The organism is Streptomyces sp. NPDC002853 (genome assembly GCF_053591915.1).
This window is the reverse complement of the sequence record NZ_JBSFUS010000007.1, coordinates 344,965-401,562: the sequence shown is the minus strand read 5'-3', so window position 1 is coordinate 401,562 and position 56,598 is coordinate 344,965. Positions and strand designations below refer to the sequence as shown.

52 protein-coding genes (2 of these 52 cut by a window edge) are annotated in these 56,598 nt (G+C 71.0%); 16 read left to right on the top strand and 36 right to left on the bottom strand.

The window, feature by feature from the left end:
• On the top strand, positions 1–429 hold the end of the coding sequence (locus ACWD02_RS21345) for a LacI family DNA-binding transcriptional regulator (protein ID WP_451212951.1). 570 nt of this gene lie to the left of the window's left edge; the window shows 429 of its 999 coding nt (coding positions 571–999); its start codon lies beyond the left edge, outside the window; its stop codon occupies positions 427–429.
• Between the two features lie 365 nt (positions 430–794).
• Here the strand turns inward: ACWD02_RS21345 and ACWD02_RS21340 are convergent, their stop codons facing one another.
• Positions 795–1,727, bottom strand: a complete 933-nt coding sequence (locus ACWD02_RS21340) for a LysR family transcriptional regulator (RefSeq protein ID WP_451213371.1) — start codon at positions 1,725–1,727, stop codon at positions 795–797.
• A gap of 84 nt (positions 1,728–1,811) precedes the next feature.
• Here ACWD02_RS21340 and ACWD02_RS21335 point away from each other — a divergent pair, with 84 nt between their 5' ends.
• From ACWD02_RS21335 to ACWD02_RS21325, 3 genes are all read left to right on the top strand, one after another.
• The gene (locus tag ACWD02_RS21335) at positions 1,812–2,573 is read left to right on the top strand and encodes a sulfite exporter TauE/SafE family protein (RefSeq protein ID WP_451212948.1); all 762 of its coding nucleotides are present in this window, start codon (positions 1,812–1,814) and stop codon (positions 2,571–2,573) included.
• 11 nt (positions 2,574–2,584) lie between these two features.
• Positions 2,585–3,133 carry a hypothetical protein gene (locus tag ACWD02_RS21330; protein ID WP_451212945.1) on the top strand — a complete coding sequence of 183 codons (549 nt, stop codon included), beginning with the start codon at positions 2,585–2,587 and terminating at the stop codon, positions 3,131–3,133.
• Positions 3,134–3,431: 298 nt separating this feature from the next.
• The gene (locus tag ACWD02_RS21325) at positions 3,432–4,673 is read left to right on the top strand and encodes an RICIN domain-containing protein (RefSeq protein ID WP_451212942.1); all 1,242 of its coding nucleotides are present in this window, start codon (positions 3,432–3,434) and stop codon (positions 4,671–4,673) included.
• 102 nt (positions 4,674–4,775) lie between these two features.
• On the opposite strand, the gene ACWD02_RS21320 is transcribed toward ACWD02_RS21325, so the two are convergent.
• The 6 genes from ACWD02_RS21320 to ACWD02_RS21295 all read right to left on the bottom strand — a co-directional run bounded on the left by ACWD02_RS21320 (position 4,776) and on the right by ACWD02_RS21295 (position 13,108).
• Complete coding sequence (locus ACWD02_RS21320) at positions 4,776–5,675, bottom strand: LysR family transcriptional regulator (protein WP_451212939.1); 900 nt, start codon at positions 5,673–5,675, stop codon at positions 4,776–4,778.
• 85 nt (positions 5,676–5,760) lie between these two features.
• Positions 5,761–6,960: a glycine C-acetyltransferase gene (locus ACWD02_RS21315; RefSeq protein ID WP_451212936.1), complete on the bottom strand. Its 1,200-nt coding sequence runs from the start codon at positions 6,958–6,960 to the stop codon at positions 5,761–5,763.
• Between the two features lie 41 nt (positions 6,961–7,001).
• A complete protein-coding gene (gene tdh, locus ACWD02_RS21310) occupies positions 7,002–8,030 on the bottom strand; it encodes an L-threonine 3-dehydrogenase (RefSeq protein ID WP_451212933.1) in 1,029 nt (342 codons plus the stop codon).
• Between the two features lie 141 nt (positions 8,031–8,171).
• A complete protein-coding gene (locus ACWD02_RS21305) occupies positions 8,172–9,356 on the bottom strand; it encodes a Gfo/Idh/MocA family protein (RefSeq protein ID WP_451212930.1) in 1,185 nt (394 codons plus the stop codon).
• A gap of 57 nt (positions 9,357–9,413) precedes the next feature.
• A complete protein-coding gene (locus ACWD02_RS21300; protein ID WP_451212927.1) occupies positions 9,414–11,648 on the bottom strand; it encodes a right-handed parallel beta-helix repeat-containing protein in 2,235 nt (744 codons plus the stop codon).
• Positions 11,645–13,108, bottom strand: a complete 1,464-nt coding sequence (locus ACWD02_RS21295) for a M1 family metallopeptidase (protein WP_451212925.1) — start codon at positions 13,106–13,108, stop codon at positions 11,645–11,647. The genes ACWD02_RS21300 and ACWD02_RS21295 overlap by 4 nt, the downstream gene beginning before the upstream one ends.
• A 206-nt stretch (positions 13,109–13,314) precedes the next feature.
• Here ACWD02_RS21295 and ACWD02_RS21290 point away from each other — a divergent pair, with 206 nt between their 5' ends.
• From ACWD02_RS21290 to ACWD02_RS21280, 3 genes are all read left to right on the top strand, one after another.
• Entirely contained in the window at positions 13,315–14,415 is a 1,101-nt protein-coding gene (locus ACWD02_RS21290) for a LacI family DNA-binding transcriptional regulator (RefSeq protein WP_451212922.1), read from the top strand.
• A gap of 215 nt (positions 14,416–14,630) precedes the next feature.
• Positions 14,631–17,072 carry a polysaccharide lyase 8 family protein gene (locus ACWD02_RS21285; protein ID WP_451212919.1) on the top strand — a complete coding sequence of 814 codons (2,442 nt, stop codon included), beginning with the start codon at positions 14,631–14,633 and terminating at the stop codon, positions 17,070–17,072.
• Positions 17,073–17,123: 51 nt separating this feature from the next.
• Complete coding sequence (locus ACWD02_RS21280) at positions 17,124–19,010, top strand: DUF2264 domain-containing protein (RefSeq protein WP_451212916.1); 1,887 nt, start codon at positions 17,124–17,126, stop codon at positions 19,008–19,010.
• 18 nt (positions 19,011–19,028) lie between these two features.
• On the opposite strand, the gene ACWD02_RS21275 is transcribed toward ACWD02_RS21280, so the two are convergent.
• The 5 genes from ACWD02_RS21275 to ACWD02_RS21255 all read right to left on the bottom strand — a co-directional run bounded on the left by ACWD02_RS21275 (position 19,029) and on the right by ACWD02_RS21255 (position 22,829).
• Entirely contained in the window at positions 19,029–19,601 is a 573-nt protein-coding gene (locus tag ACWD02_RS21275; RefSeq protein WP_451213369.1) for a GAF domain-containing protein, read from the bottom strand.
• Positions 19,598–20,194, bottom strand: coding sequence for a GTP-binding protein (locus tag ACWD02_RS21270; RefSeq protein WP_363207541.1), 597 nt, complete (start codon positions 20,192–20,194; stop codon positions 19,598–19,600). The genes ACWD02_RS21275 and ACWD02_RS21270 overlap by 4 nt, the downstream gene beginning before the upstream one ends.
• Positions 20,172–20,543, bottom strand: coding sequence for a DUF742 domain-containing protein (locus ACWD02_RS21265; protein WP_451212913.1), 372 nt, complete (start codon positions 20,541–20,543; stop codon positions 20,172–20,174). Before ACWD02_RS21265 ends, ACWD02_RS21270 begins: the two co-directional genes overlap by 23 nt.
• Before the next feature lie 2 nt (positions 20,544–20,545).
• Positions 20,546–20,980 (bottom strand): roadblock/LC7 domain-containing protein, encoded by a 435-nt coding sequence (locus tag ACWD02_RS21260; RefSeq protein WP_363207543.1) that lies wholly within the window; start codon positions 20,978–20,980, stop codon positions 20,546–20,548.
• 67 nt (positions 20,981–21,047) lie between these two features.
• Complete coding sequence (locus tag ACWD02_RS21255; RefSeq protein WP_451212909.1) at positions 21,048–22,829, bottom strand: ATP-binding protein; 1,782 nt, start codon at positions 22,827–22,829, stop codon at positions 21,048–21,050.
• Positions 22,830–23,333: 504 nt separating this feature from the next.
• Between ACWD02_RS21255 and ACWD02_RS21250 the strand changes: the two genes are divergently transcribed.
• Positions 23,334–24,887, top strand: a complete 1,554-nt coding sequence (locus tag ACWD02_RS21250) for an ATP-binding SpoIIE family protein phosphatase (RefSeq protein ID WP_451212907.1) — start codon at positions 23,334–23,336, stop codon at positions 24,885–24,887.
• A 197-nt stretch (positions 24,888–25,084) separates the two neighbouring features.
• Here ACWD02_RS21250 and ACWD02_RS21245 read toward each other — a convergent pair whose 3' ends face one another.
• Entirely contained in the window at positions 25,085–26,344 is a 1,260-nt protein-coding gene (locus ACWD02_RS21245) for an MBL fold metallo-hydrolase (protein WP_451212904.1), read from the bottom strand.
• Between the two features lie 143 nt (positions 26,345–26,487).
• Between ACWD02_RS21245 and ACWD02_RS21240 the strand changes: the two genes are divergently transcribed.
• Positions 26,488–27,729: a Glu/Leu/Phe/Val dehydrogenase dimerization domain-containing protein gene (locus tag ACWD02_RS21240; RefSeq protein WP_451212901.1), complete on the top strand. Its 1,242-nt coding sequence runs from the start codon at positions 26,488–26,490 to the stop codon at positions 27,727–27,729.
• A gap of 24 nt (positions 27,730–27,753) precedes the next feature.
• The gene (locus tag ACWD02_RS21235; protein ID WP_451212898.1) at positions 27,754–28,392 is read left to right on the top strand and encodes a TetR/AcrR family transcriptional regulator; all 639 of its coding nucleotides are present in this window, start codon (positions 27,754–27,756) and stop codon (positions 28,390–28,392) included.
• On the opposite strand, the gene ACWD02_RS21230 is transcribed toward ACWD02_RS21235, so the two are convergent.
• On the bottom strand, positions 28,376–29,194 hold the full coding sequence (locus ACWD02_RS21230) for an SGNH/GDSL hydrolase family protein (RefSeq protein ID WP_451212895.1): 819 nt from the start codon (positions 29,192–29,194) through the stop codon (positions 28,376–28,378). The two genes, ACWD02_RS21235 and ACWD02_RS21230, sit on opposite strands and share 17 nt — an antisense overlap.
• A 250-nt stretch (positions 29,195–29,444) precedes the next feature.
• Here ACWD02_RS21230 and ACWD02_RS21225 point away from each other — a divergent pair, with 250 nt between their 5' ends.
• Positions 29,445–30,266 (top strand): tyrosine-protein phosphatase, encoded by an 822-nt coding sequence (locus tag ACWD02_RS21225; protein ID WP_451212892.1) that lies wholly within the window; start codon positions 29,445–29,447, stop codon positions 30,264–30,266.
• A 21-nt stretch (positions 30,267–30,287) separates the two neighbouring features.
• On the opposite strand, the gene ACWD02_RS21220 is transcribed toward ACWD02_RS21225, so the two are convergent.
• The 19 genes from ACWD02_RS21220 to ACWD02_RS21130 all read right to left on the bottom strand — a co-directional run bounded on the left by ACWD02_RS21220 (position 30,288) and on the right by ACWD02_RS21130 (position 51,189).
• On the bottom strand, positions 30,288–30,404 hold the full coding sequence (locus tag ACWD02_RS21220) for a DUF6126 family protein (RefSeq protein WP_451213366.1): 117 nt from the start codon (positions 30,402–30,404) through the stop codon (positions 30,288–30,290).
• A gap of 56 nt (positions 30,405–30,460) precedes the next feature.
• Positions 30,461–31,102 carry a helix-turn-helix domain-containing protein gene (locus ACWD02_RS21215; protein ID WP_451212889.1) on the bottom strand — a complete coding sequence of 214 codons (642 nt, stop codon included), beginning with the start codon at positions 31,100–31,102 and terminating at the stop codon, positions 30,461–30,463.
• Between the two features lie 100 nt (positions 31,103–31,202).
• Positions 31,203–32,588 carry an aspartate aminotransferase family protein gene (locus ACWD02_RS21210; protein WP_451212886.1) on the bottom strand — a complete coding sequence of 462 codons (1,386 nt, stop codon included), beginning with the start codon at positions 32,586–32,588 and terminating at the stop codon, positions 31,203–31,205.
• Positions 32,585–34,492 carry a 1-deoxy-D-xylulose-5-phosphate synthase gene (dxs, locus tag ACWD02_RS21205; RefSeq protein ID WP_451212883.1) on the bottom strand — a complete coding sequence of 636 codons (1,908 nt, stop codon included), beginning with the start codon at positions 34,490–34,492 and terminating at the stop codon, positions 32,585–32,587. The genes ACWD02_RS21210 and dxs overlap by 4 nt, the downstream gene beginning before the upstream one ends.
• 24 nt (positions 34,493–34,516) lie before the next feature.
• Positions 34,517–35,683 carry a flavodoxin-dependent (E)-4-hydroxy-3-methylbut-2-enyl-diphosphate synthase gene (gene ispG, locus ACWD02_RS21200; RefSeq protein WP_451212880.1) on the bottom strand — a complete coding sequence of 389 codons (1,167 nt, stop codon included), beginning with the start codon at positions 35,681–35,683 and terminating at the stop codon, positions 34,517–34,519.
• Positions 35,684–35,687: 4 nt separating this feature from the next.
• Positions 35,688–36,710, bottom strand: a complete 1,023-nt coding sequence (gene hpnH, locus ACWD02_RS21195; RefSeq protein ID WP_451212877.1) for an adenosyl-hopene transferase HpnH — start codon at positions 36,708–36,710, stop codon at positions 35,688–35,690.
• A 5-nt stretch (positions 36,711–36,715) separates the two neighbouring features.
• Positions 36,716–37,366, bottom strand: coding sequence for a phosphorylase family protein (locus tag ACWD02_RS21190; RefSeq protein WP_451212874.1), 651 nt, complete (start codon positions 37,364–37,366; stop codon positions 36,716–36,718).
• Positions 37,366–39,360 carry a squalene--hopene cyclase gene (gene shc, locus ACWD02_RS21185; protein ID WP_451212872.1) on the bottom strand — a complete coding sequence of 665 codons (1,995 nt, stop codon included), beginning with the start codon at positions 39,358–39,360 and terminating at the stop codon, positions 37,366–37,368. Before shc ends, ACWD02_RS21190 begins: the two co-directional genes overlap by 1 nt.
• Positions 39,361–39,463: 103 nt before the next feature.
• Entirely contained in the window at positions 39,464–40,594 is a 1,131-nt protein-coding gene (locus ACWD02_RS21180) for a polyprenyl synthetase family protein (protein ID WP_451212869.1), read from the bottom strand.
• On the bottom strand, positions 40,591–42,003 hold the full coding sequence (gene hpnE / locus ACWD02_RS21175) for a hydroxysqualene dehydroxylase HpnE (RefSeq protein ID WP_451212866.1): 1,413 nt from the start codon (positions 42,001–42,003) through the stop codon (positions 40,591–40,593). The genes ACWD02_RS21180 and hpnE overlap by 4 nt, the downstream gene beginning before the upstream one ends.
• 109 nt (positions 42,004–42,112) lie before the next feature.
• Positions 42,113–43,063 carry a presqualene diphosphate synthase HpnD gene (gene hpnD, locus ACWD02_RS21170; protein WP_451212863.1) on the bottom strand — a complete coding sequence of 317 codons (951 nt, stop codon included), beginning with the start codon at positions 43,061–43,063 and terminating at the stop codon, positions 42,113–42,115.
• Positions 43,060–43,956: a squalene synthase HpnC gene (gene hpnC, locus ACWD02_RS21165; protein ID WP_451212860.1), complete on the bottom strand. Its 897-nt coding sequence runs from the start codon at positions 43,954–43,956 to the stop codon at positions 43,060–43,062. The genes hpnD and hpnC overlap by 4 nt, the downstream gene beginning before the upstream one ends.
• A gap of 335 nt (positions 43,957–44,291) precedes the next feature.
• Positions 44,292–45,086, bottom strand: coding sequence for an ABC transporter ATP-binding protein (locus ACWD02_RS21160; RefSeq protein ID WP_451212857.1), 795 nt, complete (start codon positions 45,084–45,086; stop codon positions 44,292–44,294).
• Complete coding sequence (locus ACWD02_RS21155) at positions 45,079–46,014, bottom strand: ABC transporter permease (RefSeq protein ID WP_451212854.1); 936 nt, start codon at positions 46,012–46,014, stop codon at positions 45,079–45,081. Before ACWD02_RS21155 ends, ACWD02_RS21160 begins: the two co-directional genes overlap by 8 nt.
• Positions 46,015–46,109: 95 nt before the next feature.
• Positions 46,110–46,982 carry a glycosyltransferase family 2 protein gene (locus ACWD02_RS21150; RefSeq protein ID WP_451213363.1) on the bottom strand — a complete coding sequence of 291 codons (873 nt, stop codon included), beginning with the start codon at positions 46,980–46,982 and terminating at the stop codon, positions 46,110–46,112.
• 20 nt (positions 46,983–47,002) lie between these two features.
• A complete protein-coding gene (locus ACWD02_RS21145; RefSeq protein ID WP_249586469.1) occupies positions 47,003–47,782 on the bottom strand; it encodes a CDP-alcohol phosphatidyltransferase family protein in 780 nt (259 codons plus the stop codon).
• Entirely contained in the window at positions 47,760–48,824 is a 1,065-nt protein-coding gene (locus tag ACWD02_RS21140; protein WP_249586470.1) for an iron-containing alcohol dehydrogenase family protein, read from the bottom strand. Before ACWD02_RS21140 ends, ACWD02_RS21145 begins: the two co-directional genes overlap by 23 nt.
• Positions 48,812–49,549 (bottom strand): phosphocholine cytidylyltransferase family protein, encoded by a 738-nt coding sequence (locus tag ACWD02_RS21135; RefSeq protein WP_363207563.1) that lies wholly within the window; start codon positions 49,547–49,549, stop codon positions 48,812–48,814. The genes ACWD02_RS21140 and ACWD02_RS21135 overlap by 13 nt, the downstream gene beginning before the upstream one ends.
• A complete protein-coding gene (locus ACWD02_RS21130; RefSeq protein WP_451212849.1) occupies positions 49,546–51,189 on the bottom strand; it encodes a DUF5941 domain-containing protein in 1,644 nt (547 codons plus the stop codon). The genes ACWD02_RS21135 and ACWD02_RS21130 overlap by 4 nt, the downstream gene beginning before the upstream one ends.
• Here ACWD02_RS21130 and ACWD02_RS21125 point away from each other — a divergent pair.
• From ACWD02_RS21125 to idi, 4 genes are all read left to right on the top strand, one after another.
• Entirely contained in the window at positions 51,181–51,408 is a 228-nt protein-coding gene (locus ACWD02_RS21125) for a hypothetical protein (RefSeq protein ID WP_451212847.1), read from the top strand. The genes ACWD02_RS21130 and ACWD02_RS21125 overlap by 9 nt on opposite strands.
• A gap of 206 nt (positions 51,409–51,614) precedes the next feature.
• Positions 51,615–52,598 carry a UDP-glucose 4-epimerase GalE gene (galE, locus tag ACWD02_RS21120; protein ID WP_451212844.1) on the top strand — a complete coding sequence of 328 codons (984 nt, stop codon included), beginning with the start codon at positions 51,615–51,617 and terminating at the stop codon, positions 52,596–52,598.
• A 165-nt stretch (positions 52,599–52,763) separates the two neighbouring features.
• Positions 52,764–53,690: a cation diffusion facilitator family transporter gene (locus ACWD02_RS21115; protein WP_451212841.1), complete on the top strand. Its 927-nt coding sequence runs from the start codon at positions 52,764–52,766 to the stop codon at positions 53,688–53,690.
• A gap of 104 nt (positions 53,691–53,794) precedes the next feature.
• Complete coding sequence (gene idi / locus ACWD02_RS21110) at positions 53,795–54,388, top strand: isopentenyl-diphosphate Delta-isomerase (protein WP_451212838.1); 594 nt, start codon at positions 53,795–53,797, stop codon at positions 54,386–54,388.
• Position 54,389: 1 nt separating this feature from the next.
• Here the strand turns inward: idi and ACWD02_RS21105 are convergent, their stop codons facing one another.
• Both ACWD02_RS21105 and ACWD02_RS21100 read right to left on the bottom strand, forming a co-directional pair.
• Positions 54,390–54,881: an ATP-binding protein gene (locus tag ACWD02_RS21105; RefSeq protein WP_451213360.1), complete on the bottom strand. Its 492-nt coding sequence runs from the start codon at positions 54,879–54,881 to the stop codon at positions 54,390–54,392.
• Positions 54,882–55,022: 141 nt separating this feature from the next.
• Positions 55,023–55,685 carry an HdeD family acid-resistance protein gene (locus ACWD02_RS21100; protein ID WP_451212835.1) on the bottom strand — a complete coding sequence of 221 codons (663 nt, stop codon included), beginning with the start codon at positions 55,683–55,685 and terminating at the stop codon, positions 55,023–55,025.
• A gap of 93 nt (positions 55,686–55,778) precedes the next feature.
• Here ACWD02_RS21100 and ACWD02_RS21095 point away from each other — a divergent pair, with 93 nt between their 5' ends.
• Positions 55,779–56,552, top strand: a complete 774-nt coding sequence (locus ACWD02_RS21095) for an enoyl-CoA hydratase/isomerase family protein (RefSeq protein WP_451212833.1) — start codon at positions 55,779–55,781, stop codon at positions 56,550–56,552.
• Between the two features lie 4 nt (positions 56,553–56,556).
• Here the strand turns inward: ACWD02_RS21095 and ACWD02_RS21090 are convergent, their stop codons facing one another.
• A protein-coding gene (locus ACWD02_RS21090; RefSeq protein ID WP_451212830.1) for a DJ-1/PfpI family protein crosses the window boundary here: on the bottom strand, positions 56,557–56,598 show its 3' end. The gene runs 591 nt beyond the window's last position; 42 of the gene's 633 nt are visible here — the last part of the coding sequence; its start codon lies beyond the right edge, outside the window; its stop codon occupies positions 56,557–56,559.

Here is a 56,598-nt window from a genome sequence, read left to right as displayed (position 1 = left end):
ACGGTCGCTGACCGCCTGGCCGGGTTCCGCGGGGCACTGGCCGATGCGGGGGTCGCCCTCCCTCCGGAGCGGATCGTCGAGGGCGGGTTCACCCGTGACGGGGGCCATGCGGCGGCGGTCGAACTGCTGCGGCGGGGACAGCGTCCGACGTGCGTCTTCGCGGTGACGGACGTCATGGCCGTGGGGGCGTTGGGCGCGCTGCGGGAGCGGGGGCTCCGGGTGCCGGAAGACGTGTCGCTCGCGGGCTTCGACGACATCCCCTTGGTCGGCGAACTCACGCCCCCGCTGACCACGGTGGCACTGCCGCTGACACGAATGGGCCGGAACGTACTGGCCCTCGCCCTCCGCGAGCGGGGCGCGAGGTCACGGGTGGAGCGGGTGAGGGGCGAGGTGGTACTGCGGGCCAGCACGGGACGGCCCACGGGCTGAGGGCCTTCGCCGGCGGAGGGCATACCCATGGGGCCGGTTTCCGCTCCCCCCGGCTCCTGGCCCTTGGCCCACGGCTCCCGGCCCCCGGCCCTTGACCCACGGCTCCCGGCCCCCAGCTACTGAACAGCGGACGGCACGCCTGTGTCCCGACTTCCGGCTCCCGGCTCCCGGACCGGCGGCATCGGGCCGGGGCCACCGGAACGGGGCCACCGGGCAGGGCAAACATGCCTATGCGCCTGACCCTCCAGCCGCTGGCACGGCACGGCCCCAGCAGGTGCCGCCGAGTGCCCGCCCCCGTAGGCCCCGCTGGACCCCGTAGAAACGAAGAGCGCCACCCCTTGGACCTCGTGGAGGGGGTCAGTCCCTCACTCCCACCCCTCCCCCCGCCGCCCCGCCACCACCGCAGGTTCAGCGAGCGATGCCCTGCGCAGGTGCTCCGCCAGGGACTCGGCGGCCGGGGAAGCGGGGCCCGTTTTGGTGCCCCAGGCCAGGAGGTGGTGGCGGTGGGCCCAGGGGTCCTGCAAGTCGCATACGGCCAGGGGCTGGGAGGGGTCGATCACGCGGCGGGGGACGATGGCGAGGCCGACCCCTGCGGCGGCCAGGGCCACCAGGACGTTGAGGTCGGCGACCGTCGTGCGGTAGCGGACGACCGGTGCGTGGGGGCCCACATGTCTCTCGATCCAGCGGCGCAGCGAGGCGTCGGCGTCGAGGCCGACAAGGGGGTGCTCGGCTGCCTCGCTGTAGGTCAGGGACGTACGGCCCGCGAGGATCCCGCCCACCTGGCCGACCACCACCAGGGAATCGTCGCCGAGGGGTTCCATCGCCAGACCGCAGTCGCGCGCCTCGTCGTCCAGAACGATTCCCAGGTCCGCTTCCCCGTCCCTCAGCATCCGCACGATCTGTGGCGTGCGGTTCTCGAAGACGCGGACGTCGACGTCCGGGTGGGCCCGGAGGAACGAGACCAGGGCCTGCGGCACGAGCCGGTGCACCGCCGAGCCGCCACCCAGGAGGGTCAGGGGCGCGGTCGGGGATCTCGTATAGCTCGCGACCGCGCTCTCCAGACGGACGGTCTGGGCCAGGACTTCGCGCGCATGCCGGGCCAGCGTGGTCCCCGCCGGGGTCGGGCGTACACCCCTCCGGCCGCGGATCAGCAGTGCCACGCCGGCCTGCTGTTCGAGGGAGCGGACCCGCGCACTGGCCGACGGCAGGCTCAGGTGCATGCGGCGGGCGCCCGCCGTGATCGACCCCTCCGTCACGATGCCGAGGAACAGTCGCAGGTCGTCCAGGTCATAACGCACCCTCATGAGCCTATGGCACAGCCTTAGGCTGGGTACACCGATAACGCATTGTGGACCCACCGCTCACAGGGCGATCCTCGGCAGGTGGCAGAAATACTCCTCGTGCTGGTGGCAGGCGTCGCCGCCGGAGCGTTGAACTCCGTCGGCGGCGGAGGCACGTTCGTGGCGCTGCCCGCCCTCGTGGCGGTCGGCCTGTCCCCCGTGACGGCGAACGCGTCGTCGACCATCGCCCTCGTCCCCGGCGCCGTGGCCGGCGGGTGGGTCTACCGACGCGAACTCACCCCGCTCGGGACGACATCCACAAAGGCGCTGACAACGGTCAGCGTGGTCGGGGGCGGGCTCGGCGCCGTCCTGCTCCTCACCCTCCCCGCCGCCTCGTTCGAGGCCGCGGTGCCCTGGCTGCTCGCGTTCGCCACGCTGGTCCTCGCTTTCGGCCGCCGCGTCTCCCGCGCGCTGAGCGGCGCGCTCGGCCGTGAGCTCGGCATCGGCCCCCGGGCCGTTCTGCTCAGCCAGTTCCTCCTTGCCCTGTACGGCGGATACTTCGGCGGAGCCGTAGGCATCATGATGTTCGCCCTGTGGGGCATCGGCCTCGGCCTCGACACCGCGGTCAGCAATCCGATGCGGGTCACGCAGATCGCGGCCATCAATCTCAGCGCGGCCGCCCTGCTCCTCGTCGCCTCTGACGCGCTGAGCACTCCGCTCGTCCTCGCGGCGATGTTCGCCGGCGCCTTGGCCGGTGGCTTCACCGGAGCCCACTTCGCGCGCCACCTCTCCGACCGGCTGCTGCGCGCCATCATCCTGACCACCGCCGTGTCGATGACCGTCCTCTACTTCGTGCGCGGCTGAGGCCGACCGCCATGGACAGCCCGGACCTCCACGCCGCCGCGCCGCCGTACGAGGAATCGCCTCGCACCCGGCCGCCGTTCACCGACACAGCCCGAGCCCGGCTGGCGATGGCGTACGAAGCGTGCGAGCTGACCGAGATCGCGCGGGCGGCCGTACCCATCGGTGAACACGAGCTGCGCCCCGACGGCACCGCGCACTCCCCCGGTTCGGCGCTTTCCGACGCCGCCCATGTGCTTCGCGCCGCGCAACGCTTCTTCGAGGCCGCCGTCGTGTACGAGCGGTTCGGCGGGGCGAGCTGGCAGGTCGTCGGTGACTTCTTGGGCGTGGACGCACCGACGGCGCGGGCACGCTTCACCGCGGCCGAGTCCTGCTTCCGCGAGGAACTACGCGCCTCCCAGTCGGTCGCGGCCACCCACATCCCCACCCGTGCGGGGTGGTGGCGGGACTACGCGGCGGACAATCCGCTGGAAGCGGCCCGCGACCTCGACGACTGGGTCCTGCGCCACGCGGACGGGGACGGCGACATCGGCACCACACCGGTCTCCGGCGGCCTGACGTGAAGCGTCACCCCACCCACAAGTCCCGTCATCACATGCTTCCTGACAGTGCGTCAGGGGTGAGAACCGGACCGGCACTCTCCACGCACTGCCCGCCCCACCCCCTCACCCGTCAACAGGTCCACTCACGCCCACAGTTGACGCCACCTGGGCCGACATCCCCACGCCTGACGGACTCAACTCCCTTTGATTGAGGGGTAAATAGCAGCCGAAATCCTCCCGTATCGGCAATCGGGCGCAGCTCCTACTCTGTGAGGCGCACACGCGGGGGATCACTGTCCGTCTTCCACGGAGGTTGGCAATGTCTGCGTTGTCCGAGGGGATCTACCTGCTCAAGAACGAGGCGAGCGGGCTGTACGCGGGAGTGCAGGGGGCCAAGACCGCACAGAGCACCCCGGTCGTGCAGCAGGAACTGCACCCGCAAGGAACCGCCCGGCACAGCCAGTTGTGGCATCTGCGGCCCAGTGCCGCCAAGGAGGGCGCCTGGACGCTGCAGAGCGTGCACAGCACCATGCGCATGGACATCATGACCGGCCGTGGCCGCGCGGGCTCGCCGGTACAGCAGTGCCCGGCGGAGACCCGGCAGGACCTGCTGGAGTCCCAGTTGTGGCGGCCGGTCGCGGCCGGCGACGACCGGTACACGCTGGTCAACGTGCACAGCGGCCACCTGCTGTCCGTCCAGGACGACAGCAACATGCCGGACGTGGCCCTGGAACAGGCGGGCAAGCCCTCCGCGGGAGCCCGCACCGCCCAGCAGTGGCGCCTGGAGCGGGTGCCGAGCCGCGGCGAGACCACGGCCTTCGACGCGCTGACGGCCACCGTGGTCTCCGCGGGCGGCAGCCTCCTCGGTTCGGTTCTCGGCTCCCTGAGCGGCGCGGCCAAGCAGGCGCTCGACGCGGGCGGCGGGATCTTCGAGGCTGCCGCCAAGGCGATTCCGGACAGCGACGCGCCCTACGTACGCTTCGAGGGCTTCCGCCGTGACGAGTTCATCCGCTTCTCCAAGCGGCGGGGCATCGAGGCGGGGCCGCGGAGGATCGCCGATCAGTTCCCGCACCTGCCCAAGCCCTTCCGTGACGGCTTCGACGCCGTGGGTCCGGCCGCCAAGCGCAGCGGTCACACCTATCTGGGCTTCACGCGGGACCAGGCCATCGAGTTCTCCGAGCAGGGCCACGGCCCCGTCCACGACGCGGAGGCCATGCTGCACCCCGGCCTCGTACAGGCGGTCGGTGAGCTGTGCGACGTCACCGGCTTCGGCACCGAGCGCGGCCGGCTCGTGATCTTCGGCCGCGAGGACAGCGTCACCATGGACCCCACCAAGGTTGATCTGGCACGCGGCTCGTCCCACCAGCAGTTCCTGCTGACGGCAGCACCCGACGCCTTCGGGTTCGGACCGGACTCGGCGGCCACCGCCGTCTCGGACTCCACGGCGCACTACTTCCTCACCAAGGGCGACGAGTTCGTCGTCGTCTCCGAGGACAGGCTCATCCAGGGCCCGGCCAGGCTGACCGAGGCGTACCCGTTCCTCGACGGCCTCTGGATGTAGGGGGTAGCCACCGCTCACCCGCACGCGATCCGGTCCCGTCGGCCCCACCGCCGACGGGGCCGGAGGGTCCGCACCTCCGCACCCGAGCCGTCGAGCCGGCCCTTATCCCGCCGCCTCCCCCAGTGCGTCGAGCACCGGACGGATCAGCGGATGCCCCTCCGCCCCGCACCGCACCGCCGCGAAGACCCGGCGGGTGGGAGCGACGCCCTCCACCGGACGGATCACCACGCCCGAGACGTCCATGCCCCGCAGCGCGGAGCGGGGCACGAGCGCCACGCCCGCCCCCGCGGATGCCAGGGCGACCACCGCGCGGAAGTCGTCCGACCAGTGTTCGAGCAGGGGCTGGAAGCCCGCCGCCTCGCAGGCGAGTATCACCACGTCATGGCAGGGGTTGCCGACGAAGGGCCCGATCCACGCGTCCTTGGCGAGCTCCGCGAGCGGCACCCGCTCCGCCGCCGCCAGGCGATGTGTCTCAGGGAGCACCGCGTCGAACGGCTCCGCGTAGAGCGGGACGCGCGTCAGCCGCGGATCGTCCGCGCCCGGTGCGCCCCGGTACTCCACCGCCACGGCGACGTCCACCTGCCGGTCCAGCACCATCGGCAGGCTCGCGTCGCCCTCCGCGTCCTGGACCCGCACCCGGATGCCGGGCGCGAGGGTCGAGAGGCGCGCGAGGGCGGGACCGACGACCAGGCCGATCCCCGTGGCGAAGGACGCCACGGTCACCGTCCCCGCCGCGCCCGAGCTGTAGGCGGCGAGCTCCGCCTCGGCCCGCTCGAGCTGGGCGAGGACCGCGTTCGTGTGGGAGAGCAGGATCTCGCCCGCCGGGGTCAGCCTGACCCCGCGGGCGCCCCGCTCGACCAGGCGGTGGCCCGTTTCCTGCTCCAGGGCGGTCAGCTGCTGGGAGACCGCGGACGGCGTGAGATAGAGCGCGGCGGCAGCGGCCGTGACCGTGCGGTGGTCGGCCACCGCACGGAGGATGTGCAGCCGCCGCGCTTCGATCATGGGGTCGATTGTCCCAAACCGCGGGACTCACCGACACCAGTGGTCCGGCCAAGCCCTCCAGTCGCCCGAGGGTGGCCGGGCACCGTCAGGCGTCCAGCTCCGCACGCGCCGCCACGAAGGCGTCCACCGCACGGTTCACGTCCTCGGTGGAGTGCGCGGCCGACAGCTGGACGCGGATACGGGCCGCGCCCTGCGGCACCACCGGGTACGAGAAGCCGATCACGTACACGCCGCGCTCAAGGAGCAGCTCGGCCATGCGGCCCGCGACCGAGGCGTCGCCGATCATCACCGGGGCGATCGCGTGGTCGCCCGGCAGGATGTCGAAGCCCTCCTCGGTCATCCGCGAGCGGAAGAGCGCCGTGTTCGCGGCGAGCCGCTCGCGCAGGTCGCCTGCCGACTCCAGGAGGTCGAGGACCTTGAGCGAGGCCGCCGCGATGACCGGGGCGAGGGTGTTCGAGAAGAGGTACGGGCGCGAGCGCTGGCGAAGGAGCGCGACGATCTCCGCTCGGGCGGCGACGTAGCCGCCGGAGGCCCCGCCGAGCGCCTTGCCCAGCGTGCCCGTGATGATGTCGACGCGGTCCATGACGCCGTGCAGCTCGGGTGTGCCGCGTCCGCCGGGTCCGACGAAGCCGACGGCGTGCGAGTCGTCGACCATCACCATCGCGTCGTAGCGGTCGGCGAGGTCGCAGATGTCCGGCAGCGGGGCGAGGTAGCCGTCCATGGAGAAGACGCCGTCGGTGACGATCAGCTTCCGGCGGGCGCCGCCCTCGGAGGCCTCCTTCAGCTGCTGCTCCAGGTCCGCCATGTCGCGGTTGGCGTAGCGGAAGCGGCGGGCCTTGCTCAGACGGATGCCGTCGATGATCGACGCGTGGTTGAGGGCGTCGGAGATGACCGCGTCCTCGGCGCCGAGCAGCGTCTCGAAGACCCCGCCGTTGGCGTCGAAGCAGGACGAGTAGAGGATCGTGTCCTCCTGGCCGAGGAACGCGGACAGGCGCCCCTCCAGCTCCTTGTGCACCTCCTGCGTACCGCAGATGAAGCGCACGGACGCCATGCCGTAGCCCCAGCGGTCCAGGGCCTCGTGCGCGGCGGCGACCACCTCGGGGTGGTCGGCGAGGCCGAGGTAGTTGTTCGCGCAGAAGTTCAGCACCTCGCCGGGGCGGCCCCCCGCGGTGACGGCGACCGTGGCGGACTGCGGGGTGCCGATGACGCGCTCGGGCTTGTGCAGTCCGGCGGCGCGGATCTCGTCGAGGGTGGTGCGCAGGTCGTCGCGTACGGAGTCGAACATGCTTGAGTCCTTTGGGAGTTGAGCGGTACGGCCGAGGTGGTTCAGGAGGTCCAGTCGAGGATGACCTTGCCGCCGCGGCCGCTCGCCGCGTCGTCGAAGGCCGCCTCGAAGTCGCGGTGGCCGTAGCGCCCGGTGATCACGGGGGCGAGGTCGAGGCCGCCTTCGAGCAGCACGGACATGGAGTACCAGGTCTCGAACATCTCGCGGCCGTAGATGCCCTTGATCGTGATCATGGAGGTGACGATCCGGGACCAGTCGACGGCGAACTCCTCGGCCGGCAGACCGAGCATGGCGATCTTGCCGCCATGCGTCATGTTGGCGAGCATGTCGCGCATCGCGACGGGGTTGCCGGACATCTCCAGGCCGACGTCGAAGCCCTCGCGCAGGCCGAGCTCGCGCTGGCCGTCGGCGATCGAGGTCTCTGCGACGTTCAGTGCCAGGCTCGCGCCGACCTTGCGGGCGAGTTCGAGGCGCTCCTCGCTGACGTCGGTGATGACGACGTTGCGGGCGCCCGCGTGCCGGGCCACGGCCGCGGCCATCAGGCCGATGGGCCCCGCCCCGGTGATCAGGACGTCCTCGCCGACCAGTGGGAAGGACAGCGCGGTGTGCACGGCGTTGCCGAACGGGTCGAAGATCGCGGCCACGTCGAGGTCCACGGGGACGCGGTGCACCCACACGTTCGAGGCGGGCAGCGCGACGAACTCCGCGAACGCCCCGTCCCTGCCGACGCCGAGCCCCACCGTGGCGCGGCACAGGTGGCGGCGGCCCGCCTGGCAGTTGCGGCACTTGCCGCAGACCAGGTGGCCCTCGCCGCTGACCCGGTCGCCGATCTTGATGTCGGCGACGTCACGCCCGGTCTCCACGACCTCGCCGACGAACTCGTGCCCGACGACCAGCGGCGCCTCGATCGCCTGCTGCGCCCAGCCGTCCCAGGCCCGGATGTGCAGATCGGTCCCGCAGATCCCGGTGCGCAGCACCTTGATCAGGACGTCCCCGTGGCCGATGACCGGCTCCGGCACGTCCATCAGCCGGAGACCCGGCTCCGCCTTCTCCTTGACCAGCGCCTTCAACGCAACGGCTCCTGTCGAACGTCTCGTACGTCGCTTCTTCCACCGACGACACAGGAATCTTCCGTACGGCGGCGCCCTGGTCCATCGAGGATTTCTTAAGCGCCGCCGCAGCTTTCCTTCAGGCCCCTCCTCCGGCCCCCTTCAGGCCCGGGTCTGACCCCGCTCGAAGTAGGCGACGATCTCCGGGTCGAGCACCGGCACCTCCCGCGGTGTGCCCCCGTCGCGCAGCGACTGCGTGGCGCGTACGCCCGCCGCCACCGCCATCCGGGCCGCGACGGGCGAGGTGTCGGTGCGCCCTCCCTCGCGCACGAACCGTACGAACTCCTCGATGAGCAGTGGGTCGGAGCCGCCGTGCCCGCCCTCGTCCTGGGCGTCAGGCACCGCGTACTCGGCGTCGGCTTCGGGTCGGTAGGTCGAGCGGCGCGCGTTCCAGACCTTCACCACTCCGCCGGGGCCGTCGCCGAAGTTCTCCAGGCGGCCCGCGTCACCGATGACGGTGTAGTTGCGCCAGTAGTCGGGCGTGAAGTGGCACTGCTGATAGGAGGCCAACACCCCGTTGTCGAGGCGCATGTTGACCAGGGAGACGTCCTCGACGTCGATGACGGGGTTGAGGTCGCGCTGGGTGTGCGGCGGCCAGTGGCCGTCCTTGGTGTACCAGTCGTCCGTCTTGGGCTCGCCGGGCTCGCGGCGCGGGTTGTCCCCGTAGACCATGAGGTCGCCGAGGGCCTGCACCTGGCGGGTGTAGCCGTCGGCGAGCCAGTGCAGGACATCGATGTCGTGGGCGGCCTTCTGGAGCAACAGGCCGGTGGTGTGCTGCCGTTCGGCGTGCCAGTCCTTGAAGTACCAGTCGCCTCCGTAGGCGACGAAGTGGCGTACCCAAACCGTCTTGACCCGGCCGATCTCGCCACGCCCGATGATGTCGCGCATCAGCCTGACCACGGGCATGTGGCGCATGTTGTGGCCTACGTAGAGACGCGTTCCCGTTTCGTACGCGGTGCGCAGGATCTCGTCGCAGGCTTCGATGCCGATGTCGAGGGGCTTCTCCACGAAGACGGGCTTGTTCTCGCGCAGCGCCTCGCAGGCGAGCTGAGCGTGGGTGTGGTCGGGGGTGAGGATCACGACGGCGTCGACGTCCGGGTCTTCGACGACCTTGCGGTGGTCGGTGGATATCAGGGCGCCGGGGAAGGCCACGGCCGCCTCCGTCCGCGCGGTGACGTCATGGTCGGCGAGCGCGGTGACGCGGGAGCCCGCGCCCGGCCGATGTGCTGTGCGGGCGAGCGAACCGCGCAAGCCGTAGCCGAGGACGCCGAGACGGAGGTCGGTCATGGTGTGCCTTTCCGTACCAATACCTGTGCACAAATGCCTGTGCGAGTGCGGGTGTCGCTATGTACGTGCAGGGTGCACGAGTACGTGGGCGAGCGCCACGCGTCCCGTGCCGGTGAGCTTGATCCTTATGTATCTGGCTTCCGCGTCCGTGTCGAGGAGTGTGGGCCGGAGCGCTGGTCCGCGGACACGCAGGGTCGTCGCGTCGGAGAAGTCCGCGGTCCTGGCGAGCTGCACGTCGAAGTCGGCCGTGGTCATGGAGGTGTTGTTCCAGACCTCGACCTGTCCCACGTGGCGCGTCTCGCCGAGGTCGACCTGCCACCAGGCGCCCGGTTCGGACAGCGTGCGGGTGTCGGTGGTGGTGTCTCCGTCGGTCGCGTGCGCCGCCGGGGCCGCGCCGTCCGTGGAGGACTGGGAGGCGGTGCCCGTGCGGGCGAGGTCGGGGCGCAGCTGCTCGGCCGGCGCTCCGTGCGCCCCCGAACGGGCCGCCACGGCGAGCGCCCGCGCGGGCAGCCGGTCGAGCTTGGTGTGGTTTCCCTCCATCGTCGATCCGGTGCCGGTGAGGGCCGGTGCGTCGGTGTCGGTCCAGTTGCCGGTCGCGCGGTTCCGGATGCCGTAATCGGCCCAGTTGGAGACCCACTTGTAGCCGACGCGAGTGATCACATTGCCCTCGACGCGGATGTACGAGGACTGCTCGTCGAGGTAGATGCCGTTGCCGTCGCGCTCGGTGTTCTCGTAGGCGGAGCGGTTGATGTAGTTGCCGGAGACGACCGTGCCGGGCTGGGCTCCCTGGGTGTAGATGGCGCCGCCGTCGTGCTGGGTGTGCTCGACGCGCATCACGTTCGTGATCCGGTTGCCGGTGATCCTGTTGTCCCGCAGGACGGACTCCTGGGCCTCGGGCTGGTTCCATCCCCAGCCGACCGAGATCCCCGAGTAGGGCAGGTCGTCGAGGGTGTTGTGGTCGACGGTCAGCCCGGCCTCGTACCCGGCCCAGATGCCGACGGCGTCGGTGTACTCGGCTCCGGCGCGGCGGATCGTGTTGTACGCGACGGTGTTCCGCTCCCCCGCGCGTTCCGCCGCCGGCTTCGGCTCGGTGTCGCCGACGTACACGGCGCCGGACGACAGGTCCGTGAAGCGGGAGCGGGTGACCGAGGAGTCCTTGGTGCCCGCCTCGAAGACGACTCCGGCGCCGCCGAGGTGCGTGAACTCGGCCCCGCTGACCGCCACATGGCGGCTGCCCCGGACCGTCAGTGCGGCGCTCGGCTTGGTGTAGTGACGGCCCGCGTGGTCGACCGGCCCGCTCGCCCCGGTGAGGGTGAGGCCGGCCTGGGTGCCCGCATACCCCTCGTCGGTGGACGGTTGACGGTACGCGGCGTGGGCGAAGCCGATGCCCTGCACGCGTACGTCGTGGGCGCCGTCGATGACCATGAGGTTCTCGGTCACCGGGGTGAGCACGCGCGCGTGACGCATGTCCTCGCCCCTGCGCGGGAGGTAGGTGACGGTGCGGTCGTCGGCGTCCCAGACGAACTCGCCGGGCTTGTCCAGGAGTTCGCGGGCGTTCTCGAAGAAGGCCACTCCGGAGTAGCGCGCCGAGTCGACGGTGGTGGAGTCCCAGGCAGGACCCGTACGGTTCGTGCCGCTCGCGGAGTTGGTCCAGCAGGGCTGCGCGAAGGTCATCCGGTCGCCGTCCACGGAGGCGATCCGGCAGTGGTAGTCCCGCCAGCGGACCTTGATGACGGCCTCCGCCCCGGTGGGGCGCCGCCACTTGTCGATGCCGGTGGCGGTGGCACCCGTCATGCCGGTCTTCGTCGCGTCGCAGGTGCTCGCCGCACAGACCTCGCCCCGCGCGCGCACGGCCCGCTCCCCGTCCACGAAGAGCTGGCGGGGGGTGACCCCTTCGGGGACGTCGGCCGTCCAGGTGCCGTCGGCGCTCCTGTCCCAGCCGGTCAGCGCCTTGCCGCCGGTCAGGACGGGGCGGGCGCCGCGCGCGGCGGTCCAGGTGACGGTGTGCCCGTCGCGTCCGGAGTCGGCCGCGCCCAGCTTCAGCGGCTCGCTCAACTCATATGTGCCGTCGGCGAGTTCGATCCGCACGTCCCGTCCGCTCACGGAGCGGGCCGCGTCGCGGGCGACCTGCGGAGTGCAGGGACGGGTGGCGGTGCAGGACTTTCCCGAACCGTTCGGGGACGCGTGGACGACCTTGGGGCCCGGGGCGGCCTGGGCGGCGCCCTGCGGGGTGATGACGGCCCCGAGGGCGGCGAGGGCCACAGCCGCCGCGATGAAGGACGGGCGCCTCACTTCGCGACCCCCCAGTCCGGGTGGCCCGGCATGGGCGGGTTGTCGAGGTCGAACAGCCAGTGGTTCAGGAAGGTGCCGACCGAGTCGTCGCCGGTGACCTCGACGGCGTTGTCGACGAAGTCCTGGGTGGAGGCGTTGCCGTGCCGGTGCTCGGTCAGCCACTCCTTCATGACGGCGTGGAACTCCCTCTGCCCTATCTGCTGGTTGAGGGCATACAGGGTGACCGCCGCGCCGTCGTAGATGTTGAAGCCGCCGAGCCCGGTGGGCTTGCCGGGCGGCCCGTCGGTCTTGCGGACCGCGTCGAGCTCGGCGTACGCGGTCCTCATCTTCTCCTCGATGGGCTGGAAGCCCTTCTGGTCCGCCCACACGGCCGCGTAGTAGACGGCGGGGCCTTCGTTCAGCCAGGCGTCCTGCCAGGTCGTGGGGGTGACGGAGTCGCCGAACCACTGATGGGTCAGTTCGTGGACCATGGTGGTCGAGTACGTGGGCCGGTCGAACCACGAAGGGCCGAAGAGCGACAGGGTCTGGTTCTCCAACGCGTCGCTGTATCCGTCCCGCACGATCTGCACGCCGTACGTGTCGAACGGGTAGCGCACACCGAGGGTCTTCTCCAGCCACGCCAGTTGGCCGCCGGTCTCCTCGGCGATGGGCTTGTACTTCGCCTGCTGGTCCTCGGGGACGAGGTGGCGCAGCTTCACGCCGTGCGGGCCGCGGCCGTAGAGGTAGGTCTGCTTGTTGACGGAGATCCCCAACAGCTCGGGCGCCATGGGGGACTTGAGGGAGAAGTCCCAGGTCTTCGCGTCCCCGGCGTCACGCGTGCCGGTGAGGTTGCCGTTGGCGCCGGGCGTCCAGCCGTCGGGGGCGGTCAGATGGAAGGACCAGGTGGCCTTGTCGGAGGGGTGGTCGTTGACCGGGGCGAAGGTGTCGGCGCGGGAGGCCTGGGCGGCGGAGGCGAAGCCGCCGTCGGACATGTGACGCCAGCCGGGCTGGCCGATCGGCTTGGTCCTGCCGTTGCCGTGGTAGGTCAGTTCGACGTCGAAGGCCCGGTGGTCGCGCAGGGCGCCCGCCGGGGTGACGGTGAGTTCCTGGCCGCTCTGACCGGGCGCGATCGTCCAGGTGGCCTTCTTGCCGTTGACCTTGACCGCGTCGATGGCCAGGGAGTCGACGTCGAGGTTGAAGGACGACAGGTCCTGGGTGGCTCTCGCCTTGATCTTCATGGTGCCGGTGAAGTCGTACGTCACCGGCGTGAAGTCGAAGGACAGATCGTAATGGCGGACGTCGTAGCCGCCGTTGCCGAGCGTCGGGAACAGCGGGTCGCCGACGCCGTCCGCTCCCGGGGACGGGTCGAAGGGCGCCGCGTGGGCGGGGAGGGCGAGCGCGAGAGTGGCGGCGGCGGCCGCGGTCGCCGTCGCGGCACGGACGGTGCGAGCACGTACGGTTCGGGTCCTGTTCTCAGCCATGGGGCCGCAACGTAGTAATCGCTTACTGTCGCCGTCAACACCCAGGAGCCCCTGCGTTTCTGAACTCCCCGCCCTTCCTCTCTGGCGTCACGGGCCTGTTTCGGTACACGCTTACTGTCCACGCCGGGTGGGGCGGACCCCGTAAGGGGTGCGGGAAACCGCGCGACAAGCCACGCCGAACCCGCACGAGAAAGAGGGCCGAGAACATGGCGACGGCAGCGGCGGCAGGGCACGGCCCGCAGCGGCGACGGGCGACGGTCATCGACGTCGCGGCACACGCCGAGGTCTCATCGGCCACCGTCTCCCGCGTCCTGAACGGCAACTATCCGGTGGCGCGGGCCACCCGGGAGCGCGTCGAGGAGGCCGTCCGCGCACTCGGCTATGTCGTCAACGCGCACGCACGGGCGCTGGCCGGGACATCGAGCCGGACGGTCGGCATCATCGTGCAGGACGTCGTCGACCCGTTCTTCGCCCACATAGCGCGGGGCGTCGAACGCGCGGCCTCGGCGGCCGGACGCCTCTGCATGGTCTGCTGCACCCACGGCGACCCGCGACGCGAGCTGGCCTTCGTCGACCTGCTGCACGAACAGCGGGCGGACGCGGTGGTCCTGGTCGGCGGCGCGCACTCGGATCGCGCGTACGCCCGCGAAGTCGCCCGCAGGGCACGGGACCTGCACGCGGGCGGGTCGCGCCTCGTGCTGTGCGGACGGCCTTCGGTGGGCCGCGACGTGCCGACCCTCTCGGTGGAGTACGACAACGAAGGGGGCGCCTTCGCCCTCACCGACCACCTCATCACCCAAGGCCACGACCGCATCCTCTATCTGGGCGGGCCGCCCGACCTCTCCACCACCCGTGACCGCGTGGCGGGGCACCGCAGAGCCCTGGAGCTGCGCGGCGTCCCGTACGCGCCGGAACTGGTCCGCACCGGTGCGTTCAGCCCCGCGTTCGGACATCGGCGGCTGGCCGAACTCCTCGCGTCGGGGCTGACGTTCAGCGCGGTGTTCGCCGCCAACGACATGGTGGCGATCGGCGCGCTGCAGGCCCTTGAGGAGGCCGGACTGCGGGTCCCCGACGACGTCTCCCTGGTCGGCTACGACGACGTACCCATGGCCCAGGCCCTGCGGCCCCGCCTGACCACGGTGCACGTGCCGCTGGAGGAGATGGGCCGGCAGGCGGTGCGGCTCGCGGTCCCGGACACGGAGGCCGAGACCGAGACCGACGCTTGGCGGCAGCCGACCGGGGGCGGTCTGACGCTGGGCACGCACATCGTGGTGCGGGATTCGGTCGCGCGGCGGCGTTCGCAGTAGACCCGGCGGGCGGCGTTCACAGTAGGCACGGCGGCCTTCGCAGTAACCGGTTAACCCTGACCGCGGCCTGACGTACACCCGGGCCAGGAAAGAAAAACGTAGAAAGATGCCGGACCCTCTTGCCCTCTCACAGCAACCGCTTACATGCTGTCGCGGAATCGCTCACGCCCGCACTCCCCACACTCCGATGCCCCGACGCCACACGGGAGTTCCCCATGCGCACGCCCAGCTCCGGCTCCACCGGTCCCAGCCGTCGTACGCTCCTCGCCGCGAGTGCCGCATCCGCCCTCGTGGCACCGTCGATCGGCGGCACGGCGTGGGCCGCCCCGGACGCCGACCCGTACGAGCCCTTGCTCGCCCGCGCCGCGGCACAACTCACCGGCGGCACGTTCGACCCCGAGGACCCGGACTTCGCGGCGGCGCTGAAGGTCCTGGACACCCAGGCCTCCGGCTGGTGGCGTGACCTGGACCGGTCCGCGGGCCGTACCGCCCTGTGGGCCGACCTCTCCCCCGCGAAGGACGCGGGCAACTTCGGCCAGAGCTATACCCGCCTGCGCACGATCGCCACGGCCTGGGCCACGCCCGGCACCTCCCTCAGTGGCAGCGCCGAAGCGGCGGACGCCCTGCTCGCAGCCCTGCGTTTCCTGCACGACGACGCCTACAACCCCGGGCGCCCCGAAGCCGGCAACTGGTGGTTCTGGGAGATCGGCGCGCCCCGCGCCCTGATGGACACCTGTGTCCTGCTGCGCGAGAAGGTCGCGGCGGCCGACCTGACGGCGTACGTCGCCGCGGTGGCGAAGTTCTGCCCGAACCCGGACCGCCGCACCAACTCCCCGACCCTGTCCGAGACGGGAGCCAACCGCGCCGACAAGGCCGTCATCGTCGCGCTGCGCGGGCTGCTCGCGCGGGACGCGGCCACGCTGGCGCTGGCCCGCGACGGCCTGTCCGACGTCCGGGACAAGGGCAGGAACAGCCTGTTCACCTACGTCACCTCGGGCGACGGCTTCTACGAGGACGGGTCCTTCGTGCAGCACGGCTCCGTCGCGTACACCGGTACGTACGGCAGTGTCCTGCTCGGCAGCGCGGGGCAGCTCATCGCGCTGCTCGCGGACTCCGAGTGGGCGGTCACCGATCCGAAGACGTCCGTGCTGTACGAGGCGGTGGACCGGACGTTCTCGCCGGTCGTCTTCGACGGGCTGATGATGGACGCGGTGCGCGGCCGGGCGACGTCCCGCGAGAAGGCACCGGACCACAAGGACGGCGCGGCGGCCCTCTCCCACATCCTGCAACTGGCGGGCGGGGCTCCCGCCGCGTACGCCGATCGCTGGCGCGCGCTGGCCAAGGGGTGGATCCGCCGCAACAAGTCCCACCCCTACCTGAGTCTGGTGGGCGTCCCGGCACTCGCCCGCGCCAAGGCCGTCATCGACGACCCCGCGGTGCCCGCCGCCGGCCGGCTCACCGGGCACTTCGCGTTCGCCGACATGGACCGGGCGGTGCACCGGCGCCCCGGCTGGGCGCTCACGCTCTCGCTCTCCTCGAAGCGCATCGCCGCGTACGAGGCGGGCAACGGCGAGAACCTGCACGGCTGGTACACCGGCGACGGCATGACCTATCTGTACGACGGCGACGACCTGGGGCAGTTCGGGGACGGCTTCTGGGCGACGGTCGATCCGTACCGCCTGCCGGGCACCACCGTGGACACCCGCGAGCGCGCCGACATCGGCTCGGGCGCGGGCACGGGTACCTACCGGCCGAAGAACGCCGTCGCGGGCGGTGCGGTACTCGACGCGAGATTCGGCGCGGCCGCCATGGAACTCCTCGCCGACGGCAGCACGTTGCGTGCCAGGAAGGCGTGGTTCTTCCTGGACAACGCGGTCGTCGCCCTGGGCGCGGACATCACCGCGAGCGACGGCCGGACCATCGAGACGGTCGTCGAGAACCGGAACCTGTACGAGGACGGGGCACCCCGGCTGACCGTCGACGGCCGGCGTCAGCCCTCACGCACCGGCTGGTCGGCGCCCCTGCCCGGCGCCCGCTGGGCCCACCTGGACGGCACCGGCGGCTATGTCTTCCCCGACGACCCCGGACAGCCCTCGCACGGCCGGGGCGGCGCCCGCCTCAACGCCCTGCGCGAGGAGCGGACCGGCACCTGGCGCGCGATCAACACCGGCGCGGACACCGGAGGCAGCACCACCCCTCTCACCCGCCGCTATCTGACCCTGTGGCTCGACCACGGCGTCTCCCCCACCTCATCCTCGTACACCTACGTCCTCCTTCCCGGAGCGAGCGCGGCAGCGACCGCCGTCTGGGCCCACTCACGGCCCGTCCGCGTCGTCGCCAACAACGCCACCGCCCAGGCCGTCGAGGCCCGCCGCCACGGACTCATCGCCGCACACTTCTGGGGACCGGGCAGCGCGGCCGGGATCTCGGCGTCGGGCCCCTGCACCGTGATCGTCCGACGCGACGGCGCCGGCATATCGCTGGCCGTGGCCGACCCGGGCCGCACCGGCACGACCGTCTCCCTGGAACTGCCCCTCCCCGTACGGAAGGTGGTCCGCGCCGATGACACGGTCACCGTCACCCCGGGGCGCCGCCCCGTCGTCACCGTCCGCGTCGAGGGCTCGCGAGGCCACACGCACACCGCGGACCTGAGGTGACCGGCACACCCTCACCCGGAAGACCCCACCCCTAGGAAGCACGGACCCACCATGCCCGCACCGCACCTGGCCCTGCCGCCCACCGACCGGGTCCTGTCCCCGCTCACGGGCTGGACCCGCGCGCACTGGGAGGCGCTCGCCGACCGGCAGTTGGAGGCCCTCCTCCCGTACGCGACGCCCCACTTCGCGCAGTACCGGCTGCCGGGCCGGGGCAGCTGGTCGGGGGTCGTGTCGGACGGCCTCGAGGGGTACGCGCGGTCATTCCTCCTCGCCTCCTTCCGGATCGCGGGAGCGGGCGGCGAGGTGGACCCTCACCTCGTCGAACGCTACGCGCAGGGTCTGACAACGGGCACGGACCGTGCCGCAGCGGGCGGTGAGGCATGGCCCGAACTCAGCGACTGCTCACAGCAGATGGTGGAGGCGGCGTCCATCGCGATCGCTCTGCACGAGACCCGCCCCTGGATCTGGGACAAGCTCGACACCCGGGTCCAGGAGCGGGTCGTGGACTGGTTCTCCGGCTTCGTCGGCGGCAGGACGTGGGACAACAACTGGCGCCTCTTCCAGGTGGTGTCCGAGCAGTTCCTGGCGTCCGTCGGCGCCCCGCACAGCAAGGCGGACATCGACGGCGGGCTCGACCGCATCGAGGACTGGTACCGCGGCGACGGCTGGTACAGCGACGGGGACGGCCGCAACTTCGACTACTACATCGGCTGGGCGATGCATCTGTACCCGCTGCTCTGGGCCCGCATGGCCGGCCCGGACGACGGTGGGCGCGCCAAGGTCTACCGCGAGCGGCTGGCCCAGTTCCTCGCCGCCTACCCGCACTTCTTCGGAGCCGACGGCGCCCCCGTCCACCAGGGCCGCTCCCTGACGTACCGCTTTGCGGCGACCGCCCCCGTCTGGATGGGCGCCCTCGCGGACTGCACGCCCCTGGCGCCCGGCCTCACCCGGCGGCTCGCGTCCGGCACCGCACGGCACTTCGTGGAGCGCGGCGTACCCGACGAGCGCGGGCTGCTTCCACTCGGCTGGTACGGGACCTTCCTGCCCTCCACCCAGGCCTACTCGGGGCCGGCATCCCCGTACTGGGCGAGCAAAGGCTTCCTCGGTCTGCTCCTGCCGGCCGACCACCCGGTGTGGACGGAACGCGAACTCCCGCTCCCCGTCGAGGAGTCCGACCAGTACACGGCGCTCCCCCAGCCCGGCTGGCTCCTGCACGGCACGCGCCACGACGGCATCGTCCGCCTGATCAACCACGGAAGTGACCACAACCCCCTCGAAGGCCCCGCGGCCGACGACCCGCACTACGCCAAGTTCGGCTACTCCACGGCCACCGCCCCCGAGACCGCCCCGAGCGCGTGGGAACGCACCGTGGACAACCACCTCGCGCTCCTCGCGCCGGACGGCACACCCTCACGCCGCCGCCGGATCCACCCGGTGCGCTGCGAGGGCCGTGTGGCCGCCTCCCGCCACGACGCGCAACTGCCGGGCTTCGAGGGCGAGTTTCCCGTCGAGACGACCAGCGCACTGCACGGCCCCTGGGAGATCCGCGTCCACCGCGTACAGGCCCCGGCAGGCGTGACCGTACGCGAGGGCGGATACGCGGTGGCCGACGCGGCACAGCCGTACGCCGAGCAGGGGCCCGGCTGGGCCCTCACCCGTACGGAAGCCGGGCTGACCAGTGCCGTCGTCGCCCTGCACGGCTGGGACGAGCAGGCGGGCGTCGCCCGCGAGGTGGCCGCCAACGCCTACGGCCCGCACTCGGCGACGCCCTACCTGACCTTCGCCGGGCACCCGGGCGGCACCGGCCTCCACGTCACGCTGGTCGCCCTGTCCCAAGATGCCCTCCTGCCCCAGGCGTTGCGGGAGTCCATCGCCTGCACCGTGGAGGACGGGACGGTCCGTCTGCTGTTCCCCGACGGCACTCGCCTGGAGGTGTGAGCGCCAGATCCCGCGGCGTCAGATCCCGCCGTCCTCCCGGCGGTGGATCTGCTCGATCAGCTCGGCCGCCATGGCCTTGATCGTCTCCAAACCCGCCCTCCCCCAGGGGCGGGGCTCGACGTCCACGACGCAGATGGTGCCGAGCGCGATGCCCGTGCGGTCGATGAGCGGGGCGCCCAGATAGGAGCGGATGCCGATCTCGTCGACCACCGGGTTGCCCGCGAACCGCGGATAGTCGCAGACGTCCTCCAGGACGAGGGCCTTGCGCCGCACGATCACATGCGGGCAGTACCCGTGATCGCGCGCCATGTAGCGGAACGCCGTGTTCTCCGAGGCCGCCGTGGAGGTCAGCTCGCAGCCGTCCCCCGTGTCGTCGGGGGTGTGCAGGCCCGCGAAGAACTGCCGGTTCTCGTCGATGAAGTTGACCATGGAGTAGGGCGCGCCCGTGATCTCGGCGAGCCGGCCGGCGAACGCGTCGAAGGCGAGCTCCGGGCGCATGCCTATGCCGAGTCTGCGCAGCCGCCGCACCCGGCTCGGCGCCTCCTTGTCGACGGGAGTGAGCAGCAGGGGTGCGGTCGAGTCGTACATCAGGTGTGGGCTCCGTAGCTCGGGGCGGCCGGGGCGTGGGCGAGGAGGTGTTTGACGAGGGTGAGGAGGGTCGCGATGCCCGAGCTCGAGATCCGCGCGTCGCACCGCACGACGGGCACCTGCGGATCCAGGTCGATGGCGGAGCGGACCTCCTCGGGCTCATAGCGGTGGGCGCCGTCGAATTCGTTGATCGCGACGATGAACCCCATGCCGCGCTGCTCGAAGAAGTCCACCGCCGCGAAGCAGTCCTCCAGGCGGCGGGTGTCGGCGAGGACCACCGCGCCGAGCGCGCCTTCGGAGAGTTCGTCCCACATGAACCAGAAGCGTTCCTGGCCGGGCGTCCCGAAGAGGTAGAGCACATGCTCCGGGTCGAGGGTGATGCGCCCGAAGTCCATGGCCACGGTCGTCGTGGTCTTGTTCTCGACGCCCGACAGATCGTCGGTGCCTTCACTGACCGTGGTGAGGAGCTCCTCCGTGCTGAGCGGCGCGATCTCGCTCACCGCGCCCGTGAAGGTCGTCTTGCCGACCCCGAAACCTCCCGCGACCAGGATCTTCAGTGCGGTGGGGAAGGGGTCAGAGCTGTCGTCGTAGTCCATCGAGCACTGCCTCCAACAGGGACCGGTCAGTGGGGTTGTGGTAGAAGTCCGGGGCTCTCAGGGTGAGCGCCCCGCAGTCGACGAGATCGGAGAGCAGCACCTTGGTGACGACCGCGGGCAGCTTCAGCTGCGCCGCGATCTCCGCGACCGATGTGGGTGCCGTGCAGAGCCCGAGCGCCTGGGCGTGTTCGGGCCCCAGGTAGCCGGTGACCAGGCCTCCGGTGGCCAGCACCTGGGTCAGGAGGTCCAGTTGGGCGGTCGGCCGGGTCCGTCCGCCGCTGACCGTGTAGGGCCGGACGAGCCGTCCGGCGGATTCGTCGAGCCAGGGCCCGTCGTGCGGGGCCGCCACGCTCAATGCCTCATCGGGGCGGGTTCGCCGACGGGTTGCCGGGGCGCGGTGAGGAGGTAGGGGCGCACGCTCTTGACCAGCATCGCCATTTCGTAGCCGAGGACCGCCGCGTCCGCGTCGCGCCCCGCGAGCACCGCGAGGCAGGTGCCGGAGCCCGCCGTGGAGACGAACAGGAGGGTGGAGTCGAGTTCCACGACGACCTGGCGCACGTCGCCGCCGTCCCCGAAGCGGATGCCCGCGCTGCGCCCCAGTGAGTAGAGCCCGGAGGCGAGGGCCGCCATGTGGTCGGCACTGTCCGGGTCCAGGCCGTGGACCGACTTCACGAGTCCGTCGGAGGAGAGCAGGACCGCGCTGTGGGTGTGCGGCACGCGCTGCACGAGCCCGCTCATCAGCCAGTCGAGGTCGGATACCTGCCCGGTCGGCGCATCGCTCGCCATGGTGGATCGACTCCTTGGGGTACGAAGGTCTGCCGGGGCAGACATGGTGCTGGTGGGGTGGTGGGGTTCAGCCACCCTGGTCGCCCCCTTCGCGGGGGGCGTTGAGGTCGGGTCCGGGCGCCGGGTCGCGCATCTCCTGTGCGGCGGCGAGTCCGATGCCGCGCTGGAAGGCGGCCATCAGGCCCGGGTCGTGGCCGATGTGGTGTTCGCTCTCCGGGCGGGGCGTGGGCGCGTCCCGCAGTTGGGGCGCGATGTGTTCCTGGGCGCGCCGCTTGGGCAGTTGGGGCTTCCCCACCCGGCCGCGTACGGCGGCGCCGTTGAGCGGGGTCGGCAGTGTCCCGGTGTTCTCGGCGGCGGCCTGCCGGTCCTCGGGCCGGATCCCCGGCACGGCGTCGGCCGGCGTCGGCCTGCCCTCCCTGCCCCGCACGGGCAGCGGGGCGGGCCCGGAGCCGTGCGTGCCGGGAGCGGTGGGCGGCGGGCTCTGCGGCACGTCCCGCTGCGGCTGCTGAGGCACGGCCACCGGCTCCGGCCGGGGGACGGCTGCGGGCGCCTGCACGGGTTCCCGTACGGCGCCGGGGGTGGCCGGGGGTGCGGCTTCCGGGGCCTGTTGCGGGCGTCCGGCGGCGATGGGCTCGGCCTGGGGCTCGGTGCCGAGGAGGCCCTGCGGCAGGATCAGTACGGCCTGCACGCCTCCGTAGATGTTGGTCTGGAGGCGGACCGCGATGCCGTGGCGCCGGGCGAGCGCGGAGACGACGTAGAGGCCGATCCGCCCGTCCTGGAGGAGGCTCGCGACGTTGACCTGGTCCGGGTCGGCGAGCAGGTGGTTCATCTTGTTCTGCTCGGTCAGCGGCATGCCGAGGCCGCGGTCCTCGACCTCGACGGCGAGCCCGGCGGTCACCAGGTTGGCGCGCAGCAGGACCTGGGTGTGCGGGGCGGAGAACACGGTGGCGTTCTCGACGAGTTCGGCCAGGAGGTGGATGACGTCGGCGACGGCGTGGCCGCGCAGGGTGCCCGCGATCGGCGGCACCAGCTTGACCCGCGAGTACTGCTCGACCTCCGCGATGGCCGAGCGGAGCACCTCCGTCATGGAGACCGGGTTGCTCCACTGGCGGCGCGAGATGGCGCCGCCGAGCACGGCGAGGTTCTCGGCGTGCCGGCGGATGCGGGTGGCCAGGTGGTCGACGTGGAAGAGGCCCTTGAGCAGCTCCGGGTCCTCGACCTCGTTCTCCAGTTCGTCGAGGATCGAGATCTCGCGGTGCACGAGGGACTGCAGCCGCCGGGCCATGTTGACGAAGACCTCGACCTTCTGTTCGCTGCCCGCGTGGCTGGAGAGCTGGGAGGCCTGCACGACGGCGGTGACGGCGACGTCCTGGGCCCGGGACAGCTCGGCTGCGAGCAGCCCGAATTCGTCGCTGTCCGGGGCGGGCCCGACGGGTGCCTTGCGCGGGGGCGGGCCGTCGCCGCGGCGCAGTTTCTCGACGACCTCACGCAGCTCGGCCTGTCCGCGCGCGGTGGTGCGGCGCAGGGTGCCGACGCGGTCGCGTACGGCGGTGGCGGTGCGGTCGGCCGCGACGGCGGCGATCACGACGCTGGCCAGGCTGATGGCACCGGCGGCGGCGAGGATGACGAGCAGCGCGGGTTCGAGCGGGCCGGGGGCCGAGCGGACGATGAACAGCACGGCGGCAGCGGCGCAGAGCACCACCGCGACGGCGGGCAGCACGGCGATGCGCAGGAGCTGGGGCCGTATCCGGGCCTCGGGCAGCGCCGTGCCGGGTCGGCTCCCGGGCCTGCCGTGCCGACCGCCCTCTCGGCGGTCTGCGCGGGCGGCCGGTGCACGGAGGTGAGACATCAGCGTCCTCGGTCGGGGAGCGGGCTCCGGCGGGCGCGAGGTGTGGATTCGCGGCATCGCCGTACCGGTCGGGCGGGCACAGGCAGGAGCGCTGCCATGATCCCTGCGTTGACCGGCGAACACTCACGGTAGTCATCAACAGTTCATGTGCGGGGGGCAGTTGACAAAGTCCGGCACCCAGCGTCCCGCTCTGGTATGACACGTCGCACGGCCGTCCGAATTAACCGCCGGGAAGGGTGCCCGGCGACCGACGGCAGCGATCCGGCGGGAGTCCGACGCTTCACGAACGTCTTAATGTGACACCTGACCCGCCCGGACTTCGCAGAGAAAGGACAACTGCGCATCCGTATCGGTGAAATACCGGCAGAACCCTGAGAGCCGCCCATGGCGTACTGCAATATCCGTCAGCACGAGAGTGATGGGCGACGTGGACCTGCACAGGTGCGGGAGAGGTGACTCTCTCCGCCCGGGGGCGGACGCGTCAGGTGAAGCGAGGCATCAGCGATGTCGGTGGAAAGGCTGCGGGACACCGGGAGCCAGCCGGGGTTCTTCCGGGAACTGGTCGAATCCTCACAGGACGCGATCCTCATGAAGACCCTGGACGGGCAGATCATCTTCTGGAACGCGGCAGCGCAACGGCTGTACGGATACCCACCCGAAGAGGCCGTCGGCAGCCATGTCGGCATGATCGTGCCCCCCGACCTCAAGGACGAGGAAGCCGGTCTGCTCGCGCAGATCGCCCGGGGCGTGCGGATCGAGCACTACGAGACCCGCCGGACGGCCAGCGGCGGCCGTGACCTGGACATCGACGTGACCCTGTGGCCGATCCGCGCCCACGACGGGACCATCACGGCCGCCTGCTCCCTCATGCGTGACATCACCGCCCGCAAGAGAGCCGACGCGGAACTCACCAAGTTGCACGCGCAGCAGCGCCAGGTCGCGCTGGCCCTCAACCTCATGGGCAACGCCAAACAGATTCCCGGCGCGCTGGCGGCCAGCCGCTATCTGCCCTCGACGCAGGGGCAGGGGGTCGGCGGGGACTGGTTCGACCTGATCGACCTGGGCGCCGGCCGGGTCGGTGTCTTCGTCGGCGACGTGATGGGACGCGGCCTGGACGCGGCCGTCGTCATGGGGCAGTTGCGCTCCGCGGCCCGCGCCCTGGCTCTGGCGGGGCTCCCGCCGTGCGAACTGATGCAGACGCTGGACGCGTTCACGCGAGATCTGCCCGAGCCGTTCGTCACCTGCGTCTATCTGGAGGCCGACCCTGCCCAGGGTGAGATGACCGTCTGTTCGGCCGGCCATCTGCCGGTGCTCCTCATCGAGCCGGACGCCACCGTGCGCGAACTGCCGGTGCCGACCGGAATCCCCCTCGGGGTGGGCGGGGTGCCGCACCAGCAGATCCGTCTGCCGCTGCGGGCCGGCACGACGCTCACCCTGTTCACCGACGGACTGGTGGAGACTGCGAGCAGCGACATCGACCTCCGCCTGAAGATGGTGGCCAGCATGCTGGAGGACGTCTTCGCCACGGCCGGTGGCCTGGAGAGCGCCGCCGACCGTGTCCTGCACGCACTGCTGCCGGACACCGAGGCGTACGCCGACGACGTGACCCTGCTGCTCGTCAGCTTTCCCACGGCGCCCCTGGACACCGCGGAGACGGGTCTTGCGTGCGAGGCGGTCTCGATCCCGGCCGGGCGGCGGTTCCTGCGCGCGAAGCTGGCCGAATGGGGCCTGACGGCACAGACCGACACGGCTCTCCTGCTGGCCTCCGAACTCCTGACCAACGCGTTCCGCCACGCGCGCGGGCCCTTCAATCTGCGGGTGTGGCACAGCGTCCGCGAGCTGGGCGTGGAGATCACCGACCACACCACGCCCCGGCCCCGGGCCCGGCTCGCGGAGAGCACCGAGGAGGACGGCCGCGGGCTGCTCCTGGTCGAGGCCCTCGCCGATGCCTGGGGCACCCGGCCCACCACCACCGGTAAGACCGTCTGGTTCACCATGCTCGTCGCACCGGCCGACAAGGGGTCCCCACAAGCGACCCTCGCGTCCGCGTCCGGCTGAGGCGGCTTGCGGGGCCGACGCGCGGCCTGCGTAGCTGAGGCGGCCTGCGAGGCGGGCACGGCTGCGGGACAGGCACCACTGCGGGACAGGCACCACTGCGGGACAGGCACCACTGCGGGGCGGCGCGCCGTACGCGACCGCCCCGCCTCCCGGTAGGTGCCGCGAGGCCCGCGGCGCCCACCGACGTGCCGTATCCGTCAGCCGACGCGTGCCGCCTCGGGCTCCCCGGTGCCTTCCGTGCGCTCGGGACGATCGGTGGCCTCGGTGGCCTCGGTGGTCTGCACGCGCTCGGCGGACCCTGCCGCTGACCCGGTGCTCGCGGTGACGCCCTCCGGGCGGGTCCATCCGCCCTCCGGCTCGATCGCGACGCCGCGCCACCACGGCTGCGACGGCGTCGCGTCCGCCCCGGGCTCGAACGGCTCGCCCGGCACGGGCAGCGCGATCCTCGCCCCGACGCGGGCCGCCTCGGCGAGCGTGCCCTCGCCCGGCGCGGACCACGGGTGCGGCGCGAGGTTGAACGTGCCCCAGTGGATCGGCAGCATCACGCCGTCGGGGCGCCCGCCCTGGAGGTCCAGGTGGGCGCGCACCCCCTCCTCGGGCGTCATGTGGATGTCGGGCCAGAACTCGCTGTAAGCCCCGATCTGGATCATCGTGACGTCGAACGGTCCGTGCTCCGTGCCGATCTCACGGAACCCGCCGAAATAGCCGGTGTCGCCGCTGTGGTAAACGCTGTGCTCGGGTCCCGCGACGGCCCAGGACGCCCAGAGCGTGTGCTGCGGGTTGCGCACGCCGCGGCCGCAGAAGTGGCGCGCGGGCGTCGCCGTGAGGGTCAGGCCGCCCACCTTCGTGGCCTCGTTCCAGTCGAGCTCGCGCAGCCGGTCGGCGGGGACGCCCCAGTGCTCCAGGTGGGCGCCGACGCCCAGCGGCACCGCGAAGACGGTGTCCGTGCCGGCCAGGGCCCGGATGGTGGGCATGTCCAGGTGGTCGTAGTGGTCGTGCGAGATCACCACGACGTCCACCGGGCCGAGCGCCGCGAGCGGCACCGGCACGGGGTGCAGGCGCTTGGGTCCGACCCAGGAGAAGGGTGAGCACCGCTCTCCCCAGACCGGGTCGAAGAGCACCCGCTGCCCGTCGATCTCGGCGAGCACACTGGAGTGCCCCATCCAGGTGATGCGCAATCCGCCGGCCGGGGGGACGGCGAGATCGGCGAGGGTGGTGGGATGCACGGGGACGGTGCCCATGGGCCCGCGCCGGATCCGCTCCTCCTTGCGGAAGTAGATCTTCGCGAACTCGAGCGTCGAACCGGTGGGCCGGGTCCGCGCCCCCTCGGGGTTCTGGAAGGACCCATCGGCGAAGTTCGGCGATCTGTGGATCCTCGCGAGCCGCTCACCGGCCGGATCCGCGCCGAAGGCGGCGGTCCTGAGCGAGCGGAGCCCAGAGCTCAGCGAACGGGACACAGCACCTCCTGGAAGGGATAGGTCAGATCTCCATTATGTGCACCGCCTCCGACAGCGGCTGCCCGGAGGGGCCCGCACCGGCCACGCGCGCACAGGCGCGTGATGTACTCCTACTGATCCCTCGTTCAGCAGGAGGACGCTCCATGCCCCCAGTTCCGGCGCCGCCCGCCGTCCCCGCCGTCCCTGCCGACACCTCTGCGCCGCTCACGCCCCTCCTCTCCCTCACCTGGACCGACCACATCACCGGCCACCGGGGTTTCCTGGTCATCGACCGTCTCGTACGCGGTGTCTGCAGCGGAGGCCTGCGGATGCGCCCCGGCTGCACCCTCGACGAGGTCGCGGGCCTGGCCCGCGGGATGACGATGAAGGAAGCCCTGCACTACGACCCCAGCGCCCGCTACATCCCGCTCGGCGGCGCCAAGGGCGGCATCGACTGCGATCCGCGCGCCCCGGAGGCATACGACGTCCTGGTCCGCTATCTGCGGGCGATGCGTCCGTACGTCGAGAGCTCCTGGACGACGGGCGAGGACCTGGGGCTCACCCAGGAGCTGGTCGACAAGGCGGCGAAGGAAGCAGGGCTGCTCTCCACCGTCCAGGCCGTCCACCCGCTCCTGGACGACGAGGCGGCGGCCCGGAAGCGCCTGGCGGACGCGTTCGCCGTTCAGGTCGACGGGATCGGGCTCGCCGAGCTGGTCGGCGGCCACGGCGTCGCCGAAGCGGTCCTAGCGGCCCTCGACCGCGCGGGACACGCGCACGCGGGCGCGCGCGTGTCCGTACAGGGCCTGGGCACCATGGGTGGCGCGACCGCACGGTTCCTCACGCGCGCGGGTCTGACGATCGTGGCCGTCGCCGACATCAAGGGCACGATCGCCAACCCGGCGGGGCTCGACGTGGAGGCACTGCTCGCCGCCCGGGACGCGCACGGCACGGTGGACCGCTCCGCCCTGCGGCCCGAGGACCGCGAACTCCCGGGCGAGGCCTGGCTGTCCACGCAGGCGGAGATCCTGGTCCCCGCGGCGGTGTCGTACACCATCGACCCGACCAACCAGGCGCGGATCACGGCCCGTTGGATAGCCGAGGCGGCCAACATGCCGGTGCTGCCACAGGCGGAGCACCTCCTCGCGCAGCGGGGCATCACCGTCCTGCCGGATGTCGTCGTCAACTCCGGCACCAACGCCTGGTGGTGGTGGACGCTGTTCGGCGACATCGGCCCCGACGCGGACGAGGCCTTCGCGTACACGCGCCGTTCGATGCGGGCCCTGGTCGAACTGATGCTGCGGCGCGCCGAGGCGTACGGCACGACGCCGCGCGCGGCCGCCCACGCGCTGGTCGCCGACCGGTTGCCGGTGATCGGGGAGCGCTTCGGCTGGTACGCGAACGCGTAGCGGGAGGTGGGTAGGCTGCCCGGCGTGGCGAGAGTGCGGTTGAGCGTGGCGGAACGGCGGGCGGAGCTGCTTGCCGCCACCGTCGAACAGATCGAGGTGCGCGGTGTGGCGGCCGTACGCATCGCGGACGTGGCCGCGGCGCTCGGAGTGAGCAACGCGCTGGTCCTGTACCACTTCTCCACGAAGGAGAAGCTGGTGGCAGCGGCCTTCGCGCACGCCGCGGAGAGCGATCTGGCGCATCTGCGCGCCCTCCTGGGCCGCCGCACCACGGCCCTGCGCCGCCTGCGCGCCGCCGTCCGGTGGTACGCCCCCACCGGCCGGGCCAAGGGCTGGCGCCTCTGGATCGAGGGCTGGTCCGCCGCACTGCGCGAACCCGCCCTGCGCACGGTCACGCGCGACCTGGACCAGCAGTGGAAGGCCGCCCTCGCGGAGGTCATCGGGGAGGGCGTCACCGCGGGCGAGTTCACCTGCGCGGACCCACGGTCCACGGCCCTGCGCCTCACGGCCCTGCTCGACGGCCTCGCGGTGCAGCTGACGGCCTACGAGGGCGCGCTGCCCCGCGCCCGCATGCTGGCGTGGGTGGACGAGGCCCTGGACCGAGAACTGGGCCCGGCCCTGGTCGCGTCGCCCTCCGCTGACGCCCCCTTCAGGACGCCGACTTGATGTGCATCCTGACGGTGTAGGGGTCCACGCTCCCCTTCGCCTCCACGTGGTCCCCCGACGACTCCCCCCGGAGCCTCCGCCCGAACCACGGAACGAGGTACTCGCGCGCCCAGTTGATGTTGTCGCGCCGCACCTCCAGCGTGCCGCGCGGCGGCTCCGGGGGCCACGGCTGATCCGGGTCCGCGGGGACCTCGAGGCCCAGGACCTGGGCCGCGCGCAGCGCCACCCGGGTGTGGCCCTCGGCGGAGAGGTGCAGGCGGTCGCCGTCCCAGGCACGGCGGTCCTGGATGGTCTTGAGGGACCACAGGTCGAGGACCGGGCAGCCGTAGCGGTCGGCGATCGCGCGGACATGACCGTTGTACGTGGCGATCTTGCCGCGCAGGTGCTTGAGGACCGGAATTCCCCGGGTGTCGAAGCCCGTGGTCACCATGACCGTGCCGACCGCCGACGTGAGGTCGACGACGGCCCGCTCGAACCGCTCGGCGACCTCGTCCGGGTCGGTGCCGGGACGGATGATGTCGTTGCCGCCCGCGCAGAACGACAGGAAGTCGGGGCCCATCTTCTTGGCCAGGGGCACCTGGTCCGCGACGACCTGGTCGAGCAGCTTGCCGCGCACGGCGAGGTTCGCGTACCGGAAGGTGTGTTCCGGCTGCAGGTCGTCGAGGAGCACCGCAAGGCGGTCGGCCCAGCCGACGAACGCACCGTCGGGGCCGGGGTCCCCCACGCCTTCGGTGAAGCTGTCGCCGACCGCTGCGTAGGAGGTGAATGTGTCAGGGATGAAGGTTGTCGACTCTGCTCTCACGTCGTCACATCTTTCACCTCACCAAGTGACCTACGCCACCGTAGGGAGGGGTTGACGGGGGGTGAGATAAGCCACCGGTCAAGTTTCGTCCAAGCCAGGAATAGACGGCCAACGCGTCGCCGCCGCGAGGGGGTTCACCTGTGAGGCAACGCTCATGCACCAGCAGTGATTGCCTCAGGTACCCATGTCGTATGGTCGAAGTCCCACCCCGACCGGCGAGTACGCCGGCGCCCGGACCGGAGGAGCCCCCGTGACGCAGCAGGTCCCGCCGACAGAGCTGACGACGACCGAGCAGGCGGAGCCCGAGCTGGCCGGAGTCCGCAACTTCCGTGACGTGGGCGGACTTCCGACCGTGGACGGCCGCCGCGTGCGCCACGGCCGGCTCTTCCGCAGCGGTCACCTCGCGCACGCCACCGCGTCCGACGCCGCGTTCCTCTCCACCCTGGGCCTGCACACGATCTACGACTTCCGCAACGCGGCCGACCAGCGGCTGGAGGGTCCGGACGTCGAGCTGCCCGGCGTACGCAACGTGAACCTGCCGCTGACCGACCCGGCCCACGGCGCCGAGTTCTGGACGATGGTCCGCGACGGAGACCTGGACCAGTTGCGCGCGGCGCTCTCCGAGGGGCAGGCCGCGGGGCGCCTCTCCGACACGTACCGCGAGATCATCAGGGACCGCACCGCCGAGCACAGCCGGGTGCTGCACGAGATGGCCGCGGACAGCGTGCCCGCCCTGATGCACTGCGCGGCGGGCAAGGACCGCGCGGGCCTCTCCATAGCCGTCACGCTGCTCGCCGTCGGCGTCGAGCGCGACGCCATCGAGGCGGACTACCTGGAGTCGAACGCCACCCACCGCCGCTACAAGGTGCGCCGCAGCGACAGCTCCCCCAACGCGATGTCCCCCGAGGTCATGCAGCTGCTCAGCCCGCTCTTCGAGGCCCGCGCCGAATACCTGGCCGCGGCCTTCGAGACGATCGAGCAGACCTGGGGCGACACGGAGACCTACCTCGCCGAGGGCCTCAACCTGACCCCCGAGACCCGCGAGCGGCTGCGCGAGCACCTCCTGGACTGACGCCCTCCCCGGGCCGCACCGTCACTGGTTCTGCGCGCCCAGCGTGAACAGCAGGTAGATGAAGGCCGCGAACACGTGGCCCACCGCGACGTAGATGATCAGCCGGATCCAGAGCCCGCGGGGGAGCTTCTCCTCCATGGACATGGCCTTCTTTGCGGGGACGGCCGGCTCGGGCTGCCGCGCTTCGGGTTCCGTCATCGCGTGTCTCCCAGGGTGGAGCTGTGCGGGGTCCCGCCGAGGCACAGCGCGGTGGCGGGACTCTGCAGCAGGGTGTGGACGAAGAGAAGGTCGGTGCCGAGGTGGTCCGCGGCAGCGATCCGGTGCGGGGTCAGCGAGTCGAAGTGCGCGCTGTCCCCCGGTTCGAGCGTGTACGTGGTGTCGCCGAGCCGCAGCCGAAGGCGCCCCTGGAGGACGTAGAGCCACTCCTCGCCGGGGTGGACGCGCACGATGTCGCCCTGTGCCCCATGCGGGACGTGCACCCGCAGCGCCTGCATGCCCCGGGCCTGCGCGCCCGCCTGCCAGTAGGTCCAGCCGCCGGCCCGCGTCGGTTCCATGTCCGAGGCGCGGACGATCGCGTCCCGGTCGGCGGGCTTCTCGCCGAGGAGTTCCGAGACCGTCGTACCGTAGGTGCGGGCGAGTGCGAGCAGCATCGGCAGCGACGGCTGGCGCCGCCCCGTCTCCAGGCGGGAGAGGTGGGCGGGCGAGAGCCCGGCGCTGCGGGCCGCGGCCTCCAGCGTCAGCGCGGCACGGCGCCGCAGCTCACGCAGCTGCGGGGCGACGGCGGGCAGAGCCTCGGCGGCCTCCGGGTCGAGCGGTTCTGGCTCGGCATTGCTCATACCCCGATTGAGCCAGGCTCTTGCCCCCGAGGCAACTTTCTTGCCCCAGAGGCAAAAGCCGCCGGGCCTGCCACCGGCACCCGGCGGTGACTCCGACGCCTCAGCGGTTCGCGACCGCCTGCTTCACCAGCGTCCTGCCGAAGTCCCACATCAGCCCGCCCCCGCTGTGCGCCTCGTCCATCACGGCGGTGAAGGCCTCCACGAACCGGTCGACCTCCCGCTCCCCCACGGTCAGCGGCGGGATCAGCTTGATGACCTCCAGATGGTCGCCGGAGACCTGGGTGAGGATGCGGTGCTTCTGCAGCAGCGGCACGACGACCATCTGCGCGAAGAGCCCCTTGCGGGCCGTCTGCAGCATGGTCCAACGCCCGCGCAGCTTCAGCGACTTGGGCCGCCCGAACTCGATGCCGACCATCAGGCCCCGGCCGCGCACCTCGCTCAGGAGCTCGTAGCGGTCGACGAGCGCGCCGAGCCGCGTCTTCAGGAGCTCGCCGGTCACGCGCGCGTTCTCCACGATCTTCTCGTCCTCCATGACCGCGAGGACCGCGAGCCCGGCCGCCATGGCCTGCGCGTTGGACCCGAAGCTCGCCGAGTGCACGAGCACCCGGTCCATGGACGAGTACACCTTCTTGAAGATCCAGTCCTTGCCGAGGGTCGCGCCCACCGGCACATAGCCGCCGGACAGCGCCTTCGCGACGCACACCAGGTCCGGCTCGACGCCTTCCTCGTGCTGGTAGGCGTAGAACTCACCGGTCCTGCCGAGGCCCGTCTGCACCTCGTCGGCGATGAGGAGCGCCTTGTGCCTGCGCAGCAGCTCCTGGGCGGCCGCCAGATAGCCGGGCGGCGTCTCGAGCACGCCCTTGCCCTGGATGGGCTCCACGATGAGCCCGGCCACGTCGCCCTTGGCCAGCTCCGCGCGCAGGGCGTCCAGGTCGCCGAGCGGCACCGCGGTGTCGGGCAGCAGCGGCGCGAACCCGTCCCGGAAGCCCGACTCGCCGTTCACCGAGAGCGAGCCGGTGGTCAGGCCGTGGAAGGCGTGCGTGCAGTAGAGCACCCTCGGCCTGCCCGTCGCGTACCGCGCGAACTTCAGCGCGGTCTCGACGGCCTCCGTGCCGCTGTTGCCGAAGAAGACACGGTCCAGGTGCGGGCTGTGGGTGAGCAGCTTCTCGGCGAGCAGACCGGGCAGCGGCTGGCAGTCGAAGCGCGTCAGGTCGGCGAGCGAGGCGTCCAGGACGTCGTGCAGCGCCTTGCGCACGACGGGGTGGTGGCGGCCGAGGCCCATCACCCCGAAGCCCGCGAGCATGTCGAGGTAGTCGTTGCCCTCCGCGTCCCAGAAGTACGCGCCCTCGGCCCGTTCGTAGACCTTGTCGAAGCCGATGGTGTGCAGCATGCGCGGCAGCTGATGGTTCAGATGCCGCGCATGCAGTTCGTAACGCTCGGCGCCCCGCTCGGCGAGGAGTCTGCCGAGGTCGAACTCCTTGGTCATGCTCCGTGCTCCTTGGCTGCCAGTGTGGCGCTGATCCGACCCGCGATCTCGACAGGGGTGAGCCCGAGGTCCGCGAGCACCTCGGCCCGTTTGGCGTGCGCGAGGAACTGCTCGGGGATGCCGAACCGCCGTACGGGAACGTCGACTTCGGCATCGCCCAGCGCGAGGGCGATCGCCGCGCCGACCCCGGACGCCCGGCTGTTGTCCTCCACGACCCCCACCACGCGGTGCCGTGCGGCCAGCGCGGGCAGCTCGGCGTCGACCGGCTTGACCCAGCGCGGGTCGACCACGGTGCAGGTGAGGCCCCGCTCCCGCAGCAGCTCCGCCGCCTGCAGGCAGACGGGCGCCATCACGCCGACCGCCACCAACAGCACGTCCACGTCGGCGTCTTGACCGCTTTGGTCGCTGGGGCCGCTGTGGGCCAGGACGTCCATGCCGCCGATCCGGTCCACCGCGGGGATCGCGGGGCCCACCGACTCCTTGGGGAAGCGGAGCAACGTCGGCGCGTCGTCCACGGCCACCGCTTCCCGCAGCTGTACGCGCAGTTGGTCGGCGTCGCGCGGCGCGGCGATCCGCAGCCCCGGCACGACCTGGAGGATCGACATGTCCCACATGCCGTTGTGCGAGGCCCCGTCGACGCCCGTGACCCCGGCCCGGTCCAGGACGAAGGTGACGCCGCACTCGTGCAGCGCGACATCCATCAGGAGCTGGTCGAAGGCCCGGTTGAGGAAGGTGGCATAGACGGCGACGACGGGGTGCAGGCCCCCGGTGGCGAGTCCGGCGGCCGACACCGTGGCGTGCTGTTCCGCGATCCCGACGTCCCACACCCGGTCGGGGAAGGACTGGGCGAACTTCGTCAGACCGACCGGGCCCAGCATGGCCGCGGTGATCGCGACCACGTCTTCCCGCTCGGCACCGATGCGCACGATCTCGTCGCCGAACACCGAGGTCCAGGACGGGCCGTTGGAGGGCGCGAGCGGCTCGCAGGTCAGCGGGTCCATCACCCCGACCGTGTGGAAGCGGTCGGCCTCGTCGGCGAGCGCGGGTTCGTAGCCGCGGCCCTTCTCGGTGAGGCAGTGGACGATGACGGGGCCGTGGAAGCGTTTCGCACGTCGCAGTGCCGACTCCACGGCGCCGGTGTCGTGCCCGTCGATCGGCCCGACGTACTTCAGGCCGAGGTCCTCGAACATGCCCTGCGGCGCGAAGGCGTCCTTGAACCCCTTCTTGGCGCCGTGCAGCGACTCGTACAGCGTGTGCCCGACGACGGGGGTGCGCTGGAGTATGTCCTTGCCCCAGGCCAGTACCTGTTCATAGCTGTCCGTCGTACGAAGTGTGGCGAGGTGGTTGGCGAGACCGCCGATGGTGGGGGCGTACGAACGCTCGTTGTCGTTGACGACGATGATCAACGGCCGGTCCTTCGCGGCCGCGATGTTGTTGAGCGCCTCCCACGCCATGCCGCCGGTGAGCGCGCCGTCCCCTATGACGGCGACGACGTGGCCCCGCTCCCCCAGGACCTGGCGCGCCTTGGCCAGTCCGTCGGCCCAGCCGAGCGCCGTCGAGGCGTGACTGTTCTCGACGATGTCGTGCTCGGACTCCGCGCGCGAGGGGTAGCCGGACAGGCCGCCCTTGCCGCGCAGCTTGGAGAAGTCCTGCCGGCCGGTCAGGAGTTTGTGCACGTAGCTCTGGTGGCCGGTGTCCCACACGATGCGGTCGATCGGCGACTCGAAGACCCGGTGGAGGGCGATGGAGAGTTCCACCACCCCCAGATTGGGGCCGAGGTGGCCTCCGGTCCTGGCGACCGCGTGCACCAGGAACTCCCGTACCTCCTCGGCCAGTTCGTCGAGCTCGTCCTCGGTCAGCGCCTTCAGGTCACGCGGCCCCCGGATGGATTCCAGAATGGTCATGCTCGGCCCCCTCTCTGGTGGAACTCAGCTCACCATGACGTCCGGCACCCCTGAGGTGACGCCGTCGTCCTGCATCTGTTCGGCGATCTTCATCGCCTCTTCGATGAGGGTCTCCACGATCTTCGACTCGGGAACGGTCTTGATGACCTCGCCCTTGACGAAGATCTGCCCCTTGCCGTTGCCGGACGCGACACCGAGATCCGCCTCACGGGCCTCGCCGGGGCCGTTCACGACGCAGCCCATGACGGCGACACGCAGCGGGACCTCCATGCCGTCCAGGCCCGCGGTGACCTCTTCGGCCAGCTTGTAGACGTCGACCTGGGCACGGCCGCAGGACGGGCAGGAAACGATCTCCAGGCGGCGCAGCTTGAGGTTGAGGGACTCCAGGATCTGGATGCCGACCTTGATCTCCTCGGCGGGCGGCGCGGACAGCGAGACGCGGATCGTGTCGCCGATGCCCTCGCTCAGCAATGCCCCGAAGGCCACCGCCGACTTGATCGTGCCCTGGAAGGCGGGACCCGCCTCCGTCACACCGAGGTGCAGGGGGTAATCGCAGGCCGCAGCCAGCTGGCGGTAGGCGTTGACCATGACCACCGGGTCGTTGTGCTTCACCGAGATCTTGATGTCCCGGAAGCCGTGCTCCTCGAAGAGCGACGCCTCCCACAGCGCGGATTCGACCAGCGCCTCCGGGGTGGCCTTGCCGTACTTCTTCAGCAGACGCGCGTCCAGGGAGCCCGCGTTCACACCGATCCGGATCGGCGTGCCCGCGTCATTCGCCGCCCGCGCGATCTCCTTGACCTTGTCGTCGAACTGCTTGATGTTGCCCGGGTTCACACGCACAGCGGCGCACCCGGCGTCGATGGCCGCGAAGACGTACTTCGGCTGGAAGTGAATGTCCGCGATCACCGGGATCTGCGACTTCCGCGCGATCGTCGCCAGCGCATCCGCGTCGTCCTGCGTCGGACACGCCACCCGCACGATCTGGCAGCCGGAAGCGGTGAGTTCGGCGATCTGCTGCAGCGTCGCACCGATGTCGGACGTACGCGTCGTCGTCATCGACTGCACCGACACCGGCGCGCCGCCCCCCACGGCCACCGGCCCGACCTCGATGCGTCGCGAGACGCGACGCTCCGCGATCGGTCGGACCGGCAGCTCAGGAAGGCCCAGTGCGACAGGCGTTCCAGGGGTCATCACGTCACCCGCGGTTTCCGGAGACCGTCTCGCGGGCGGCGCGGATGGACTCCTTGAGGGAGCCCATGGTGGCCAGGACGGCGGTCGGCTCGTAGCCGCAGTGCGCCATGCAGTTGGCGCACCGCGGGTCCTTGCCGCGGCCGTACTTGTCCCAGTCGGTCTCCTCGATGAGCTCCTTGTACGTCGGGACGTACCCGTCGCTCATCAGGTAGCAGGGGCGCTGCCAGCCGAAGAGCGAGTAGTTCGGGATCGCCCAGGCGGTGCACGGGAAGTCCGCCTTGCCCTCGAGGAAGTCGAGGAACAGCGGCGAGTGGTTCAGGCGCCAGCGCCGCCTGTTGCCGCCCGCGAACGCCTTCTTGAACAGTTCGCGGGTCTGCTCGACGCCCAGGAAGTGCTCCTGGTCCGGCGCCTTCTCGTAGGCGTAGGCGGGCGACAGCATCATCTCGTCGACCTGCAGCTCGTCGTTGAGGTAGTTGAGGACCTCGATGATGTTCTGCGGGGTGTCGTTGCTGAAGAAGGTCGAGTTGGTGGTGACCCGGAAGCCGCGCTTCTTGGCTTCCTTGATCGCTGCCACCGCCTCGTCGAACACGCCCTCCTTCGCGACGGACTCGTCGTGCCGCTCGCGCATGCCGTCGATGTGCACGGCGAACGCGAAGTACGGGGAAGGCGTGAACTTCTCCAGCTTCTTGCGCAGCAGCATGGCGTTGGTGCAGAGGAAGACGTACTTCTTCTTGGCCACCAACTGCCGCACGATCTCGTCCATGTGAGGGTGCATCAGCGGCTCGCCACCGGCGATGGACACCATCGGCGCACCGGACTCAAGGACGGCGCCCACGGCCTGGGCCACCGGCATGCGCTGCTTGAGCACACCGGCCGGATGCTGGATCTTCCCGCATCCCTCGCAGGCGAGATTGCACGCGAAGAGCGGCTCCAATTCGACGATCAGCGGGAACTTCTCACGCTTGCGGAGCTTTTGTTCAAAGAGATACGTCGCGACCTTGATGGTCTGGCGCAGCGGCATGGCCATCTGGCTCACCTCCGTGGGAGCAAAGAAGAACGGTGCCATTCGAAAAATGCGGGAAGCACGGTGCGAAGAACACGGAAAGCCGATATTCCACCGCGCACCGTGCCGATGCGGACGAGTTCGTGCTGTGGGGCGTCCACGACCACCCGGACGGCGGCAACGGGACGGTCTCCCGCCCGCAGCGCGCTGTGCAGGGTCGCGGCGGACTCCATGTCCACCGCGATCGCGCCCGTGGCGAGCAGGCCGGCACGTTCGTGCCCCCGGACGACATGGTCGGATCCGGTGAGCGGGCCGGTGTGCACGGTGCGTCCGGGAACGGCCCGCTCCAGCTCCTTGACCAGCAGATCGGTGCCGACGCAGGGCGTGTGGCCGTGTGCGCCGCGGGTCTCGTCGGCGACGATCAGGTCGCCGGGGTGCATGCCGGGGGCGAGCCCGGCGCAGAAACCGGTGGCCACGACGGCGGCGTGGCGCAGCGGTTCCTTGCCGAGGGCGGCGGTGACGGCGCGCTCGGCGTTCTTGGGGCCCATGCCCGTACGGAGCAGGGTGACCCGCCCGTGCGCGTCGCCGCGGTCGCCCGTGCGCAGGGCGAGGTGCTCGATGCCGAGCGCGCAGGCGATCAGCAGCGGTGCGGGGTCCGGCGCGGCCGGGGTCCTCTCCATCAACCCCCCTTGGCGGAGAGGCCGGCGAACGGCTCCCCGTTGACGTACCGGCCGAGGGCCGTGAGCGGGAACACCTGCCGGTAGAGGTGGTAGTTGATGGAGAAGTCCCAGGGGAAGCCGGTGCCGGTGAAGTACGGCTCGTCCCAGGAGCCGTCGTCCCGCTGTGTCTCGGCGAGCCAGGAGACGCCACGCTCCACGGCCTTGGAGTCCCGCTCCCCGGCGGCGAGCAGCGCGAGCAGCGCCCAGGCGGTCTGCGAGGCGGTGGAGACGCCGTGGCCCCGCCACTCCTCGTAGCGGTAGGAGCGCAGGTCCTCGCCCCAGCCTCCGTCGTCGTTCTGCACCGACTCCACCCAGGTGACGGCGCGGCGCAGCGCGGGGTGCGATCCCGGCAGTCCCGCCGCGGTGAGCGCGGGCACCACGGACCCTGTCCCGTATACGTAGTTGACGCCCCAGCGGCCGAGCCAGGAGCCGTCCGGCTCCTGTGCGGCGAGCAGCCACTCGATGCCGCGCCGGGTGCGCGGGTCGTGTGCCTTGCCCTCGATGGCGAGCATCTCGACGACGTGCCCGGTGACGTCGGCCGACGGCGGGTCGATGACCTCCCCGAAGTCGCAGAACGGCAGCCGGTTGGGGAACGGGCTCGTGTTGTCGGCGTCGAAGGCGGCCCAGGCGTTGTTCTTGGACTGCATGCCCAGGGTCCAGCGCACTCCGCGGCTGATCGCGTTCTCCATGCGCGCGCGGTCCGGGTGGTCGACGCGGCGCAGGGCCAGGATGACCTCGGCGGTGTCGTCGATGTCGGGGTAGTTGTCGTTGTGGAACTCGAACGCCCAGCCCCCGGGGGCAAGTTGAGGCCTGCGGACGGCCCAGTCACCGGGCCGCGCGATCTCCTCGGCGAGCATCCAGTCCGCGGCCTTGATGAGCTGCGGATGGTCGGCGGGCACGCCCGCGTCGGCGAGGGCGATGGTCGCCAGGCAGGTGTCCCAGACCGGCGACTGACACGCCTCGATCATCCGTGCGCCGTCCTCGCGCCACACCGCGAACCGGTCGAGGGATGCCAGGCCCGCCTTGAGGACCGGGTGTTCCAGGTCGTAGCCGAGCAGATGCAGTGCGATCACGGAGTAGACGGCGGGCGGCTGGATACCGCCCCAGCAGCCGTCGTTCTCCTGGCGTTCGATGATCCAGCGAGCGGCACTGTTCATCGCGGCCTTGCGCAGCTTGCGCGGGGCGACCTTGTGGTAGACGTGCAGCGCCTTGTCCAGGCGCTGGAAGACGCCGTCCCAACTCCCCATGGGCGCGAGGGGCTTGCCCGGGTTCGGGACACGCACGTCGCTGTGCAGCTCGTCCAGCGGGAAGGGCGCGGGACGGACGGGGCGCTTGGCGGAGACGACCGTGAGCGGCACGATCGTCTGCCGGGCCCAGCACCCGAAATCGTAGATGTTGAGGGGCAGCCACTTGGGGAAGTAGATGAGCTCCGGCGGGAGTTCGGGCAGGTCGTCCCACTTCCACCAGCCGAACAGGGCCAGCCAGATGCGGGTGAAGACGCGGCTCTCGGCGATGCCGCCCTGGTCGCGGATCCAGGCGGAGGCCTTCGCCATGTGCGGGTCGTCGGGGGCGTCGCCCGCGAGGCGCAGCGCGACGTACGCCTCGATGGTGGTGGAGAGTTCGCCTGGGCCGCCGAAGAAGGTGGCCCAGGTGCCGTCCTCGCGCTGCTCGCCGCGGATGAAGAGCGCGGCGGCGCGGGTGGTCCTCGCGTCCCGGATGCCAAGGAACTGACGGAGCAGCAGGTCCTCGGCGTCCATCGTCACGTTGGTCTCGAGGTCGCCCTTCCACCAGCCCTGGGCGTCCTGCTGTCCGAGCAGGAACTCGGTCGAGCGTTGTATGGCGCGCGCGGCGGCGTCATGTGGCCCTGCTGTCGCGGCGGCGTGGTCGAGTGGCTGGCTGGCCGAGGTTGCGCGGGGCGTCACCGCTCCGGTGCTTCCGTCGGTCGTCGCTGTCATGGCTTCCCCTTCGTGCAGTCGTCTTCTCTGCTGTGGGTCCGCCGTCGGCCGACGCGCTGGGCGCCGGCCGGCGACTGCGAGTCCTATATCTGCTCGATAGTGATCATCTCTTCCGTACGACGACGAAGTCGGCGAGCGCGACAAGCTGCGCCCGTACCCGGTCCGGCATCTGGACGGTGTCCAGGGCCTCGATGGCGATGGTGTGCTGGCGCCGGGCCTCCTCGGCGGTCCACTCGCGGCCGCCCGCCTGCTCGATCAGGGCGGCACGCGCGGCGAACTCCTCCTCGGAGAAGCTGTCGAAGTCGTTGCTCTTGGCGTCGGCCGCGAGCAGCTCGCCGAGCTGCTCGGAGGCCGGCCCGCCCGCGGCGAGTGCGGCCACGACCGGCAGGGACTTCTTGCGCTGGCGGAGGTCGCTCCAGGTCTGCTTGCCGGTGGCCTCCGGGTCGCCCCAGATGCCGAGCAGGTCGTCCACGGCCTGGAAGGCGAGGCCGAGGTGGTAGCCGTACTTCTCCAGGACGTCGGCGGTGTGGTCGTCGGCGCCGCCGAGGACCGCGCCGATGGAGACCGCGCAGGCGAGCAGGGCGCCGGTCTTGTTGCCCTCCATCTCCAGGCACTCCTCGACGGTGACCCGCTCGCGGTGCTCGTAGGAGATGTCCTGCGCCTGGCCGTCGATCAGGGCGCGGGTCGCGGTGGTCAGGCGGCGCGTGGCGCGGCCCGCCTCGACGGTGCCGATCTCCAGGAGGATCTCGTTGGCGAGCGCGAAGAGGGCGTCGCCGACGAGGATGGCCTGGGCCGGGCCGTGCACCTTCCACACCGTGTCGCGGTGCCTGCGCTGCTCGTCGCCGTCCATCAGGTCGTCGTGCAGCAGCGAGAAGTTGTGCACCAGTTCGACGGCGACAGCTCCGGGCACGCCGACCTCCGGCGCGGCGCCCGCCGCCTCCGCGGAGAGCAGGGCGAGCGCGGGACGCACGGCCTTGCCGCCGTCACCGTCCGACGGGTTGCCCTCGGCGTCGATCCAGCCGAAGTGGTAGGCGGCGACGGTGTCCATGGGCGGTGCGAGACGGTCCACGGCGGACCGCAGCACCGGGGTCGCCAGCGTCCTTCCGCGCTCGAGCAGTGAGGTCACGTCCACCGTGTCGGCAGCCGATTCGGCCGAGGGCACAGTCGGCACAGTCTCTCCTCTTGTTCCGGTGCTGGATTCCTGGGGACCTGACCCCAGAAGGGCTGGCTTCACGCGGCCTCCTCGACGTCGAAGAGGTGATCGCGTGGGCGGTCGAGAGCGGAGAGAGCGGCCCCGGCGGCACTGATGCCACTGCGCACGGCGCTCTCCATGGTCGCGGGCCACCCCGTGGCGGTCCACGCCCCGGCCAGATACAGGCCGGGAGCCTTGGTGCGCGCACCGGGCCGCAGCCGGCCCACACCGGGAGTCGGCGCGAAGGTCGCCGTGCGCTCCCGGGTCACGAAGAAGTCCCGTACCTCCGCGCCGTGCGCGGCGGGCAGCAGCCGCTCGAGCTCGGGCAGATAGCGCTCGCGCAGCGCGGCGACGGGTGCGTCGATCTCGTCCTGGGCGGCGGACTGGGACAGCGCGACGTACTGCCCCTCGGTGAGCCCGGAGGCGTCGGTCCGGTCGAAGACCCACTGCACCGGCGAGCCGATGGCGGCGAAGAACGGCCGCTTGAGGACCTTGCGGTCGTACACGACGTGGATGTTGAGGATCGGCGCGGTGTCGATGTCGAGCAGCCGGTCGGGCTCGTCCAGGGCGCCGTCCGGGAGCAGGTCGTGGGCCTCGTGCTGCGGCACCGCGAGCACGACGGTCTGCGCCTCGATCGTCTCGCCGGGAACTTCGACCTGCCAACCCCCGTTGTCCGTACGGGAGATGGAGGTGACTCGTGCCCTCAGTTCGGTTCGCACGCCCGCGGAGTCGAGCGCCTTGCGGGCGAGCGTGTCGTGGAGATCACCGAGGGGCACGTGTGCCCAGCCGATGTCTGCGGCGCCCGGGTCCGAGAGCAGCCCGGTCTTGAAGACCATCGCGGCGAGGCCCAGCGAGGAGTCCCCCGCGACGGCGTTCAGCGTGGCCACGCCGACCAGGTCCCACAGCGCCTCGATGGCGCGTGCCGACTGGCCGTGCTCGGCCAGCCAGCTGCCGAAGTCCTGGCCGTCCAGCTTGGGGTCGGTCGGGTCGAGTCCCTTGAGGGCGAGCGCGGCGCGGCCCACGTTGGCGCGCTCCGCGAGCGACAGATGCGGATACGTGGCGAGGCTCGCCGCCAGATGCAGCGGCACGGGCAGCGCGGTGCGGCGCAGTCGTCCGAGCCGGTTGCGGTCGGCGTCGAGTACGGGCACGTCGAGACGTTCCTGCAGGGGAGCGAGGGCGGCGCCGTCGACGCGGTCGAGGAACCAGCGGTAGGCGGTGCAGCAGCGCAGATAGACGTGCTGGCCGTTGTCGACGGTCAGTTCGCCGCGCTTGAAGGAGAAGGCGAGCCCGCCGAGGCGCGGCCGCCCTTCGAGCAGCGTCACACGCAGTCCCGCGTCGGCGAGGGACAGCGCCGCGGTGATGCCGGCGAGACCGCCGCCGACCACCACGGCGGCCCCGCGGCCCGCATTGCCGTCGGCCTCCGCGGCCGACCGCGTGTCGTCGTCGCTCATGCGCTTTTCCCCTCGGCGGTTGCAGTCTGGGACGCCGGAGCCCGGCGGAGGGTTGCCCGCCGGTTGCAGGGGGATGCCCTACGTTCACCGCATTCGCCGCGGATGCCCATCAAGTACGCCTCCTGACGGTCTGTCGGGAGATGGTGCGCGCATCGAGACCGGAGAGACCGCGCACGGCGACATACGCCTTTTCGCGGCCGGGCAGCGAGACACGGCCGCGCAGGACCGCCTCGGGCTCCCGCTCGATGCGGTCGAGGAGGCGCCGGTAGATGCCCGCCATGGCGGCGACGCAGGCCCCGCTGCGCCGGTCCAGCATGGGAAGGAGCCGGTACCCCTCGGCGAAAAGCGCCCGCGCCCTGCGCACCTCGAAGTGCACGAGCCCGGCGAAGTCGGAGCCGGCGGGCGGCTCGGAACCCGAGAACCCGGCGGAGCAGCCGAACTTGGCGAGATCGTCGGCGGGCAGATACGTACGGCCGCCCTCCGCGTCCTCGCGCACGTCCCGCAGGATGTTGGTCAATTGGAGCGCGAGGCCGAGCGTGTCGGCATACTCCGGCGCGCGCTCGGCATTGAGCGCCCCCCGTTCCGTACCGAACACGCCCAGCGAGAGCCGGCCGATGGCTCCCGCCACGCAGCGGCAGTAGACCTTGAGGTCCTCCCACGTCTCGTACGTCTCGCCGCGGACGTCCATCAGGACCCCGTCGATCAGTTCGTCGAGCCCGCCGAGCGGGATGGGGAAGTGATTCGCGGCGTGCGCGAGCGCCACGGCCACGGGGTCGGTGTCGTCCTCGTCCACGTTCCCCGCGCGGATCCGGGCGAGGAGGGCCCGGGTCTCGTCGAGGCGCTCGGCCTTGACGTCCGGGGCGAGCGCGCCGTCGCCGATGTCGTCCACGCGCCGCGAGAGGGCGTAGAGCGCCGACATGGCGCGGCGCTTGGGCATCGGCAGCAGCCTGATGCCGTACGCGAAATTGCGTGCCTGCTGTCCGGTGACGGCCTCGCAGTAGCTGTATGCGGCGAGTACCGGCGCGGACACGTTCGGGCCTGACTCCACGGTCCGGCTCACCCCTCTCCTCGCAGAACCGCCCCCACCTCGCGCAGCAAACGCGGTTTGGTGGGTTTCGGCGGTCCAGGAAGTACGTCGTATCCGGCGGCGGCGATCGCGGAGACCGCCGCCCTCCCCCCAGCCACGAAACCTGCAAGCAGCACCTTCAGCCTGCCGTGGACGCTACCCACCAGGGGGGTGCCTTCATTCAGGAGGCAGCGGGCGCGTTCTGCTTCATATGCAACCAGTGCGCGCACCGATGCGCCTGCTGTCGGCGCGGCGAGATCCCGCTCCTGGACATGAAATCGCTTCATGTCCTCGGCAGGCAGGTAGATGCGGCCCTGTCCCAGGTCCTCTGCGACGTCCTGCAGGTGCTCGACGATCTGGAGGCCGGTGCACACCGCGTCCGAGCGGCGGATCCGCTCCGGCGTCGCGGTGCCTGTGATGCCGAGCACGAGCCGGCCCACGGGGTTCGCGGACAGCTCGCAGTAGGCGAGGAGGTCGTCGTACGTCTCGTAGCGCGCGACGAGCTGGTCCTGGCGGTTGGCCGCGATCAGGCCGAGGAAGGGTTCGGGGGTGAGGCGACAGCGCCGCACGGTGGGCTGGAGCGCGCGCATCAGCGGGTGCCGCGGAGTGGAGTCGAAGACCCGGTGCAGGTCGGCCTCGAAGGCGTCCAGGAGAGCCGGCCGGTCCTCGGCCGCATCGGGGTCCACGCCCAGGTGGCGGGCGTCGGCGCCGCCGGGGGCCAGGTCGCCGTCGCCGATGTCGTCGACGAGGCGGGCGTAGCCGTACACGGCCATGAGGTCGTCGCGCCAGGCGCGGGGCAGGAAGAAGGGCGCCACGGGGAAGTTCTCGTCCGCGGCCTTCGCTAGGACGGCGGATGCGTCGTGCAGCTGGAGATCATCCGTAGCCATTGCCGTCACATCTCCCGTTCTACACTGCCGACCCAATACATCCTATTTCGGACACGCCGCCCGGCCCTCCGCGAGGCGGACCGTGCCATGAGCCGGGGCGCCGCGCGATATCGCCCCACTTGCCGCGAATCAGCACCGGTACAGCTTACGTTGTACAACGCAGCCTGCATCGTCGGGGTGTTCCGCGCATCACAACAACACACCGATTGGCGTCAATCTTCCCTGCAGGCAAGGGACTTGAGGTAACCACCGGGGCTGTCGGGACTCAGGACGCGACAGGGCCCCGCCGGGTTGACTCCGGCGGGGCCCTGGTGCATTCGGGCGTACGGCAGGGGCTATTTGCCCGTGAACTTCTCGTATTCCTTTATGACCTCGTCGGTCGGCCCGTCCATGCGCAGCTCACCGCGCTCCAGCCAGAGCACGCGGTCGCAGGTGTCACGGATGGACTTGTTGTTGTGACTGACGAGGAAGACCGTGCCGGCCTCCTTGCGGAGCTCGCGGATGCGGGCCTCGGAGCGCTTTTGGAACTTGCGGTCACCCGTCGCGAGCGCCTCGTCGATCATCAGTACGTCGTGGTCCTTGGCGGCCGCGATGGAAAAGCGCAGGCGGGCCGCCATGCCCGACGAGTACGTACGCATCGGCAGGGTGATGAAGTCGCCCTTCTCGTTGATGCCCGAGAAGTCGACGATCTCCTGGTAGCGCTCCTTGATCTGCTCGCGCGTCATCCCCATCGCGAGCCCGCCGAGTATGACGTTGCGCTCGCCCGTGAGGTCGTTCATCAGGGCCGCGTTGACGCCGAGCAGCGAGGGCTGGCCGTCGGTGTAGACCTTGCCCTTCTCGGCGGGCAGCAGGCCTGCGATGGCACGGAGCAGGGTCGACTTGCCGGAGCCGTTCGAGCCGATCAGGCCGATGGCCTCGCCGCGGTAGGAGGTGAAGCTGACGCCGCGCACGGCGTGCACCTTGCGTACGCCCCGCTCCTCGCCGCGCCTGAGGATGCGGCTCAGGGCGGAGGTCGCGCTGCCCTTGCCCGTCTTGGCGCCGTTCACGCGGTAGACGATGTGCAGCTCGTCGGCGATGACGGTGGGGATGTGCGTCCTGTCGATCTTGTCGACGGTGTTCTCATCAGCCACGGCCGTAACGCTCCTCAGCCTTCCAGAAGTACACGAAGCCCCCGACGGCGATCAGCACGGCCCAGCCCGCGGCGATCGCCCAGGTCCAGTAACCCAACGGGAGGTACTCGATGCCGTACCCGTCGATCAGCGCGAAGCGCATCAGGTCCATGTAGATGGCCGCCGGGTTCCACTGCAGGATGTCGGCGATCCACTCCGGCTTGCCCTCGAGCATGACCGGGATGGAGAACATCACGCCGGACGCGTACATCCACGTACGCATCACGAACGGCATCAGCTGAGCGAGGTCGGGGGTCTTGCTGCCCAGCCTGGCCATGATCATCGCCAGGCCCGTGTTGAACAGGAACTGCAGGGCGAGGGCCGGGACGATCAGCAGCCACGACAGCTTGGGGTAGCTGCCGAAGCCGATCGTGATGACGAACAGCACGATCATCGAGAACAGCAACTGCTGGAGCTGCTGCAACGAGAAGGAGATCGGCAGCGAGGCCCGCGGGAAGTGCAGTGCGCGCACCAGACCGAGATTGCCCGCGATCGCCCGGACACCCGCCATCACCGAGGACTGCGTGAAGGTGAAGACGAAGACACCGGTGACCAGGAACGGGATGTAGACCTCGCGTTCGAAGCCCCGGTCGGCCTCCAGGATCAGACCGAAGATCAGGAAGTAGACGAGCGCGTTCAGGAGCGGCGTCGCCACCTGCCACAGCTGGCCGAGCTTGGCCTGGCTGTACTGAGCGGTCAGCTTCGCCTGCGAGAAGGCGAGGATGAAGTGGCGCCGTCCCCAGAGCTGGTTGACGTACTCGAAAAGTCCGGGCCGTGCGCCGCTGACGGTCAGACCGTACTTGGCGGCGAGATCGGCTCGGGAGAGCCCGTCATCGGGCGACGGAGGCGAGGTCACCGCGACTCCGCCGTCATGCGTTGTCTCACTCACGAGTGGAAACTTTCGTCTTCAGATGCGCAGCCGGTCGGGCGTAGGCGTGGGCCAGGGACCGGGGTATGGCCCAGATGTTCTCAGACCCGAGCTTCTCAGATGACAGGAGGTCGGCCCAGTCGGGTCAGCCGCCACACCGTACGCCACCTCATCGGCCTGCGAGGTCCGCAGGGCGTCGTCCAGCCCTCCTTGAAGCCGCCGAACCAGGCCTTGAGCGCGGGGCCCGAAGGCTTCCTGGCCAGGGTCAGGAGCATCCACACGCCGAGGTAGACCGGGACCAGGAGCGCGGGCAGGTTGCGACGGGCGAGCCAGACACGGTTGCGCGCGACCATCCGGTGGTAGACCGCGTGCCGCGAGGGGGCGGTCGTCGGGTGGAGGAGCACCATGTCGGCGCGGTAGTCGATCATCCAGCCCGCGTTCAGGGCACGCCAGGCGAGGTCGGTCTCCTCGTGGGCGTAGAAGAACTCGTCGGGCAGTCCGCCGACCTCGGCCGTGACCTGCGTACGGACGGCGTTGGCGCCGCCGAGGAAGGTCGTCACGCGCGAGGAGCGCATCGGGTCGGCCGCGCGCAGGCGCGGGACGTGGCGGCGCTGGGTCTCGCCGGTGTCGGGGTCGGCGATGCGGAAGCTGATGATGCCGAGCTTCGGGTCGGCGGCGAAGGCCTCGCGGCACAGCTGGGCCGTGTCCGTGTTGGCCAGGAGGCCGTCGTCGTCGAGGAAGAGAAGAACGTCGACGTCGGTGCCGCCGGGGCCGAAGGCCTCGATGCCGACGTTGCGCCCGCCGGGGATGCCGAGGTTCTCGGGCAGCTCGACGGTGCGTACGCCTTCGGGGACGTCGGGCACGGGGGCGCCGTTGCCGACGACCACCACCTCGACCGGGTCGCCGTCCTGCTTGGCGACCGAGTCGAGCAGGGCGCGCAGCTCCTGCGGCCGGTTGCCCATGGTGATGATGACCGCGCCGACCTTCAGGGGCCGGCTCCCCGCGGCACTCACTTCAGCCTGCTGGAGGCGAGGATGGACACGAGGTGCAGCAGGGTCTGCAGCATCGCGATGCCGGCCAGGACGGCGACACCGATCCGGGAGAAGAGCAGGTCGCCCCGGACCGAGTCCACGATCGCGAGGACCAGGATCAGCAGCGACGCCTCGATGCCGAGCACGAGCCGGTGGAACTTCAGCGCACCCGCGGCCCTGCGCGCCAGGGCCATGCCGGAGGAGCGCGGTTCGGAGGCCGACTCCTTGACCGGCGCGAGGCCCTGCTGGTGGCGGGCGACACCGACGAGGTCGGTCTCCGCCTTGATCAATATGGCGCCGAGCGCGGCGAGCGTGCCGAGGAAGGCCCACAGCCAGTCGATGCGGCCCGAGCCCCACAGGTCCGCGGCCCGCAGACCGAAGCCGACGAGCACGGCGGCGTCGCACAGGTAGGCGGCGACCCGGTCCAGGTAGACCCCGGCCATGGAGTACTGCTTGCGCCAGCGTGCGATCTCGCCGTCGACGCAGTCCAGCAGGAGATACAGCTGGACCATGATCACGCCGAGCACGGCGCCCGTGATCCCCGGCACCAGAAGCGCCGGGGCGGCCAGGGCGCCGGCCACGGTCATCAGATACGTGAGCTGGTTGGGCGTGATCCTGGTGTTCACCAGGTAGCGGTCGCAGCGCAGCGAGATCTCTCGCATGTACAGGCGTCCCGCCCAGTGCTCACCGCTGCGCCGGTCCTTCACCCCTGCGGGGTGAACGACGGGGCGGAGTTCAGCTACCGATGGCCTTGGCATAGTCGGCGTATGCGTCCTTGATCTGGTCGGAATTCAGATTGAGGTGCTCGAGGATCGTGTAGCGCCCGGGGCGCGTCTGCGGGGCGTACTCCACGACCTGGACGAACTCGTCCACGGTGAAGCCGATCTCCTCCGGCGTCACGGGGAGGCCGTGCCTGCGCAGCACCTCCACCATGTACAGCGACTCCTCGCGGGCTCCACGCAGGAACATCGCGAAGGCCGCGCCCAGGCCGCACTGCTCGCCGTGGCTCGCCGCGCGCTTGGGGAAGAGGAGGTCGAAGGCGTGGTTGATCTCGTGGCAGGCGCCGGACGCCGGGCGGGAGTCGCCCGACACGGACATCGCGATGCCGGTGAGGACCAGACCCTCGGCGAGGACCTGCAGGAAGGCGTCGTCGCCGACACCACCGGGGTGACGCAGGACGGCTTCGCCGGCCTGGCGCGCCATCGCGGCCGCGAGGCCGTCGATGTCCTCGCCGCGCTCACGGGCGGCGAGCTCCCAGTCCGCGATCGCGGAGATGTTGGACAGGGCGTCACCGATGCCGGAGCGCACGAAACGTACGGGGGCCTCACGGATCACGTCGAGGTCGATGACGACCGCGATGGGATTCGGCACTCCGTACGAGCCGCGGCCCGCGTCGTTGTCGAGCGTGGCGACCGGCGAGCACAGGCCGTCGTGCGACAGGTTCGTCGCGACGGCGACCAGCGGTGCGCCGACCCGCGCCGCGGCGAACTTGGCGCAGTCGATGATCTTGCCGCCGCCGAGTCCGACGACCGCGTCGTAGCGGCCCTTTTTGATGGCGTCGGCGAGCTTGATGGCGTCGTCGAGCGTGCCACCGCCCACCTCGAACCACTCGGCGGTGGGCAGCGACGGTTCGAGCCGCTGGCGAAGCACCGCGCCGGAGCCGCCACTGATGGCGATGGCGAGCTTGCCGGTTGACGAGCAGATCCGCTGGTCGGCCAGGACACCGGCCAGGTCGTTGAGCGCCCCCGGCCGGATGTCCACGACGACCGGCGAGGGGATGAGCCTCGTCAGTACTGGCACGCGATCTCCCGGCCCTTGGCGAGGTCGTCGTGGTTGTCGATCTCGACCCACTTGACGTCGCCGATCGGCTCCACGTCGACCTTGAAGCCGCGGTTGACGAGCTCCTGGTAGCCGTCCTCGTAGTAGAGGTCGGGGTCACGCTCGAAGGTGGTCTTCAGGGCGTCGGCCAGCTGCTCGGCGGCGTCGCCCTCGATGAGCGTGACACCGATGTACTCACCGGTGGCGGTCGCCGGGTCCATCAGCTTGGTGATCTTCTGGACGCCCTTCTCGGGGTCCACGATGACCTTCATCTCCTCGTCGGCGAGGTTCTTCACCGTGTCGAGGGCGAGGATGATCTTCTTGCCGTCGCCGCGGGCGGCGAGCAGCGTCTTCTCGACGGAGACGGGGTGCACGGTGTCGCCGTTGGCGAGGATCACCGTGTGCTTGATCGCGTCACGACCGCACCAGAGGGAGTAGGCGTTGTTCCACTCCTCGGCCTTGTCGTTGTCGATCAGCGTGAGCTTGAGGCCGTACTTCTCCTCGAGCGCCGCCTTGCGGTCGTAGACCGCCTCCTTGCGGTAGCCGACGATGATCGCGACCTCGGTGAGACCGATCTCCGCGAAGTTGCCGAGGGTCAGGTCGAGGATGGTGGTGTCACCGTCGACCGGCACCAGGGCCTTGGGAAGCGTGTCGGTGTAGGGGCGAAGACGCCGTCCGGCGCCGGCCGCCAGCACGAGGCCGATCATGCGGGTTCTCCTTCATCGTGTACGGCGGGTGCTCCACGTTTGTGAGCGGTCACCCAGAAGCGGATGCTCTCGACGAGCACCACAAGTGCCACGGCCACGGCGAGTGCCGTGAGCGCGACGGTGAAATCTGTGTCGGTGAGCAGCGTGGCGGCCAGGGCGACCGCCAGCGTCCTGCCCTCATGCCCGCCGATCGCCCGCACCAGCCAGTGCGGCGGCGCGCCTGCGTCGCCGCGGATGCGGTACACCGTGTCGTAGTGATGGTAGGCGACGGCGGACACCAGTCCGAAAGCCGCGGGCAAGGCACCGTTCACGTCCGCCTTGGCGGCGAGCAGCAGGATCGTGCCGTACTCGGCCGCGCGGAAGAACGGCGGGACGAGCCAGTCGAGGGCGCCCTTGAGGGGGCGGGAGACGGCGAGCCCGGAAGTGATGACGTAGACGACGGCGGCGACGATCACCCACGGGCTGCCGTACGACGTGAGTCCCGCCACGCAGACCAGCACGGCACCGCCGACGAAGGCGAGGACCGGCGCGGGCAGCGCGAGGCCGCCGAGCCTGAGGGCGGCGAAGGACGACGCGAGCGGCCCGGTGTCGGCGAGGTCCGCGAGTGCCTGTGCGGCGCGGTCGGTGCGGGTCGCCTTGCGGGTGAGGGAGCGCAGGACGCGGCCCGCCGTGGTGTAGCAGGCGGCGAGGCCACAGCCGATGAGCAGCACGATCAGGGTGATGCGCGGGGTGGTCACCGCGGTGAGCACGGCGATCAGCGCCCAGCGCTCACCGATCGGCAGCACGATCATCCGGCGCAGCCAGACCGTCCAGCCGACGCTGTCGAGCTTGTCGGAGAGGGCCGCGGTGGGGCTGGTGTTGGCGGTGGCGTCGTGGTTCGCCTCGTTGAAGGAGAAGTCGACCACGTGCCGGCAGGTCTGCAGGACCATCGCGCCGAGCGCGAGCGCCCATACGTCGTCGCCGCCGCGGGCCGCGCCGAGCGCGAGGCCCGCGTAGTAGGCGTACTCCTTGGCGCGGTCGAACGTCGCGTCCAGCCAGGCGCCCAGCGTCGAGTACTGCAGGGAGTAGCGGGCGAGCTGCCCGTCCGTGCAGTCCAGGACGAAGGAGAAGAGAAGAAGGAGACCGGCCGCGACGAAGCCGCCGCGGGTGCCGGTGGCCGCGCAGCCCGCCGCGATCAGGGCGACGAGCAGCGAGGCGGTGGTGACCTGGTTCGGGGTGAGGCCCCGGCGCGCGCACCAGCGGGCGATGTAGCGCGAGTACGGGGAGATGCAGTACGTCGTGAAGAAGCCGTCCCGCGACTTGACGGCCGTACGCAGGCGTACGGCTTCGTCGTCCACGGCGGCGACGGCCTGGCGTGCCTCGTTCCGCGTCTGCGGATCGCTGGGCACGGTGGCGACGAGGGTGCCGAGGTCGGGGCGGTGCAGCGCGCGGCCCTCGGCCTCGATCGCCTCGGCCACGTGGTCCGCGAGCGCCTCGACGGTCACGGCGGAGCCGCCGCCGTTGCCGGAGCCGGTGGTGGCGCGCAGGGCACGCGTCAGGTCGGCGCGGGCCTCGGGCTGCGCGGTGACGGCGCCGGGGACGGCCGACGCGGGGAAGCGCGGGTCCGTCAGGCCGAGACGGAGCGCGTGGACGTGGCCCACGAAGCGCGCGTCGACGACCGCGACCCGCTGTCCGGCGGGGACGGCGGCGAGCAGCGTCTCGGTGTCCGCCGCGTCGGAGGCGACCCGGACGTCAAACCCCAGGGACCGCAGATCGCCTTCGAGCGGCGACCCGGGGACCGGCTGACCGGTCAGGATGGCGGTCGACAGACGAACTCACTCCTTGATTGCCGGCGCGGCTCGCGCCGGGCACGTGCGTGATGAGGGGCGCCCCTGGCCGGCAGCGGCCGGGCGGCACGTCGGCAGAGGCTATCGGATGATGGGAAGCGGGCGTTCACCGCCCGTTTACGGCCCCATAAGCATGACCTGCAGAGGCCTCCGCCAACTCGATCATCATGGTCGATCGGGGGCGGCACCCACAAACCGCGCTTCGATCGACCGGCACAAACGACATAAAGTCGACGCCCATGACATGGATGATCACAGGTGGAGCGGGATATATCGGGGCACATGTGGTGCGGGCTCTGGCCGGCGCCGGGGAGCGGGTCGTCGTCCTCGACGATGTCTCGGCCGGGGTGCCCGAGCGGCTCCCCGCGGACATCCCTCTCATTAGGGGCTCATCGCTCGACGGCGAGCTGCTGCGGCGGGTCTTCGCCGAGCACGAGGTGACGGGTGTGGTGCATCTCGCGGCGCGCAAGCAGGTCGGCGAGTCCGTGGAGCAGCCGCTGCGCTACTACCGGGAGAACCTCGGCGGCCTGGTGACCCTGCTCGACGCGGTGGCCGAGGCCGGCATCAAGCGCTTCGTCTTCTCCTCGTCGGCCGCGGTGTACGGCAACCCGCCCGACGTGGACCTGGTGACGGAGGCCACCCCCTGCGTGCCGATCAACCCCTACGGCGAGACGAAGCTCGCCGGGGAGTGGCTGGTGCGGGCCGCCGGGCGGGCGCACGGCATCGCGACCGTGTGCTTGCGCTACTTCAACGTGGCGGGCGCCGTGACCCCCGAGCTCGCGGACACCGGGGTCTACAACGTGATCCCGATGGTCTTCGACCGGCTCACCCGTGACGAGTCGCCGCGGATCTTCGGCGCCGACCATCCGACGCCGGACGGCACCTGCGTGCGCGACTACATCCACGTCGCCGACCTCGCCGACGCCCACCTCGCGGCGGCCCGCCGCGTGGAGGCGCACCCCGAGGGCGACCTGACGGTGAACATCGGCCGCGGCGAGGGTGTTTCCGTACGCGAACTCGTCACGCTCATCGGGGAGATCTCCGGCGACGCCCGCCCGGCGATCGTCGAGCCGCGCCGCGAGGGCGACGCGCCGCGCGCCGTAGCGGACGCGGGCCTGGCCGCCGAGAAGCTGGGCTGGAAGGCGCGGCGCACGGTACGCGAGATGGTCGAATCCGCGTGGGCGGGCTGGTGCCTCCACCACCCCGAGGCGCGCCGCCCCTGATCACGTCAGCGCTCTGACCTGCGGTCATTTCCGCAGGTCAGAGCATATGACAACGGTGTTCAGTGCCGTGTTGCCGGATACCCCCCACCAGTAGTTCACTGTGATCGCGACAGACGCGCGACCAGGGAACAGAAGACCGATACCGAACACACGGAGGCGGCTTCCATGGGGGCTGGGCACGACCACGGACACACGCACGGGGGGACGGCGACAGCGGCGTACCGGGGGCGGCTGCGCATCGCGCTCTCGATCACGATCACCGTCATGGTGGTCGAGATCGTCGGCGGCATCATGGCGGATTCGCTCGCGCTCATCGCGGACGCGACGCACATGGCGACGGACGCGCTCGGCCTCGGCATGGCACTGCTCGCGATCCAGTTCGCCAATCGCCCGGCCACGGAGAACCGCACCTTCGGCTATGCCCGCGCCGAGATCCTCGCCGCGCTCGCCAACTGTCTGCTGCTGCTCGGCGTCGGCGGCTACGTCCTGTTCGAGGCGATCCAGCGGTTCATCACGCCCGCCGACACCGAGGGCGGACTGACCATCGTCTTCGGCGTCATCGGCCTGGTGGCGAACATGATCTCCCTCTCGCTCCTGATGCGCGGCCAGAAGGACAGCCTGAACGTGCGCGGCGCCTTCCTGGAGGTCATGGCCGACGCGCTGGGCTCCCTGGCCGTGATCGTCGCTGCGGTGCTCATCCTGACGACCGGCTGGCAGGCGGCGGACCCGATCGCTTCGCTCGTCATCGGTCTCATGATCGTCCCGCGTACGGTGAAGCTCCTGCGGGAGACCCTGAACGTGCTCCTGGAGTCCGCGCCGAAGGGCGTCGACATGGCCGAGGTCCGCTCGCACATACTGGATCTGCCGGGCGTCGAGGACGTCCACGACCTGCACGCCTGGACCATCACCTCGGGGATGCCGGTCCTCTCCGCGCACGTGGTCGTCAGCACCGAGACGCTGAACGCGATCGGCCACGAGAAGATGCTGCACGAGCTGCAGGGCTGCCTGGGCGACCACTTCGACGTCGAGCACTGCACCTTCCAGCTGGAGCCGGTCGGCCACGCGGAGCACGAGGCGAAGCTCTGCCACTGACCGGTCTTCGAGCACCGGTGAGGGTGGCTTCCGGTGGTTCCTTGCCAGGAGGGCCCCTCACGTGCGGCAGACTTGAGGCTCGAAGACCGAAGCGAAGGATGGGTATGCCGACCACACCTGCCACCGCGGCGAACAGTTCGTCGAACGGCACCGGAGAAGCGATCTTGCTGGAACTCGTCGACGAGGACGGCAGGACGATCGGCACGGCGGAGAAACTCTCCGCGCATCAGGCGCCCGGGCAGCTGCACCGGGCGTTCTCCGTCTTCCTCTTCGACGAGCAGGGGCGGCTGTTGCTGCAGCAGCGCGCCCTGGGCAAGTACCACTCCCCCGGCGTCTGGTCGAACACCTGCTGCGGTCACCCGTACCCCGGCGAGGCGCCGTTCGCGGCCGCCGCGCGCCGGACGTACGAGGAGCTGGGCGTCTCGCCCTCACTGCTCGCGGAGGCGGGCACGGTGCGCTACAACCACCCGGACCCCGACTCGGGCCTGGTGGAGCAGGAGTTCAACCACCTCTTCGTCGGGATGGTCCAGGCACCGCTGCGGCCCGACGCGTCCGAGGTCGGCGAGACCGCGTTCGTGACGGCCGCCGAGCTGGCGGAGCGGCACGCGAAGGAGCCGTTCTCCGCGTGGTTCATGACCGTCCTCGACGCGGCACGCCCCGCCGTCCGCGAGCTGACGGGGCCTTCCGCCGGCTGGTGAGTCAACTCTCCTGCGGGCCGGAGCCGTTGGGCTTCAGGGGCAGGGCCGCCCAGATGACCTTGCCCCCGCTCGCGGTGTGCTCGACGTCGCAGGCACCGCCCGCCTCCTGGGTGATCTCGCGCACCAGGAGAAGGCCGCGGCCGCCGGTCTGGCCGTGGTCGGCCACCAGGGCGGTCGGGCGGTAGGGGTGGTCGTCCTCCACGGAGACCCGCACCCACTCGGCGCCGACCGCCACCTCCACCGCCAGCATCGGTGAGAGCAGGGCCGCGTGCCGTACGGCGTTGGTGACCAGTTCGGAGACGATCAGGAGCAGGCCCTGCACGAGGTCGTCCGAGACGGGCACGCCCTGCCGCGCGAGCAGGTCGCGTACCGCGTGCCGCGCCTGGGGCACCGAGGCGTCCACGGCGGCGGCGGTGAACCGCCACACGCCTTCGTACGGCACTTTCGCGGGCTCCCGAGGGAGTGGGCCGGGCCCCCTCCCGTCGTCGTCCATCGTCCGGTCGCCGCCCTTGCGCTCGATTGTCACCACGTGTCGAGTGTTGGGAATACGTTGGTCCGGACCGTGTGACTGAACAGAAGTCAGCGACTATCGACGATATTTGATCACTGGCGCCCGAGCGCGGCTGGCTGGTGACTACTTCTGTCCCTCCGGCTTCGCTTTGAAGGTTTCTTCCGCTTGTACGGGTTGCTCGCCTTGTCCCGTCTCCGGGCCCTCGCTGACCATGCTCACGATCCGGCGCCCGCCCAGGCCCGCGGCAAGCAGGCCGAGGCCGTCGAAGAGCAGCGCGAGCGAGAAGAAGCAGCCGATCACGTACTGGCTGCTGCTGGGCCAGTTGGCGAGCACCAGGATGCCGAGCAGCAGACCGAAGGCGCCCTGCACGAGCGTCCAGCCGAACTGCGGGCCGCGCACCACCAGGCTGCCGACAAGCCGGAAGACACCACCGGTCAGGAAGAGCAGCGCGGCGAACATCGTCAGCGCCTCCGCCGCCACATCCGGCCTGCGGATGATCACGACACCGGCGGCGAGGTTCAGGGCGGCCACCACCACGCCCAGCCAGAAGAAGTTCGTGCCCCGCGACTGCACGGCGTGCAGCAGACCGACGCAACCGCCGATCAGGAGCAGCCAGCCGAACAGGAGCATGGAGGTGAGGGTGGCGACGCCCGTGTAGACGAGGCCCACGAGCCCGGCGATCGCCAGGATCGCACCCAGCAGGGCCAGCCAGCCGAGACTGCGGTTGAGCTGTTTGGCGCCCTGGGCCTGGGGTGCGGCGGCCTCGGCGCGCTTGGATCGGGCCATCAGCGTCTCCGTCCTGCTTCCCCCGCTGCACAGAGTTCTCAGGGCCGCCCCTTCTTGATCGTACGTTCGAGAGGTGCGGATAGCATCCTGCGCATGGAGCCGCAGCTGAGGCAGGCCGTCACCCACGGCGTCGCCACCGTCGTCATCGACCATCCGGCGAAGCGCAACGCCATGACGGCGGACATGTGGCGTCAGCTGCCGCCGCTGCTCGCCGGACTCGCCGCCGATCCGGCCGTGCGGGCGCTCGTCCTGACCGGCGAGGGCGAGACCTTCTGCGCGGGGGCCGACATCTCCTCGCTCCGGGAGTCGCCGGGTGAGGCGCAGGACCTGGCGGTGCGGGCCGAGGAAGCCCTCTCCGTCTTCCCCAAGCCGACGCTGGCCGTGGTGCGCGGCTACTGCGTGGGCGGCGGGAGCCAGCTCGCGGCGGCCTGCGACCTGCGGTTCGCGGACGAGGGCGCCTTGTTCGGGATCACTCCGGCGAAGCTGGGGATCGTCTATCCGTCGTCGTCGACGCGGCGCCTGGTGTCGCTCGTGGGCCCGTCCACCGCCAAGTACCTGCTGTTCTCAGGTGAGTTGATCGATGCCGGGCGGGCGCTGCGCACGGGTCTCGTCGACGAGGTGCTGCCCGCGGGAGAACTGGACAAGCGGGTCGCGGAGTTCACCGCCGTCCTCGCCTCACGTTCGCAGCTGACGCAAGCCGCGGCCAAGGAGTTCGCGGCCGGGCGCCTCGACCGCGACGCCCACTGGGGCGAGCAGGCGCGGGCGGGCGGCGACACCGCCGAGGGGGTCGCCGCCTTCCTGGAGCGCCGGGAGCCGCGCTTCACCTGGACTCCTGGCCGGCCTCCCGGCGACGGCGCTACTGGCTGAGGCGCTACTGGCTGAGGCGGCTCTCCGCGCGGAACTTCTCGACGAG

What these genes read in the sequence shown, in the direction of transcription:
- idi (WP_451212838.1), top strand. Translation starts at nt 53,795, where the DNA reads ATGCCGACCACACCTGCCACCGCGGCGAACAGTTCGTCGAACGGCACC.
- ACWD02_RS21240 (WP_451212901.1), top strand. Translation starts at nt 26,488, where the DNA reads ATGCCCCCAGTTCCGGCGCCGCCCGCCGTCCCCGCCGTCCCTGCCGAC.
- ACWD02_RS21190 (WP_451212874.1), bottom strand. Translation starts at nt 37,366, where the DNA reads ATGGAGAGGACCCCGGCCGCGCCGGACCCCGCACCGCTGCTGATCGCC.
- hpnE (WP_451212866.1), bottom strand. Translation starts at nt 42,003, where the DNA reads ATGAGCGACGACGACACGCGGTCGGCCGCGGAGGCCGACGGCAATGCG.
- ACWD02_RS21320 (WP_451212939.1), bottom strand. Translation starts at nt 5,675, where the DNA reads ATGATCGAAGCGCGGCGGCTGCACATCCTCCGTGCGGTGGCCGACCAC.
- ACWD02_RS21210 (WP_451212886.1), bottom strand. Translation starts at nt 32,588, where the DNA reads ATGACCAAGGAGTTCGACCTCGGCAGACTCCTCGCCGAGCGGGGCGCC.
- ACWD02_RS21280 (WP_451212916.1), top strand. Translation starts at nt 17,124, where the DNA reads ATGCCCGCACCGCACCTGGCCCTGCCGCCCACCGACCGGGTCCTGTCC.
- ACWD02_RS21105 (WP_451213360.1), bottom strand. Translation starts at nt 54,881, where the DNA reads ATGGACGACGACGGGAGGGGGCCCGGCCCACTCCCTCGGGAGCCCGCG.
- ACWD02_RS21215 (WP_451212889.1), bottom strand. Translation starts at nt 31,102, where the DNA reads ATGAGCAATGCCGAGCCAGAACCGCTCGACCCGGAGGCCGCCGAGGCT.
- ACWD02_RS21250 (WP_451212907.1), top strand. Translation starts at nt 23,334, where the DNA reads ATGTCGGTGGAAAGGCTGCGGGACACCGGGAGCCAGCCGGGGTTCTTC.
- ACWD02_RS21330 (WP_451212945.1), top strand. Translation starts at nt 2,585, where the DNA reads ATGGACAGCCCGGACCTCCACGCCGCCGCGCCGCCGTACGAGGAATCG.
- ACWD02_RS21255 (WP_451212909.1), bottom strand. Translation starts at nt 22,829, where the DNA reads ATGTCTCACCTCCGTGCACCGGCCGCCCGCGCAGACCGCCGAGAGGGC.
- ACWD02_RS21145 (WP_249586469.1), bottom strand. Translation starts at nt 47,782, where the DNA reads ATGCCAAGGCCATCGGTAGCTGAACTCCGCCCCGTCGTTCACCCCGCA.
- ACWD02_RS21115 (WP_451212841.1), top strand. Translation starts at nt 52,764, where the DNA reads ATGGGGGCTGGGCACGACCACGGACACACGCACGGGGGGACGGCGACA.
- ACWD02_RS21315 (WP_451212936.1), bottom strand. Translation starts at nt 6,960, where the DNA reads ATGTTCGACTCCGTACGCGACGACCTGCGCACCACCCTCGACGAGATC.
- ACWD02_RS21325 (WP_451212942.1), top strand. Translation starts at nt 3,432, where the DNA reads ATGTCTGCGTTGTCCGAGGGGATCTACCTGCTCAAGAACGAGGCGAGC.
- dxs (WP_451212883.1), bottom strand. Translation starts at nt 34,492, where the DNA reads ATGACCATTCTGGAATCCATCCGGGGGCCGCGTGACCTGAAGGCGCTG.
- ispG (WP_451212880.1), bottom strand. Translation starts at nt 35,683, where the DNA reads ATGACCCCTGGAACGCCTGTCGCACTGGGCCTTCCTGAGCTGCCGGTC.
- ACWD02_RS21095 (WP_451212833.1), top strand. Translation starts at nt 55,779, where the DNA reads ATGGAGCCGCAGCTGAGGCAGGCCGTCACCCACGGCGTCGCCACCGTC.
- ACWD02_RS21135 (WP_363207563.1), bottom strand. Translation starts at nt 49,549, where the DNA reads ATGATCGGCCTCGTGCTGGCGGCCGGCGCCGGACGGCGTCTTCGCCCC.
- hpnC (WP_451212860.1), bottom strand. Translation starts at nt 43,956, where the DNA reads ATGGCTACGGATGATCTCCAGCTGCACGACGCATCCGCCGTCCTAGCG.
- galE (WP_451212844.1), top strand. Translation starts at nt 51,615, where the DNA reads ATGACATGGATGATCACAGGTGGAGCGGGATATATCGGGGCACATGTG.
- ACWD02_RS21220 (WP_451213366.1), bottom strand. Translation starts at nt 30,404, where the DNA reads ATGGAGGAGAAGCTCCCCCGCGGGCTCTGGATCCGGCTGATCATCTAC.
- ACWD02_RS21100 (WP_451212835.1), bottom strand. Translation starts at nt 55,685, where the DNA reads ATGGCCCGATCCAAGCGCGCCGAGGCCGCCGCACCCCAGGCCCAGGGC.
- ACWD02_RS21305 (WP_451212930.1), bottom strand. Translation starts at nt 9,356, where the DNA reads ATGACCGACCTCCGTCTCGGCGTCCTCGGCTACGGCTTGCGCGGTTCG.
- hpnH (WP_451212877.1), bottom strand. Translation starts at nt 36,710, where the DNA reads ATGGCCATGCCGCTGCGCCAGACCATCAAGGTCGCGACGTATCTCTTT.
- ACWD02_RS21290 (WP_451212922.1), top strand. Translation starts at nt 13,315, where the DNA reads ATGGCGACGGCAGCGGCGGCAGGGCACGGCCCGCAGCGGCGACGGGCG.
- ACWD02_RS21270 (WP_363207541.1), bottom strand. Translation starts at nt 20,194, where the DNA reads ATGGACTACGACGACAGCTCTGACCCCTTCCCCACCGCACTGAAGATC.
- ACWD02_RS21260 (WP_363207543.1), bottom strand. Translation starts at nt 20,980, where the DNA reads ATGGCGAGCGATGCGCCGACCGGGCAGGTATCCGACCTCGACTGGCTG.
- ACWD02_RS21285 (WP_451212919.1), top strand. Translation starts at nt 14,631, where the DNA reads ATGCGCACGCCCAGCTCCGGCTCCACCGGTCCCAGCCGTCGTACGCTC.
- ACWD02_RS21295 (WP_451212925.1), bottom strand. Translation starts at nt 13,108, where the DNA reads ATGGCTGAGAACAGGACCCGAACCGTACGTGCTCGCACCGTCCGTGCC.
- shc (WP_451212872.1), bottom strand. Translation starts at nt 39,360, where the DNA reads ATGACAGCGACGACCGACGGAAGCACCGGAGCGGTGACGCCCCGCGCA.